This is a genomic window from Pedobacter polysacchareus, from assembly GCF_019802255.1.
Classification (GTDB): domain Bacteria; phylum Bacteroidota; class Bacteroidia; order Sphingobacteriales; family Sphingobacteriaceae; genus Pedobacter; species Pedobacter polysacchareus.
Genome location: NZ_JAHYSS010000001.1, coordinates 807,690 through 865,360 on the forward strand (window position 1 = coordinate 807,690; position 57,671 = coordinate 865,360).

51 protein-coding genes and 2 tRNA genes (2 of these 53 cut by a window edge) are annotated in these 57,671 nt (G+C 40.9%); 23 read left to right on the forward strand and 30 right to left on the reverse strand.

The features are described from left to right. The 3 genes from K7X70_RS03325 to K7X70_RS03335 form a co-directional block, all read right to left on the reverse strand. Nucleotides 1-262, reverse strand: the 5' end (the start) of a protein-coding gene (locus tag K7X70_RS03325) for a head GIN domain-containing protein (protein WP_222535712.1). It extends 479 nt beyond the left edge of the window; 262 of the gene's 741 nt are visible here — the first part of the coding sequence; its start codon is at nucleotides 260-262; the stop codon falls past the left edge of the window. Between the two features lie 62 nt (nucleotides 263-324). Next, nucleotides 325-1,983 carry a M1 family metallopeptidase gene (locus tag K7X70_RS03330; protein WP_222535713.1) on the reverse strand — a complete coding sequence of 553 codons (1,659 nt, stop codon included), beginning with the start codon at nucleotides 1,981-1,983 and terminating at the stop codon, nucleotides 325-327. 7 nt (nucleotides 1,984-1,990) lie between these two features. Next, nucleotides 1,991-3,868, reverse strand: a complete 1,878-nt coding sequence (locus tag K7X70_RS03335) for a CocE/NonD family hydrolase (RefSeq protein ID WP_222535714.1) — start codon at nucleotides 3,866-3,868, stop codon at nucleotides 1,991-1,993. 148 nt (nucleotides 3,869-4,016) lie between these two features. Here K7X70_RS03335 and lpdA point away from each other — a divergent pair, with 148 nt between their 5' ends. Beyond that, complete coding sequence (lpdA, locus tag K7X70_RS03340; RefSeq protein ID WP_222535715.1) at nucleotides 4,017-5,423, forward strand: dihydrolipoyl dehydrogenase; 1,407 nt, start codon at nucleotides 4,017-4,019, stop codon at nucleotides 5,421-5,423. Nucleotides 5,424-5,553: 130 nt separating this feature from the next. On the opposite strand, the gene K7X70_RS03345 is transcribed toward lpdA, so the two are convergent. The 5 genes from K7X70_RS03345 to K7X70_RS03365 form a co-directional block, all read right to left on the reverse strand. Next, nucleotides 5,554-8,745: an efflux RND transporter permease subunit gene (locus tag K7X70_RS03345; RefSeq protein ID WP_222535716.1), complete on the reverse strand. Its 3,192-nt coding sequence runs from the start codon at nucleotides 8,743-8,745 to the stop codon at nucleotides 5,554-5,556. 37 nt (nucleotides 8,746-8,782) lie between these two features. Beyond that, nucleotides 8,783-9,847, reverse strand: coding sequence for an efflux RND transporter periplasmic adaptor subunit (locus tag K7X70_RS03350; protein WP_222535717.1), 1,065 nt, complete (start codon nucleotides 9,845-9,847; stop codon nucleotides 8,783-8,785). Then, entirely contained in the window at nucleotides 9,844-11,193 is a 1,350-nt protein-coding gene (locus K7X70_RS03355) for a TolC family protein (RefSeq protein ID WP_222535718.1), read from the reverse strand. Before K7X70_RS03355 ends, K7X70_RS03350 begins: the two co-directional genes overlap by 4 nt. A gap of 97 nt (nucleotides 11,194-11,290) precedes the next feature. Continuing rightward, on the reverse strand, nucleotides 11,291-11,896 hold the full coding sequence (locus K7X70_RS03360; protein WP_222535719.1) for a TetR/AcrR family transcriptional regulator: 606 nt from the start codon (nucleotides 11,894-11,896) through the stop codon (nucleotides 11,291-11,293). Between the two features lie 112 nt (nucleotides 11,897-12,008). Beyond that, nucleotides 12,009-12,620 carry a TetR/AcrR family transcriptional regulator gene (locus K7X70_RS03365; RefSeq protein ID WP_222535720.1) on the reverse strand — a complete coding sequence of 204 codons (612 nt, stop codon included), beginning with the start codon at nucleotides 12,618-12,620 and terminating at the stop codon, nucleotides 12,009-12,011. Nucleotides 12,621-12,772: 152 nt separating this feature from the next. On the opposite strand from K7X70_RS03365, the gene murB reads away from it, so the two are divergent. The 4 genes from murB (at nucleotide 12,773) to K7X70_RS03385 (ending at nucleotide 15,515) form a co-directional block, all read left to right on the forward strand. Next, nucleotides 12,773-13,789, forward strand: a complete 1,017-nt coding sequence (gene murB / locus K7X70_RS03370) for a UDP-N-acetylmuramate dehydrogenase (RefSeq protein ID WP_222535721.1) — start codon at nucleotides 12,773-12,775, stop codon at nucleotides 13,787-13,789. Nucleotides 13,790-13,958: 169 nt separating this feature from the next. Further along, nucleotides 13,959-14,489 (forward strand): RNA polymerase sigma factor, encoded by a 531-nt coding sequence (locus K7X70_RS03375; RefSeq protein WP_062546813.1) that lies wholly within the window; start codon nucleotides 13,959-13,961, stop codon nucleotides 14,487-14,489. 118 nt (nucleotides 14,490-14,607) lie between these two features. Beyond that, nucleotides 14,608-15,279 carry a lycopene cyclase domain-containing protein gene (locus tag K7X70_RS03380; RefSeq protein WP_222535722.1) on the forward strand — a complete coding sequence of 224 codons (672 nt, stop codon included), beginning with the start codon at nucleotides 14,608-14,610 and terminating at the stop codon, nucleotides 15,277-15,279. Continuing rightward, nucleotides 15,279-15,515 (forward strand): cytochrome b5 domain-containing protein, encoded by a 237-nt coding sequence (locus K7X70_RS03385; protein ID WP_222535723.1) that lies wholly within the window; start codon nucleotides 15,279-15,281, stop codon nucleotides 15,513-15,515. The genes K7X70_RS03380 and K7X70_RS03385 overlap by 1 nt, the downstream gene beginning before the upstream one ends. Nucleotides 15,516-15,606: 91 nt before the next feature. On the opposite strand, the gene K7X70_RS03390 is transcribed toward K7X70_RS03385, so the two are convergent. Then, nucleotides 15,607-16,527: a PfkB family carbohydrate kinase gene (locus K7X70_RS03390; protein ID WP_222535724.1), complete on the reverse strand. Its 921-nt coding sequence runs from the start codon at nucleotides 16,525-16,527 to the stop codon at nucleotides 15,607-15,609. A 144-nt stretch (nucleotides 16,528-16,671) separates the two neighbouring features. On the opposite strand from K7X70_RS03390, the gene K7X70_RS03395 reads away from it, so the two are divergent. The 7 genes from K7X70_RS03395 to K7X70_RS03425 all read left to right on the forward strand — a co-directional run bounded on the left by K7X70_RS03395 (nucleotide 16,672) and on the right by K7X70_RS03425 (nucleotide 22,597). Further along, nucleotides 16,672-16,745: transfer RNA gene (locus tag K7X70_RS03395), tRNA-Asn, on the forward strand. 292 nt (nucleotides 16,746-17,037) lie between these two features. Beyond that, a complete protein-coding gene (locus K7X70_RS03400; protein WP_222535725.1) occupies nucleotides 17,038-17,685 on the forward strand; it encodes a hypothetical protein in 648 nt (215 codons plus the stop codon). Nucleotides 17,686-17,801: 116 nt separating this feature from the next. After that, nucleotides 17,802-18,857: a sensor histidine kinase gene (locus K7X70_RS03405; protein WP_222535726.1), complete on the forward strand. Its 1,056-nt coding sequence runs from the start codon at nucleotides 17,802-17,804 to the stop codon at nucleotides 18,855-18,857. Further along, nucleotides 18,854-19,543: a LytR/AlgR family response regulator transcription factor gene (locus K7X70_RS03410; RefSeq protein WP_222535727.1), complete on the forward strand. Its 690-nt coding sequence runs from the start codon at nucleotides 18,854-18,856 to the stop codon at nucleotides 19,541-19,543. Before K7X70_RS03405 ends, K7X70_RS03410 begins: the two co-directional genes overlap by 4 nt. A 15-nt stretch (nucleotides 19,544-19,558) precedes the next feature. Further along, a complete protein-coding gene (locus K7X70_RS03415; protein ID WP_222535728.1) occupies nucleotides 19,559-21,301 on the forward strand; it encodes a CocE/NonD family hydrolase in 1,743 nt (580 codons plus the stop codon). A gap of 77 nt (nucleotides 21,302-21,378) precedes the next feature. After that, a complete protein-coding gene (locus tag K7X70_RS03420) occupies nucleotides 21,379-22,266 on the forward strand; it encodes a DUF3078 domain-containing protein (RefSeq protein ID WP_255606886.1) in 888 nt (295 codons plus the stop codon). Nucleotide 22,267: 1 nt separating this feature from the next. Next, entirely contained in the window at nucleotides 22,268-22,597 is a 330-nt protein-coding gene (locus tag K7X70_RS03425) for a DMT family transporter (RefSeq protein ID WP_222535729.1), read from the forward strand. A gap of 174 nt (nucleotides 22,598-22,771) precedes the next feature. Here the strand turns inward: K7X70_RS03425 and K7X70_RS03430 are convergent, their stop codons facing one another. Further along, nucleotides 22,772-23,668, reverse strand: coding sequence for a LysR family transcriptional regulator (locus K7X70_RS03430; RefSeq protein ID WP_222535730.1), 897 nt, complete (start codon nucleotides 23,666-23,668; stop codon nucleotides 22,772-22,774). Between the two features lie 223 nt (nucleotides 23,669-23,891). On the opposite strand from K7X70_RS03430, the gene K7X70_RS03435 reads away from it, so the two are divergent. The 3 genes from K7X70_RS03435 to K7X70_RS03445 all read left to right on the forward strand — a co-directional run bounded on the left by K7X70_RS03435 (nucleotide 23,892) and on the right by K7X70_RS03445 (nucleotide 25,927). Further along, on the forward strand, nucleotides 23,892-24,533 hold the full coding sequence (locus K7X70_RS03435) for an NAD(P)H-dependent oxidoreductase (RefSeq protein WP_222535731.1): 642 nt from the start codon (nucleotides 23,892-23,894) through the stop codon (nucleotides 24,531-24,533). 205 nt (nucleotides 24,534-24,738) lie between these two features. Continuing rightward, the gene (locus K7X70_RS03440) at nucleotides 24,739-25,629 is read left to right on the forward strand and encodes a pirin family protein (protein ID WP_222535732.1); all 891 of its coding nucleotides are present in this window, start codon (nucleotides 24,739-24,741) and stop codon (nucleotides 25,627-25,629) included. Between the two features lie 16 nt (nucleotides 25,630-25,645). Beyond that, nucleotides 25,646-25,927, forward strand: coding sequence for a GNAT family N-acetyltransferase (locus tag K7X70_RS03445; RefSeq protein ID WP_222535733.1), 282 nt, complete (start codon nucleotides 25,646-25,648; stop codon nucleotides 25,925-25,927). A 180-nt stretch (nucleotides 25,928-26,107) separates the two neighbouring features. Here the strand turns inward: K7X70_RS03445 and K7X70_RS03450 are convergent, their stop codons facing one another. The 7 genes from K7X70_RS03450 to K7X70_RS03480 form a co-directional block, all read right to left on the reverse strand. Then, complete coding sequence (locus tag K7X70_RS03450; protein WP_222535734.1) at nucleotides 26,108-27,388, reverse strand: acetyl-CoA hydrolase/transferase family protein; 1,281 nt, start codon at nucleotides 27,386-27,388, stop codon at nucleotides 26,108-26,110. Nucleotides 27,389-27,525: 137 nt separating this feature from the next. After that, nucleotides 27,526-28,425 (reverse strand): sterol desaturase family protein, encoded by a 900-nt coding sequence (locus K7X70_RS03455; RefSeq protein ID WP_222535735.1) that lies wholly within the window; start codon nucleotides 28,423-28,425, stop codon nucleotides 27,526-27,528. Between the two features lies 1 nt (nucleotide 28,426). Further along, entirely contained in the window at nucleotides 28,427-29,221 is a 795-nt protein-coding gene (locus tag K7X70_RS03460) for a DUF4249 domain-containing protein (RefSeq protein WP_222535736.1), read from the reverse strand. Nucleotides 29,222-29,242: 21 nt separating this feature from the next. Next, on the reverse strand, nucleotides 29,243-31,888 hold the full coding sequence (locus K7X70_RS03465; RefSeq protein WP_222535737.1) for a TonB-dependent receptor: 2,646 nt from the start codon (nucleotides 31,886-31,888) through the stop codon (nucleotides 29,243-29,245). A gap of 105 nt (nucleotides 31,889-31,993) precedes the next feature. Then, complete coding sequence (locus K7X70_RS03470; RefSeq protein WP_222535738.1) at nucleotides 31,994-32,998, reverse strand: FecR family protein; 1,005 nt, start codon at nucleotides 32,996-32,998, stop codon at nucleotides 31,994-31,996. 35 nt (nucleotides 32,999-33,033) lie between these two features. Continuing rightward, entirely contained in the window at nucleotides 33,034-33,642 is a 609-nt protein-coding gene (locus K7X70_RS03475; RefSeq protein WP_222535739.1) for an RNA polymerase sigma factor, read from the reverse strand. A gap of 65 nt (nucleotides 33,643-33,707) precedes the next feature. Further along, nucleotides 33,708-34,838 carry a metallophosphoesterase family protein gene (locus K7X70_RS03480; RefSeq protein WP_222535740.1) on the reverse strand — a complete coding sequence of 377 codons (1,131 nt, stop codon included), beginning with the start codon at nucleotides 34,836-34,838 and terminating at the stop codon, nucleotides 33,708-33,710. A 162-nt stretch (nucleotides 34,839-35,000) separates the two neighbouring features. Here K7X70_RS03480 and K7X70_RS03485 point away from each other — a divergent pair, with 162 nt between their 5' ends. Both K7X70_RS03485 and K7X70_RS03490 read left to right on the forward strand, forming a co-directional pair. Next, nucleotides 35,001-35,459, forward strand: coding sequence for a GyrI-like domain-containing protein (locus tag K7X70_RS03485; RefSeq protein WP_222535741.1), 459 nt, complete (start codon nucleotides 35,001-35,003; stop codon nucleotides 35,457-35,459). Nucleotides 35,460-35,526: 67 nt separating this feature from the next. After that, nucleotides 35,527-37,569 (forward strand): M13 family metallopeptidase, encoded by a 2,043-nt coding sequence (locus K7X70_RS03490; protein WP_222535742.1) that lies wholly within the window; start codon nucleotides 35,527-35,529, stop codon nucleotides 37,567-37,569. Nucleotides 37,570-37,706: 137 nt separating this feature from the next. Here K7X70_RS03490 and K7X70_RS03495 read toward each other — a convergent pair whose 3' ends face one another. The 4 genes from K7X70_RS03495 to recJ all read right to left on the reverse strand — a co-directional run bounded on the left by K7X70_RS03495 (nucleotide 37,707) and on the right by recJ (nucleotide 42,216). Further along, on the reverse strand, nucleotides 37,707-38,135 hold the full coding sequence (locus K7X70_RS03495) for a CBS domain-containing protein (RefSeq protein WP_222535743.1): 429 nt from the start codon (nucleotides 38,133-38,135) through the stop codon (nucleotides 37,707-37,709). A 71-nt stretch (nucleotides 38,136-38,206) separates the two neighbouring features. Then, on the reverse strand, nucleotides 38,207-39,721 hold the full coding sequence (locus K7X70_RS03500; RefSeq protein ID WP_222535744.1) for a GH3 auxin-responsive promoter family protein: 1,515 nt from the start codon (nucleotides 39,719-39,721) through the stop codon (nucleotides 38,207-38,209). Nucleotides 39,722-39,739: 18 nt separating this feature from the next. Next, entirely contained in the window at nucleotides 39,740-40,474 is a 735-nt protein-coding gene (gene lptB, locus K7X70_RS03505) for an LPS export ABC transporter ATP-binding protein (RefSeq protein WP_222535745.1), read from the reverse strand. A gap of 41 nt (nucleotides 40,475-40,515) precedes the next feature. Then, complete coding sequence (recJ, locus tag K7X70_RS03510) at nucleotides 40,516-42,216, reverse strand: single-stranded-DNA-specific exonuclease RecJ (RefSeq protein ID WP_222535746.1); 1,701 nt, start codon at nucleotides 42,214-42,216, stop codon at nucleotides 40,516-40,518. A gap of 177 nt (nucleotides 42,217-42,393) precedes the next feature. Between recJ and K7X70_RS03515 the strand changes: the two genes are divergently transcribed. Further along, complete coding sequence (locus K7X70_RS03515; RefSeq protein ID WP_222535747.1) at nucleotides 42,394-43,158, forward strand: MBL fold metallo-hydrolase; 765 nt, start codon at nucleotides 42,394-42,396, stop codon at nucleotides 43,156-43,158. Here the strand turns inward: K7X70_RS03515 and K7X70_RS03520 are convergent. From K7X70_RS03520 to K7X70_RS03540, 5 genes are all read right to left on the reverse strand, one after another. Further along, a complete protein-coding gene (locus K7X70_RS03520) occupies nucleotides 43,145-43,561 on the reverse strand; it encodes a response regulator (RefSeq protein WP_222535748.1) in 417 nt (138 codons plus the stop codon). The two genes, K7X70_RS03515 and K7X70_RS03520, sit on opposite strands and share 14 nt — an antisense overlap. A 144-nt stretch (nucleotides 43,562-43,705) precedes the next feature. Then, nucleotides 43,706-44,296, reverse strand: a complete 591-nt coding sequence (locus K7X70_RS03525; protein WP_222535749.1) for a YceI family protein — start codon at nucleotides 44,294-44,296, stop codon at nucleotides 43,706-43,708. Nucleotides 44,297-44,392: 96 nt separating this feature from the next. Continuing rightward, nucleotides 44,393-47,272, reverse strand: a complete 2,880-nt coding sequence (gcvP, locus tag K7X70_RS03530) for an aminomethyl-transferring glycine dehydrogenase (RefSeq protein WP_222535750.1) — start codon at nucleotides 47,270-47,272, stop codon at nucleotides 44,393-44,395. A gap of 75 nt (nucleotides 47,273-47,347) precedes the next feature. Further along, a complete protein-coding gene (locus K7X70_RS03535; RefSeq protein WP_222535751.1) occupies nucleotides 47,348-47,920 on the reverse strand; it encodes a hypothetical protein in 573 nt (190 codons plus the stop codon). Between the two features lie 12 nt (nucleotides 47,921-47,932). After that, nucleotides 47,933-48,652: a pyridoxine 5'-phosphate synthase gene (locus K7X70_RS03540; protein WP_222535752.1), complete on the reverse strand. Its 720-nt coding sequence runs from the start codon at nucleotides 48,650-48,652 to the stop codon at nucleotides 47,933-47,935. A gap of 70 nt (nucleotides 48,653-48,722) precedes the next feature. Here K7X70_RS03540 and K7X70_RS03545 point away from each other — a divergent pair, with 70 nt between their 5' ends. Next, complete coding sequence (locus K7X70_RS03545; protein WP_222535753.1) at nucleotides 48,723-50,324, forward strand: mechanosensitive ion channel family protein; 1,602 nt, start codon at nucleotides 48,723-48,725, stop codon at nucleotides 50,322-50,324. A gap of 118 nt (nucleotides 50,325-50,442) precedes the next feature. On the opposite strand, the gene ahcY is transcribed toward K7X70_RS03545, so the two are convergent. Both ahcY and K7X70_RS03555 read right to left on the reverse strand, forming a co-directional pair. Further along, the gene (gene ahcY, locus K7X70_RS03550) at nucleotides 50,443-51,759 is read right to left on the reverse strand and encodes an adenosylhomocysteinase (RefSeq protein ID WP_222535754.1); all 1,317 of its coding nucleotides are present in this window, start codon (nucleotides 51,757-51,759) and stop codon (nucleotides 50,443-50,445) included. Between the two features lie 631 nt (nucleotides 51,760-52,390). Beyond that, a tRNA-Asn gene (locus K7X70_RS03555) sits at nucleotides 52,391-52,464 on the reverse strand. 327 nt (nucleotides 52,465-52,791) lie between these two features. On the opposite strand from K7X70_RS03555, the gene K7X70_RS03560 reads away from it, so the two are divergent. Then, nucleotides 52,792-53,202, forward strand: a complete 411-nt coding sequence (locus K7X70_RS03560; RefSeq protein ID WP_222535755.1) for a BrxA/BrxB family bacilliredoxin — start codon at nucleotides 52,792-52,794, stop codon at nucleotides 53,200-53,202. A 169-nt stretch (nucleotides 53,203-53,371) separates the two neighbouring features. On the opposite strand, the gene cdaA is transcribed toward K7X70_RS03560, so the two are convergent. Both cdaA and folP read right to left on the reverse strand, forming a co-directional pair. Then, a complete protein-coding gene (gene cdaA / locus K7X70_RS03565) occupies nucleotides 53,372-54,163 on the reverse strand; it encodes a diadenylate cyclase CdaA (RefSeq protein ID WP_222535756.1) in 792 nt (263 codons plus the stop codon). Nucleotides 54,164-54,210: 47 nt separating this feature from the next. Next, nucleotides 54,211-55,068, reverse strand: a complete 858-nt coding sequence (gene folP, locus K7X70_RS03570) for a dihydropteroate synthase (protein WP_222535757.1) — start codon at nucleotides 55,066-55,068, stop codon at nucleotides 54,211-54,213. Nucleotides 55,069-55,124: 56 nt separating this feature from the next. Here folP and K7X70_RS03575 point away from each other — a divergent pair, with 56 nt between their 5' ends. The 3 genes in view from K7X70_RS03575 to K7X70_RS03585 are tightly spaced (at most 3 nt apart) and all read left to right on the forward strand, a layout consistent with a single transcriptional unit that may run on beyond the window. After that, a complete protein-coding gene (locus K7X70_RS03575) occupies nucleotides 55,125-55,667 on the forward strand; it encodes a DUF1599 domain-containing protein (RefSeq protein ID WP_222535758.1) in 543 nt (180 codons plus the stop codon). Next, nucleotides 55,667-56,818: a BT_3928 family protein gene (locus K7X70_RS03580; RefSeq protein ID WP_222535759.1), complete on the forward strand. Its 1,152-nt coding sequence runs from the start codon at nucleotides 55,667-55,669 to the stop codon at nucleotides 56,816-56,818. Before K7X70_RS03575 ends, K7X70_RS03580 begins: the two co-directional genes overlap by 1 nt. A gap of 3 nt (nucleotides 56,819-56,821) precedes the next feature. Next, nucleotides 56,822-57,671: the 5' portion of an ABC transporter permease gene (locus tag K7X70_RS03585; RefSeq protein ID WP_222535760.1), read on the forward strand. Its footprint extends 209 nt past the window's final position; 850 of the gene's 1,059 nt are visible here — the first part of the coding sequence; it begins with the start codon at nucleotides 56,822-56,824; its stop codon lies off the right edge, out of view.

Here is a 57,671-nt window from a genome sequence, read left to right on the forward strand (position 1 = left end):
GTCTGATGGACAGCGTACCATTTTTTACTTCTGTGATCAGCTGGTCTATCACTTCCTGATCACCTTCCAGCCTTAAGCTTTCCGTATTTCCTATTTTTACATAGGTTTTGATGGAACCTCCAATGGCAATGCCTGTGAAATTGCTCACTTTTCTTTCTTCATCCAATAAATGGGAAGCGCTGATCCTTATAGGTGAAGTGGCCTGACTATGTAATCCCAGGCTCAATAATGCAAATGTTAGTATTAAACTTAATCTTTTCATATTGTTTCGGTTTTCTATAAGACGCGAGTCCATTCCCAATTGTTGCAGAGTTTTGTAATTATTTATAATATATTTTTAGTTTTTATATAAAAATTAGGGTCTGCCTGAAAATTATCTTTGTTTATGCCTTCCTTTAGCATGATGGTTTTCCATTTGGTAGTTGGGTAAATGAAAGAAAATTCTCCAGGTTTCAGGCTTACTTTTATCGGCATATCGAAATCTTTAACGGTTTCTGTCCAGCGGTAGGTCAGCTTGTTTCCCTCGATTTTATATTCAAGTATGGGTACCATTGTAGTTCTTAAATACTGGTCGAAGACCTTATTGAGCTTCAATCCGCTTTGTTTGGCGATGTAGTTTTCAATTTCCTGAGTAGTTACCGTTTGATGGTAAAAGGTCTTGTTCATACCCCTCAGGATTCCTCTGAATTTCTCATCATCGTTGATCAGCTGTCGGATGGTATGTACCATATTGGCACCTTTATAATACATATCGCCGGAACCTTCATGATTGACACCGTAGATTCCAATGATTGGAATGTCGTTGGCAATGGCTTTTCTGATGCCAATTACATAGTCGGAACCCGCTTTTTTTCCTTGTGTCGATTCTGTAAACAGCGTCTCAGAATAGTTGGTGAAGCTTTCATGGATCCACATATCGGCAATGTCTTTGGAGGTGATGTTGTTTCCGAACCATTCATGACCGCTTTCATGTATGGTGATAAAATCGAATTTCAATCCCCATCCGCTGCCGGAAAGATCTTTGCCTAAATAACCTTGTTTGAACTGGTTGCCATAGGCAACTGCACTTTGGTGTTCCATCCCAAGGTGTGGTGCTTGAACCAGTTTGTATCCGTCTTCATAAAAAGGATATGGGCCAAACCAGTGTTCAAATGATTTCAGCATCGGTTTCACATCGGCATCCCAATGCGGGCGTGCCTGGGCACTGTCTTCTTTTAAAGCCCAGTAGTCAATGCTGAGTTTTCCCTTTTCACCTGGATATTCATCGCTCCAGTGTGCATATTTACCAATATAAAGGGCAACGTTATAGTTGTTGATTGGATTGCTGACGAACCAATTGTACTGCGTATAGCCATCCGGTTTTTCAACGACACTTTTTAAGCGCCCATTGGAAACATCCTGAAGTCCTTTCGGAACACTGATGCTGATCATCATGCTGTCTACTTCATCGCTTTGATGGTCTTTTGTTGGCCACCAGCTGCTGGCGCCTAATCCCTGACAAGCCATAGACACCCAAGGGTTGCCTGATTTGTCTTTACTGAAAATGAAGCCGCCATCCCAAGGCGGGGTTTTAGCAATGATCGGATTACCCGAGTAAAAAACAGTGAAACTTTCTTTACTGCCTTTTTTGATAATTGCTGGAAAGGTTACAAATACGGCATTGAATTCTCTTGTGAAAGGGAGTTCTTGGTTTTTGTAGACTACCTTCTCTACTTTCAGGTTGGCGAAAAGGTCAAACTGCAGTTTGCTAAAATCCTGAGTAGCGGTAAAGCGGAATTCATTGCTGCCACTGATGAATTTCTGGTCTATGTCGACTTTCACATCCAGGTGATAGTAATTGATATCGTAACAGCTGCGCAATGGACTTAAAGTACCTCTAAGTGTATCCGCCCGACTGAATATATGTTTTTCTTTGAGCAGCTGTGCTTTACCCAGCTGATGGATGCTGAGTAAAGCCAGGAGTGTATATAATAACTTCTTCATTTTTAATTTAAGGCTTTAAAACGGTCACAGATACAGCGGAGGCGTTATTGGCATCATGGTAAATGCGGTGCGTCGCTTTCTGGAAGTCACTGTCGGCAGCATGGTAAATGTCTGTGAATACCTGAGGATTTCTGTCTACCAATGGGAACCAGGAGTTTTGAACCTGAATCATGATGCGGTGGCCTTTTTTGAAAGTATGTGCTACATCAGGAATATTATAGTTCACTTTGGTGATTTGTCCAGGCGAGAACGGTTCTGGTTTTTCGAAGCTATTTCTGAATTTACCGCGCATCACTTCACCACGCACCAGCATTTGATAACCACCCATGATGATATTTTTAGGATTTGGCTCCATTGGAAGCGCATCTTCCGGATATACGTCAATCAGTTTAACTACGTAATCGGCATCTGTTCCAGTAGTAGAAACGACTAGGTTTGCGGCTAATGGGCCTGCAAGGGTAAGGTCTTCTGTCAGGACTGCGGTTTGAAAAACCTGTACATCTGGTCGGCGGGCCGCAAAGCGTTGGTCATCGATCATGTATTCTCTGGTTCTTCGCGCCTGTACACCATCCTGATAAGGAACAGGGGCATTAGGGTCACTTTCATATTGGTTAAAGCTGTTGGTCGCGGTTGGTTTCTCAAAACTCAACAGTCCCTCTGGCTGGAAATAAAGTGTTTTATTTTCCGTGTTTTTCGGTGGCCAGGTTTCAAAAGCTTTCCATTCATTACTGCCGGTAACAAAGATATTGGCTTCTGCGAGTTTTGCATCGGGAGCATCTTTCAGGTATTGCATAAAGAAAGGGAACTCCAGTTTTTTCTGATAGCTGGTACTGGTGGCTTGTCCGAAGTCAATGTCTCCGAAACTTTCACCTGTGCCTCTGGACCATCCGCCATGGAACCATGGGCCCATTACCAGGTTATTTTTGGCACCAGGATTTTGATCTTCAATCGCTTTATAGGTATGTAATGCGCCATAAGCATCTTCTGCATCAAAGAATCCACCGACTACTAATACTGCTGGTTTTACGCCTTTTAAATGCGGTCTGATGTTCATGTTTTTCCAGAATTGATCGTAAGTGCCATGCGCCATCAGGTCATTCCAGAATTTAATGCTGTCGCCGAAGTATTTCTGCTTGGCATTTTTCAAGGCACCAAGGCCAAGGTAAAAGCGGTAATTATCTGCAATTGGATATTTAAAAGGTTTTGGGCCTTTATCTGGGGTAATTGGTTTTGGTCTTGGAACGCCAAAAGACGAGTAGAAGCTGAAAGCATCGGCCAGCATAAATGCGCCATTGTGGTGGAAATCATCTCCCAAAAACCAATCGGTAACCGGGGCTTGCGGAGATACTGCTTTCAGGCCTTTATGGGCGCCTGGCAATGCTGCTGTAGAATAAAAGCCCGGGTAAGAAATCCCGTAAATACCGGCTTTACCATTATTTGAAGGGATGTTTTTGATCAGCCAGTCGATCGTATCATAGGTGTCTGAGCTCTCATCAATGTCTTTTTTACCTTTTTTCTGATCATTATGCGGCCTTACATCTACAAATTCACCCTCGCTCATCCATTTTCCACGTACATCCTGGTACACGAAAATAAAGCCTTCTCTCAGGAACAATGGGGAAGGGCCGAGGGTAGTTTTGTATTTATCTTCTCCGTAAGGGGCAACCGTATAAGGCGTTCGGTTGATCATAAATGGATATTTCTGGTTTTTATCCTTGGGGATATAAATGGCAGTAAATAATTTAATGCCGTCGCGCATTGGAATATTGCGTTCGATTTTGGTGTAATTCTGGCGTACATACGCGGAATCAGATAGCTGTGCGAAGCCTGAGGTTCCTGCAAAAAGCAGCAGGATGGCTAGCCAGGAAAATTTAAAGCGGGTCATGTTGGGTATTGTTTTTATGGAAGCTTAAATATACAGAAATCGGGACTTCATTTTTGAAAATGTAACATTAAAGATGAGGAAAGAATTGCTTTTAGGGGGATTATTAGGATAGGTTTATTAACTTTGTTCCACAAAAAAAATCCTTAATATGCAATACGATGTAGTTGTTATTGGCTCGGGCCCGGGCGGTTATGTTGGCGCAATCAGATGTGCTCAACTTGGCTTAAAAACGGCAGTGATAGAAAAATATAAAACTTTTGGCGGTACCTGCTTAAACGTAGGCTGTATCCCTTCAAAAGCATTGTTAGACTCTTCAGAGCATTTTCACAATGCTGCACATACATTCCAGACTCATGGAATCAACCTGAAAGATTTGAAAGTGGACATGCCACAGATGATCGCTCGTAAGGATGATGTAGTAGCTCAGAATACTGCCGGAATTCAATACCTCTTCAAAAAAAATAAAATTGATTCTTTCCAGGGATTGGGTTCTTTTGTAGACAAAAACACGATTCTTATCACTAAAGAAGACGGAACTACAGAAACCATTACTGCTAAAAATGTGATCATTGCTTCAGGTTCTAAACCAACAGCATTGCCATTTTTGCCGATTGATAAAAAGAGAATCATTACTTCGACAGAAGCTTTGAACATCAAAGAAGTGCCAAAAGAGATGGTAGTCATTGGTGGTGGTGTAATCGGACTGGAATTAGGTTCTGTTTACGCACGTTTAGGTACTAAAGTTTCTGTAGTGGAATTCATGCCTTCGATCATTGGTACAATGGACGCTGGTTTAGGAAAAGAATTGCAGCGTGTATTGAAAAAATCTTTAGGCATGGAGTTCTTTATGGGGCATAAAGTAACTGGTGCAACTGCTAAAGGCAAACGTGTAACGGTAACTGCTGAAAATTCAAAAGGCGCTGCTGTAAGCATCGAAGCGGATTACTGTATCGTTGCAGTAGGTCGTACAGCTTATACTGAAGGATTAGGATTAGAAAATATCGGCATCAAAACTGAAGATCGCGGCAACAAGATCCCGGTGAATGAGCATTTAGAGACTTCGGTTCCTGGTGTTTATGCAATTGGTGACGTAATTAAAGGTGCAATGCTTGCACATAAAGCAGAAGATGAAGGTATTTATGTTGCGGAAACTTTAGCCGGACAAAAACCACACATCAACTATAACCTGATTCCAGGAGTAGTCTATACCTGGCCGGAAGTAGCCTCAGTAGGATTTACTGAAGAGCAGCTGAAAGAAAAAGGTACGGCTTATAAAGCGGGTTCATTCCCTTTCAAAGCGAGTGGACGTGCAAAAGCAAGTATGGATACGGATGGTTTCGTAAAAGTATTGGCTGATGCGGCTACAGATGAAATTTTAGGTGTACACATGATTGGTCCACGTGCAGCAGATATGATCGCTGAGGCTGTGGTAGCTATGGAATTCCGTGCTTCAGCAGAAGACATCGCAAGAATTTGCCATGCACACCCAACTTATACAGAAGCATTAAAAGAAGCGGCAATGGCTGCAACTGAAAACAGAGCGATTCATATTTAATCCTCGTTTTGATATAGCAAAGAAACCTCAAGCAATTGGGGTTTCTTTGTTTATGGGCTATTATTGTAACATAAAAAAAGAGGAATCTGCATTTAGCAGATTCCTCTTTTTATTTGATGATCCGGGCGGTTTAGTGCTTACCGTCCAGGTCGTATTCTTTAACGTCTTTATGATCATAAGGTTCTGCGATCAGTTCTTCCATCGACTGGCCTTTTTCATTAAAGCCAAATCTAGTTAAGATGTTATCAAAGATCTGATACATTACCGGTACTACGATCAGCGTCAGGAATAGGGAACTGGTTAGTCCACCTACGATTACCCATGCCAGACCGTTTTTCCATTCCGCACCGGCACCACTGGCCAATGCAATAGGAAGCATACCGATTACCATCGCAATCGTGGTCATTAGGATCGGACGTAAACGTGCATGGTTGGCCAGAATAAGGGCCTCATGTGTCGATTTACCTTCTGCCTTCATCTGGTTTGTAAAATCGACCAGGATGATCGCATTTTTCGCTACCAGACCGATCAGCATGATCAATCCTAAGATGGTAAAGATACCTAATGAGTTGTTTGTGATCGCCAGGGCAAGTAAGGCACCGATTACCGATAACGGAATCGAGAACATTACCACTAGCGGATAAACGAAACTGTCATATAAGGCGACCATGATCAGGTATACTAAGATCACCGAAGCCATCATCGCGATACCTAAAGTACCGAAACCTTCACTCTGGTTTTCCTGGTCACCACCCCATACATAACTTACGCCAACTGGTTTTTTAAGTTTACCATTGTTTTCCAATTCTATCAGTTTATTCTGTAACTCAGTTACGATTGTACCTGTTGGCCTACCGATAGACTGCGCTTTTACAGAAACAGAAGTACTCTTATCTCTACGTTCCAGCTGACTTGGGCCTGAACCTTCTTTAATATCGGCAAATTGAATCAATTTTACTTTATCGCCTCTGTCGTTTATGAAAGTCAGGTTTCTTACGTCGTCAATGTTACGGCGATTAAAGCTTTGGAACTGAATGTTGATGTCGTATTCGTACTCACCTTTACGGTATTTACCATCTGTGTTTCCACTAAAAGCAGTTTGCATGGTCATACCTACAGTTTGCAGGGTCAATCCTAAAGCAGCCATTTTATCACGGTCTACCTGAACATTGATCTCCGGACTACCTTTTTCTACAGATAATTTCACCTCTGCAGATCCTGGAATTCCTCTTAGCACTTCCATTGCACCTTCTGCGTATTTCATAGCACTATCCAGGTCGGATCCCATTACGATAAGGTCGATAGGGGCGTTTTCTGCGATACCTAAAATACTGATCGGTACTGTTTTTACTTTCGCACCAACTAGTGATTTCGACAATTCACGACTCACTTTCGTGGCATAAATATCTGAAGCATCTGCACGGTCTTTACGTTCTACTAATTTTACGTTGATCTCAGATTTGTAGGCAGTAGCCTGAGAAGCACCCATATCACCACTGGATTGTCCAACGGTAGTAATCATTTGAGTGATCTCTGGTTTTTTCACTAAGAAAGCTTCTGCTCTTTGAGTAAACTGGTTTGTTTTTTCCAGAGAGGCATCTTTTGGAAGCTCAATCTGTACCAGGAACTCACCTTTATCACTCTTAGGGAAAAACTCTGTACCGATGAAACCACCGATTGTTAATCCACATGAGCTCAATAACAGCATAAATACACCAATAATCGTAATGGCTTTATGACGTAAGGTCCATTCTAAAATACCAGTTACCCAAACTGTAAATTTATGTAATTGCTTTTCGAACCATAAGATGAAACGTCCGAAAGCATTTTTACCTTCAATTTTTTCCAGTTTACCGAAACGAGATGATAATAAAGGAACGATAGTAAATGAAGTCACTAATGATAGTAGGGTTGCAATAATTACCACCACACAGAATTGACGCAGGATATTAGAAACTAATCCTGAACTCACTGCGATCGGGAAGAACACCACCACAATTACTAAAGTAATCGATACTACGGTAAAGCCAATCTCTGCGGTTGCATCATAAGCAGCACGAACACGGTTTTTACCCATCTCCATGTGTCTGTAGATGTTTTCCAATACCACAATCGCATCATCCACCAGGATACCTACCACCAGGGAAAGTCCAAGTAAAGACATCAGGTTTAAGGTGTAACCGAATAAGCTCATCCCGATAAACGTAGCAATCAGGGAAGCTGGAATGGATACCATAACAATTGCCGCGTTACGTAAACTGTGCAGGAAGAAAAGCATTACGAAAGCTACCAGGACAATTGCCATGATTAAATCGTGGATTACCGCGTCAGCTGATTCTAAAGTAAAGATCGAACTGTCGTTGGCAATAATGATTTTCAAATCGTTTGCTTTGTAGTCTTTTTCAAGGGTAGCCACAATTTTGTGCATGCCTTTACTTACTTCTACCGCATTCGCATCAGATTGTTTAATGATCTGAATCGCGATCGCACCTTTTCTGTCGATACGTGCAATTTTCTCTACTTCTTTTTGCGAATCCTGTACGTCAGCAACATCGCTTAATCTGATTTGAGCACCAGTTTTGCTGGTGGCTACGATCAGGTTTCTCAATTCATCAACCGATTTGAATTTTCCGGAAAGACGGATCAATACGTCTTGATTTTCGGTTTTCACACTTCCTGTAGGGAAGTCAAGGTTGGAGGTTAAAATCGCTTGTTGAATTTGAGGGATAGAAAGGTTGTAACCTTCAATCTTAGCTGCGTTTAAGCCCACTACGATTTCACGCTCAGAACCACCTACCAGGTTGACCTGCGCCACACCTGAAACCCTGGAAAGGATTGGGGCAATACGCTTATCGATCAAATCATAGAAAGCGGCATCATCCATTTTCGCGGATGCCGACATGGTGATTACCGGTAAATCATCCAGTGAGAATTTATTCAGGGAAGGTTGTTTCACATCCGTTGGTAAATCTGCAAGGATGGAGTTTACTTTACGCTGTGCCTCATTCAAAGATAAATCCACATTGGCTTTATCATTTAAGGTGATGGTCACTACGGATAAACTCTCATAAGATACCGCGTTTAGTTTTTTAATGTTCTCCATGGAGGAGACGGCATCTTCAATCTTCTTAGTTACGGTATTCTCTACCTCATTAGGTGAAGCTCCGGGATATATAGTGGAAATCGAGACTACGTTGTTCGAGAACTTTGGTAATAACTCATAGCTCAGGCTAAAGTAGCTCAATAGCCCCATCAGCGTTAACGCGGTAAAAACCACAATAACGAGTGTTGGGCGCTTTATAGAAATTTCTGTTATTTTCATCAGAATAGTTTTGTTATATATTCATGCTAATTGTTGGTTATTTTACAGGAACAACCGGTGTTCCATCAACTAAGTTGATTTGTCCACTGGTGATCACTGTTTCGCCTTCTTTCAGGCCATCCAACACTTCAACATTTTCTCCAAGGATTCTACCTGCAACTACTTTACGCAATACCGCTTTATTACCTTCACCCAATACAAAGATCTGGTTGCTGCTCACACTACCGAAGAATGCACCACGAGGGATGATAATGGTAGGGGCAAGGTGTGGGAATTTGAATACTGCAGTACCGTACATACCTGCTTTAATGGTGTTTTTCTTGTTGTTTTCTACTAAGATTTCTACTGGGAAGTTTAGAGAAGCATCTGCTTTTGCAGCGATGAAAGTTACTTTTCCCTGGAAGTTATCAGTTGGGAAAACGTTTGCTTTGATGGGTACCTGATCGCCAATGTTGATGTTAGCTACCTGCGACTCATCTACATTTACTTTAAGTTTCAATTTAGACACGTCTACCAATTCAAACAATTGTGTACCCTGTGCATTTGCATAGGCACCAACTTCCACATATTTTTTGTTTACGACACCATTGATCGGAGACCTCATGTTCGCATCACTTACTCTTTTTTGTGAGCTCTGCAGTCTTAATCTAGCGTTTTTAACCGCCAGTTTTGCCTGATCTAATTGTTGCTGCGTTACTCCGCCAGTTTGGAAAGAGCTGGCATATCTTGCTTCATCTCTGATGGCATTTTGTAAGGTTGCTTCTGCAGTTTCTTTATCCGTATTTAAGATTTCTGCATCGATGCGTGCTAAAGGCTGACCTTTAGTTACTCTATCGCCTTCTTTAACATAAATAGCAGTCACACGACCAGCAATTTCCGCCATATAATTCAATTCCTGAATAGGAGCAAATACACCGTTAACGCTAAAATCAAGGTTAATAGGTTCTTTTTTCGCTACTTCAGTACGAACAGAAATTGCACCGCTACCTTCCGCAACAATTGCCGTTTTCTCTGCATTTTTCTTTTTATTGTTTTTCAACACCAGGGCGATCCCGACTATGGCAATTATGATTACTAAGGCAGTAATTATTCCTTTTTTCATTGTAGTAGTGATTTTATATTTCCGTTTGATTTGATTAATTGAATTTCGGCGATCTTATAGTTCAATAAGGCCTGGGTATAGCTGTTCTGTGCTTCTGTAAGTGCATTTTCTGTATCTAACAGGTCAGTTAATGCAGCAAGACCATTGTTGTAATTGTTTTGAGTGCTGTTGTAAATCTCTTGAGCAAGCAATACGTTTGCGCGTTGAGAATTAATGGTATTTACACTGTTTTTCAATTGGATCTTTGCATTCTCGTAAGCAAGATTTAATGCGTTACGTGTCTCTCTTCTGTCTTCGGTTGCTTTTTTCAAGTCAACATCTGCCTGACGGACTCTGGAACGCGTAGCGAAACCATTGAAAATAGGTACTTTTAAGGTTACACCAACTGCTGAGGCGCCATACCAGAAAGCTTCACCGTTTTTCTTGAATAAATCAAACTTATCACTCTGTCCGGTATAAGAATAATTGGCTGCTAAAGCTAAGGTAGGGTAGTATTCTGCCACATAAGCCTTACGCTGTAAAGTCAGCAGGTCTTTTTGAATGTTTAGCAGTTTCATCTCCGTTCTGTTCTCTACGTTTACTGTATCTGCAAAAGTAGGGAGTGTCGGATTGTGGTCTAATTCTGATTTAGGTAATACAATTGCAGTTTCTACCGGCATGCCCATAGAGAACTTCAATTGGTTTTCTAATTGAACGATGGCGTTTAAAGTCTGCTCACGTCTGGTTTCCAGGTTAGTCAGGTTTACTTTAATTCTATCCACATCGATTTTTCTGGCCAAACCGTTTTTGTATTGATTGCCAATGATGTTTTCTACCACTTTCACATTTTTGATATTGGTATCAATCACGTTCAGTTGCTGTCTGTTTACCAATACCTGATAATAGTTGTTGGCTACCTGCTCAATGATCTGCTCATCCGTTAACTCAGCGCTGGCATTGTAATAGCTTTCGCTCGTTCTGGCTGCTTTTAAGCCAGTAAATACCTGCTGATTGAAAAGTTGCTGATTCAGTTGGATTCCGGCATTTGCATTCCATGCTTTACCCATTTTAAAGGCCATAGGAGATCCATCCAGATTTGTTCCAACCACTAATTGCCCAATGATTGGGTTGTACGTTAATCCTCCACTTCCAGTTACGGATGGCAATGCCTGAGCTCTGACCTCCTCTGTTTTATAACGACCACCTTCGATGTCCAATTTCGCTTTGCGCGTATTTGCACTGTTCTGAATGGCGTAGTTTAAGGCGTCTTTGAGAACCAGCGTTTGCTGTGCGCTTGCTACATTAGATAATAATAATCCCAGCAGCAGTAGTGGGATCAGTCTTACCTGTTTAATTATAGTATTCATGTTTATTATAATTTGTGGTCTATTGTTATTTAAATCCGTCTGTTATTTTATTGTTGTTCTTATCGTATTCTTCATGAAGTTTTTAACCATGCTATGGTTACTTTAAGCCTTTGATAAATATCTTCGACAGCTGGTGCTGTTTCTCTAATATGGTTTTCATTTCCTTTTTGCTTGGGAATAACTCTTTATTGCCATGGAGTAAACATAGGGAAGTGATTCCCGCCTGACTGTCCAGATAAAGCTCCGCTATTTTGTAAGGATCAACAGGAGCGATTTCTCCATTGTCGATTGCACGCTGTAAAACCTTGGCATGGAAATCTTCATTTTTGGCCTTCATTTCCAGGAATGACGCTCTCAAACTATCTGAGTTCAGGGAAGCATCCGGACTGCCGCCTGAAAGGTGCAGCATATAGTATTTTTGAAAATAACGATGTCTGATCTCTACAAAAGCCGCTAAACACTCTTCTACTGTAGTTTTTGTGGCCTGATCTTTCTCCAGTGCTTCAAAATAATCACTGAAAATCTTCACAATTACAGCCAGTACCAAGCTGCTTTTATCCGGAAAATAATAATATAAAGAGGGTTTAGAGACGGACAAATCGTCTGCTATTTCGTTCATTGTGGTTTTGTTGATGCCATAATGCATAAACCGCTTGATTGCCCCCTCAATAATCAATTCCCTTTTTTTATCTGTCTCTACCATTCTACTTTTCTACTTTCTGACTTTTTTATTTCAACAGTCAAAAATACTACCATAATTTAGTAAGTAGGATTTTGTCTTGAAAATCCAATGAAAATTACTTTATGGTGACAAATTATTCTGGCTTAGCTTTTAATCCATTTAAAAAGATGTCCGCAAACATTTTTTCTTTTTGAAAGATGAGTTTAAACTGCTCTTTTCCTGGGAACATACTTTTGTCTTTGGAAAGGATGTTGAAATGGATACCAGATAAGGCATCAATGAATATTTCGGTGGCGAGTTTAGTGTCACTGATAAAGAATTCTTTATTGGTGACCCCTCGGCTAAACAAAGAGCCGATAATGATGAATTCGAAAGTTCTGGCTTTATGGAACTTCTCCGCCAGGTTTTCTGGAAGTTCATTTCCAATGATCTGACTGGACTCCAGGATGTTGTAGTATTTTTGAATAAAAGCTTGTCTTTTTTGTAGCAGTTTAAGGACGCCTTCGCTGGCTGTTTTTGTTTTGTCAATAGATTTCACCAGATCTCTGCTGATGATTTGCATGAGGTGCTCTATTGCACTTACATAAAGGCTGAGTTTATCAGGGAAATAATAATAAAGCAATGCTTTAGAGAAGGAAATGTCCTTTGCGATTTCGGTCATGGTAGTTTTCGCTAAACCATAATGGGCAAAACGCTTTAAAGCCGCCTCAATAATTAAAATTCTCTTCTTATCCTGATTTTCCATTTAGATTTTTTGTTCCCGCTGCTATGATAAATACTGTTTTTTAAACAATAGAGACGAAAAATAGGCAATTTTTTTAAATATTTATTTAATCATATTGATTCCCCTCCCGAACAATTACATTTGTAGCCTATAGCAAATCTTTCATTTTAACTATGAGTATCTTCCAACAAAATACTTCCCTTAAACCTTATAATACGTTTGGTATCGCTGTTAACGCCCGTTATTTTGCAGAAGTAAGTACCCCTGCAGATTTGCAGGAACTGCTGAATTCAGCACTGCTCCATACACAGCCCTTATTGATTTTAGGAGGGGGCAGTAATGTCTTGTTTACCAAAGATTTTGAAGGATTGGCGCTAAAAGTGAGTATTCCAGGGATTTCTGCTGTGGCAGATGGGGATGAACTATTGGTTACCGCAGGAGCTGGCGTAGTGTGGAATGATTTTGTGAACTACTGTGTGCAGCATGGTTATGCAGGTGTGGAGAACCTGGCGCTGATTCCGGGTACGGTAGGAGCCTCACCAATACAGAATATTGGTGCTTATGGCGTAGAACTGAAAGATGTATTTGAATCTTGTATCGGACTAGAGCTGGCTACCGGAACATACAGGTCTTTTAGCCACGCAGATTGTCGCTTTGGCTATCGCGATAGCATTTTCAAAAATGAACTTAAGGGGCAATACCTGATTACCGAAGTTTGTTTTCGTTTAAGTCGTATAGCGAAAATTAACACTCAATATGGCGCTATTCAGGAGGAGTTGGCTAAACGTGGCATCAGTACACCAACTATCGCGGATGTATCTGCCGTGGTGGCTCATATCCGGGTGAGTAAATTGCCCGATCCCTCTACTATAGGGAATGCGGGAAGCTTCTTTAAGAACCCGGTAATTGATCAGGTTGATTTTCAAAATATCTATGAAAAATTCCCGGAAGTTGTTCATTATCAAGTCCCTCATGGAAAGGTAAAGCTGGCCGCGGGCTGGCTGATCGAGCAGTGTGGCTTTAAAGGGAAGATCGTCGGAGAAACGGGCACCTGGAAAAATCAGGCGCTGGTACTTGTCAACCATGGACAGGCTACTGGACAGGAAGTGTACAGTTTTTCAGAAAACATTATAAATACGGTGGAGGCCAAGTTTGGTGTAAGATTGGAAAGAGAAGTAAATATTTTGTGACATAGGGCTCTTTCTTATAGTCAACCCCGAAAAACAATTTCTTAATATTGGTGTTGATTTTTTGGTACTAATGTTGTATAGCCTTTGGTGTGTAAGATTAAACAAACTAGCGAGCGCCACTCATAAATCTTTGTTTGTTTGCCTTTTTAACCTTAAAACTTAAAACATTATGACAAAAAATGAATTTAACCTCCAACTAAACGACCATTCGGTTTCTTTGCAGTCATTCGCTTTAAATTTTACCAAAGATATTGAGGATGCAAATGACTTAGTACAGGACACTATGTTGAAAGCTGTAACTTACTACAGCAAATTTAAAGAAGGTACCAATTTAAAAGGATGGTTATTCACCATCATGAAAAACACCTTCATCAATAATTACAGACGACTGGTGAAAACCAACGCTTTAATTACCAAATCTGACGATATTTCTTCTGCTAATCTGCACTATAGTGCTTCTAAAAATACGAGCGACAGCAAGTTCATCATAGGCGACATCAATAAAGCTTTAGCTACGCTTCAGCCAGAATATTATGTTCCATTTATCAAATACTTTGAAGGGTATAAATACCATGAGATTGCGGAGATTTTAGATATTCCAATTGGAACTGTAAAAACCAGAATCCATGTAGCCCGCCAGATCCTTAAAAAATATCTGAAGACTTATTCAAAAGAAATCCTGGGAGCAGAAATCATGTAATCCTGATAGAAAATCATATAAAGTGCCTTAATGTAATGTTGAGGCACTTTTTTTTGCTCAAAAAAGAAAATTGCTAAACGGGGTCAAAATCATATTTTTGGGCTAAACTAAATGATCAATGAACCTTACTTACCTGCTGTTGGCATTGGGTATGCTGCTGATTCCCATCCTGCTGCTCTTCGTTAAAAAAACAAGCCTCAACCAAACCATAAAATTTGCCATTCCTGCGGTGGTGATCACTGGATTGCTTTTTTCCTTTTTCGCTACATTGTTTGTGATTTTCGGTGCATGGGTGTTTAATCCTACGTATTTATCAGGCATTTCTATTTGGTTGATCCCAGTAGAAGAAACGCTCTTTTATATGACGAGCTGCCTGGCAGGAATTGCCATCTATCAGGGATTAAATGTGTTTTTTCCAGAAAATTCCCTGGATAAATTTAGCCTTTCAATGAGTAACCTGATGCTAGGAATTTGTATCGCTATGCTCTTTTTTGCGCACCTGAAATGGTATAGTACAGTGACCTTTGGCTTTCTTTTTATATTGATCCTTTACATAGAATACGTCAATAAATTGCGGTTTAGTTATCGGTTTTACCGGGCCTATCTATTAAGTTTAGTGGTATTTTATATCGCTTATGGCGTAATTTCCCTGCTTCCGCTGATCTCCTATAAGGATACGCTTGATTTACGAATTGGCTATATCCCTTTTGAAAGTCATTTTTACTTTATGGGTATGCTGCTATTGAGTGTTTATTTATTTGAATGGTTTAAAAGCAGGGCTAAAGGCTAATGGAATTACCACTGTACAGTAAACAGCAATTGGCTTTACGCAATGGACAGGATAAACCGGAGATCTGGGTGGCTTATCAAGGAGTCATTTATGAGGTAACGGAGAGTCGGCTATGGCGAAACGGAAAGCACTATGAACATTGGGCAGGGCAGGACCTCACGGCCGAACTCGCCGATGCGCCGCATACCGAAACTGTCTTTGAAAAATTCAAAGCAGTAGGGAAATTGAAAGTATAAAAAAGGAGTGCTGAAAATCAGCACTCCTTTTTATTTTAACCTGCAAGCACTCCATTTAAGGTAATACAGCAGGCTTATTATAGGTTTTCAATTAAGCTTCAATCGTAAATGAACTTAGTCTCACAAATTCCTGAATACGGGCTGCAACTTCTTCATCCGTTAAGTTTAAGATTTTTTCTGTTCCGAATTTCTCTACACAGAAAGAAGCCAAAGCAGAACCATAGATGATGGCATTTTTCATGTTGTTGAAGTTTACCGTTCCTACTTTTGCCAGATAGCCAATAAAACCACCTGCGAAAGTATCACCAGCTCCTGTTGGATCAAATACTTCTGCTAATGGCAATGCCGGTGCAGAGAATATTTTGTCTTCACTGAACAACAATGCACCATGCTCACCCTTTTTGATGATCAGGTACTTTGGACCCATTGCTAAGATTTTCTTAGCCGCTTTCACCAATGAGTATTCTCCTGACAATTGACGGGCTTCTTCATCATTAATGGTCAATACATCTACCAATTTGATGGTTTCTAAAAGATCATCCATCATGATGTCCATCCAGAAGTTCATCGTGTCCAAAACAATCAGCTTCGGTCTGTTTTTTAATCTTTCTATAACCGTACGCTGGATCACTGGTGTTAGGTTACCTAACATCAGGTACTCACAATCCTGGTAATTCTCTGGAATGATCGGATCGAAATCTGCTAAAACATTTAGTTCAGTGACTAAAGTGTCTCTGCTGTTCATGTCATTGTGGTATTTTCCTGACCAGAAGAAAGATTTTTCTCCTTCTTTTATTTGTAGTCCTTCGGTATCAATTCCGTGTGTATTAAATGTATCAATGTCTTCCTTATGGAAGTCATCACCAACAACAGCGACGATTTTCACCTTATCATAAAAGTAAGATGCAGCTAAACTTGCGTAAGTAGCGGCTCCACCGACTATCTTATCTGTTTTTCCGAAGGGAGTTTCAATAGCATCAAATGCCACAGTCCCTATGATTATCAGGCTCATAGATATTTTCTTAAAATTATTTTAAAATATTTCGTTACAAATATTGCATAAATAAATTAAAACCCCTAATATTGCATTCCCAAAACGAACGAAACTTAATGTTGTTTAAGACTTCAAAAAGCCGTTTATCTTGGTAGCCAATACTCCTTCTTAGCTCAGCTGGTTAGAGCATCTGACTGTTAATCAGAGGGTCGCTGGTTCGAGCCCAGCAGAGGGAGCAAAATTTGAAGAGGGTGTCCAAAAAGGCACCCTCTTTTAGTTTTCACATTAATTGATTAAATTAATGGTGCTTATGAAAACCAGATCAGATGTACATTTTAAGACCTTAACCTCCCAGCAGGTTGTGCTTTTCCTTCAAGTATTGGGGATAAAATTCCAGAGAACCATCCTATCCGTATAGTAAATCAGGTTGTTAACTCATTAAACATAGATGTATTCTTTCGGGTTATAAAGGAGGTGGCACCAGCAGTTTTCATCCCAGAATGCTGATTTGCATCTACTTATTAAAATATGAAATACAGACTCCTCCTTTTTATCGCTTTCCTATCCTTCCAGATTTCTGCATTTGGACAAACTAAAAAAGTTCAGCCGCTGCATCAGTTGATGCAGGTAAACGCAGATTCTACTTTGGTGCTAGAGTTTACCAATAGCTGGTTCCATTTTCCGGCCTACTATCTGCTCAGCAAAAAAGACAATATCATCAGCTGTTACACCTATGAATTAACTGAAAAACCCGGTGCTTTCGGGCCTACACCAGCAAAGATTTCTGAGGCGATGTTTAAGCTTCAAATGAAAATACTTTCCGAACCAATGGATATCAATAATTTTTTCAGGAGTTATCTGGGAAAACTTGAAGAACGCAAACAGTTTTGGAATGAGGTTTCTGCGCTTCGTCCATGGCAATTGAAAGATGATGCGATGGAGGGTGATCGTTGTCCGGCGGCCCCTCATACCAGTGCTGAACGGGCTGCACCAGTGGTTTATGATGGAGGCGGGATACAGCTCTATTTGATCACAAAATCGGAAATTAAAATGCTTGACTTTGATGCGCCTCAATTTTATGAGGAAAATTGTCCGGGGAGGCCAGGCAGAATTGCGATCAACAAAATCGCCTCTTTGTTTAAAGGTCATTTCTTACCTGAAAAAACTAAACGCTGATGATTTGAGCTATCCTGAGCAGCTTTCTCTGCGCTCATCCCCAAAATCACGACGGTTCTGTACTTTATCTTTTTTATTGTGATTAATTCCGTTGATTTGTTTTCAAATAGCGGATTTTGAAAACTAAACCTTTATCACTTTATTGGAAATGTCAGCTGATCGGATGGACCATCGCTTCTTTGTATTGGATGCTGCAAGGACTGCTGACCGGTGGTTTTCGTCTGGACCTGGCCTTGCTGCAATTGATTACAGATGTGTTAATCTATGTATTGATCACACATTTGTATCGGAATTTCTCCCGCAACCAGCATTGGCAGGATTTACCCTTACGCAGCTTGTTTAAAAGAATTCTGCCCGGCATAGTGGTGATGGGCATTATTTATACCATCGTTACGGTACTTAAACTCTATGGCATTCGACTACTTTTTTCTTTAAATTTTCCACAGTCTTTAACGGATTTTTTCAAGGAAAATGGGCTAGGGATCTTTATGGCCGGCATCCGTTTAATGGCCATCTGGCTATTGGCGTATCACCTCTATCATTATGCGAAAAGAGAACTTCGTCTGGCAAATCAAAATGCAAAATTGGAATTGAATTTTAAACAGGCGCAGTTAGACAACCTTTACATGCAGCTCAATCCGCATTTCTTATTCAACGCCTTGAATACCATTAAATCGCTTAGCCATAGCAATCCAACAGCCGCAGGGCGAGGGGTGGATTTGCTGAGTGAGCTTTTACGGGCAGGACTTTATCGTGGCAATGCCATGTTAATGCCTTTGGAAGAGGAGCTTGCGTTGGTAAAGGATTATCTGGAGCTGGAAAAAATGCGAATGGGAGAACGATTGACGTTTAAAATAGAAAGTGATGCTTCATTTTCCAGTATTCCAGTACCGAGAATGAGTATTCAAGGACTGGTAGAGAACGCAGTGAAACACGGAATTGCTGTGAAGAAAGAAGGTGGATTTATCCATGTCCTCCTAAGCCGTAAATCTGAGCAGCTCTGTATTGAAGTAACCAGCCCGGGCAAATTGTCCAGGGATCATGATAAAGCTGGAATCGGTCTTACCAATCTGGAAGAAAGGCTCCAGATCATTTATACTGGCAATGCACAGTTCGAAATTTATGAAAATGAAGAGGGCGTATGTGCGGTAATTAAAATTCCTTTGCGATGAAAATTATCAGGACATTAATTATCGATGATGAGCCAGGGGCGAGGATGGAGCTCATAAGGATGCTCAAGGCGTATCCCCAGGTCAGAGTTTTAGCAGAAGCCTCAAATGCAGATGAGGCGCAAGAATTGATTGGACTTTTGAAACCAGACCTGATATTTCTGGACATTCAGATGCCAGGCCGTTCGGGTTTTGAGCTATTGGAAGATCTTGACTGCTTACCGATCGTAATATTCGTTACGGCGTATGATGAGTATGCTTTGAAAGCTTTTGAGGTAGCTGCGCTGGACTATTTGATGAAGCCGGTCAGGGAGGAGCGTTTCGCTAAAGCCATGAATCAGTTACTTGAACGGATTGCAGTTAAGGAGGAAGCTTCGGTTTTTGTGAAAAATAAAGACCGGCATCACCTGATCAAATGGAGTACAGTATACCTGATTGAGTCTTTAGATAACTACGCGAGGCTGTATTTTGGGGAAGAGCAGGTATTGCTGAAAACTTCCCTCAACCAATTGGAGGAAAAACTGGACAAACACACGTTTTTCAGGGCCAATCGTAGTCAGCTGATTAATTTGAATCATATTAAAACCATTATTAGGCAAGCCAATGGGATGTTAGTCACGATGAGCACTGGTGAAGCAGTGCGTATCTCAGAACGGCAGGCCGTTAAATTCAGGAATTTAAATCAATAATAACATCTGATCATCATGAAAAAGAACAGAAAAACATTCGGTATGGCCATGCTATGCCTTTTATTTAGTCATTTAAGCTATGGCCAAGCGCTGACTTTACCCGATGCGTTAAATTATAACATCGCAGATAGTGTGCTGATCAAAGCGCCTAATGGCATTACTTTATCCGCTGTAGTGGTCCGGAAAAAGGGAGCGCCAATGCAGCAGCCAACCGCATTAATGTATTTTATTTATTCAGATACTAAAAGAAGTCTGATGGAGGCTAAATGCGCTGCAGACCATGGTTATGTCGGAATTGTGGCGGATGCGAGGGGCAAGCGGCTCAGTCCGGATGATCCTGTGCCTTATGAACATGAGGCGAAAGATGTGAATTTGGTGATCGATTGGATCGTGCAGCAGCCCTGGAGTGATGGAAGAGTAGCGATGTATGGAGGAAGTTATTCTGGCTTTGCACAATGGGCGGCAGCGAAATACCTGCACCCTGCATTGAAAACTATTGTGCCTTATGTGGCTGCCATTCCTGGATTAGGCCTTCCTATGGAAAACAATATCTTTTTATTGGCCAATTACCAATGGCCGTTTTATGTGACCAATAATAAATATACAGACAATGCCGTCAATAATGATGGGGCGCGCTGGCGAGCTATGCGCATGAAATGGTGGGAAAGTGGTGTGGCCTATAACAAGGTAGACAGTCTGGATGGTCCCCCGAATCCCTGGCTGCAGAAATGGTTGTCACATCCGGATTATGATACTTACTGGCAATCCATGGTTCCTTTTAAACAGGACTATGCGAAAATTAATATCCCTGTTCTGACGATTACCGGCTATTATGATGATGGACAGGTGTCGGCATTGGAATATTTGAGGGAGCATTATAAATACCGTCCCAATGCAGAACATTACCTGATTATTGGCCCTTACGACCATTTTGGGGCGCAAAAAGGAGGTGTTTCAGATTTAAGAGGTTATCAGGTGGATGAGCGCGCATTGATCAATACCCGGGAGATTACTTTTCAATGGATGGACTATATTCTGAAAGGCGGGAAGAAGCCGGAACTGCTCCAGGACAAGATCAACTTTGAAGTGATGGGCGCCAATACCTGGCGTCATGTGCCATCTCTGGATCAAATGGAAGCTTCTAAAATCCGCTTTTATCTGGACAAAACCGGAGAAGAATATCGACTTTCCCCGCTGAAACCTGTTCAAGGCAATTTTACGAATCAAACTGTCGATATGGCGGATAGAACCACCATGAACAACGATTATTACCCCGATCCGATTGTCAAAAATGAAATCGACAGAAGTAACGGTCTGTTCTTTTTGAGCAAGCCATTTGATACTGCTGTTTCTGTAAGTGGTTCATTGGAAGGGGAACTAAAGGCGATCATCAATAAAAAAGACATGGATGTTGGCCTGACTTTATATGAGCTGACACCAGATGGGCAGTATTTTCAGCTTTCCTATTTTTTAGGCAGGGCAAGTTATGCCCATGACAGCAGCAAACGAAAACTATTGCGTCCTGGAAAGGAAGAAACTATTCCTTTTTACCGCTCCAGGGTATTCAGCAGACAGCTTAAAAAGGGAAGCCGTTTGTTATTGATGCTCAATATTGACAAAAATCCTTTTGCAGAGATCAACTATGGAACGGGAAAGCAGGTTAGCAGAGAAACGATGAAAGATGCGGGGGAGCCTTTAAAAATTAAGTGGTCCACACAAAGCTATATAGATCTTGGCCTCTCCAGCGCTGAGCAGTAAGCTTATAGACCTTTCAGGCACATTATTTGTGTTTTTCAGGGTAGTCGTCTAATTTTCAACTCATTAAATGCTTACCTATGAAAAAAATACTACTACTTTTTATGCTTTCTGCTGTCAGTTTATTTGGCTATAGTCAAGAGCCAGCAGGTATAGACACCGCTAAAAGCTGGACTATCCATGGAGAGAATACTTTTTTAATTAACCAGAGTTCCTTTACCAATTGGGCAGGTGGAGGCGTTAATGCCTTTGCTGGAAATTTGTTGTTTAACTACGATTTTAACTATAAAAAGGACAAATTGAGTTGGGATAATAAAGTGATTCTTGGATATGGCCTGAGTAAACAGCAAGATATTGGTGTACGTAAAAACGACGATAAGATCATCCTGAATAGTTTGGTCGGCTATAAAGCGGCTAAATACTGGATGTATACTTTTTACGCCAATTTCCAAACACAGTTTGCCAATGGTTATACGTACCCTGTTTCTGGCAGAACCTTGATTTCTGCGGCTTTTGCCCCAGCTTATTTAACTTTCGGACCTGGTTTTGCCTATAAGCGTTCTGATAATTTCAGGGTGAATATCTCTCCTGCAGCAGCTCGCATTGTAATGGTGACCAATAAAGAATTGTCTGATGCAGGTGCTTATGGCGTAGATCCAGGTAAGAAAAGTGATTTCCAATTCGGCGCTTCACTGGATGCTTATTATAAAATCAACCTGATGGAAAATATTAGTTTTGAGAACATTCTGAAACTATATTCGAATTACCTGGATAAACCGCAGAATGTGTATACGGACTATACTGCCAATCTTTTCCTAAAGGTGAACAAGTTTGTATCTGTAAATGCGGGTGCACAATTTATCTATGATGATAAGACCAAGATCGCTAAAGATGATGGATCTGGAGAATCCCGCTCTGTCTTGCAAATAAAACAGATCTTTGGCGCTGGTTTAACTTACAAATTTTAACATGAAGTTCCTTTATCTGTTTATCGCGATTATCGCCGAAGTATTTGCTACCAGTGCCCTAAAAGCCTCTGAGCAGTTTTCTAAGCCCCTGCCTTCTATTATTGTAGTAATTGGTTATCTGGTGGCTTTTTACTTCCTCAGTTTAACCTTAAAAACTATACCTGTGGGCATTGCTTATGCGCTATGGTCGGGCGTGGGCATTGTATTGGTTTCCGCAGCTGGGTATTTTCTGTATAAACAGACTTTGGATTTACCGGCATTGCTGGGTATTGGATTGATCATTATCGGCGTGATTGTGATCAATGTGTTTTCAAAATCTGCCGCGCATTAGAAAGAACAGTAGCTCCGTTTGATATTTTCATCTGAATCCCAAAAGTTGAAGAAAACTTTTGGGATTCATTTTAGCGCATGATCAGTCTGTTTTAAGTATCAGCGCTTCTGTATTTAGATCAGAATTTTGTTTTCAATCACATTTGCGCTTTCAGAGCACACCTTCTCTTTTAAATCAGACCATTTCTTTTTTAAAGATCTCTTCGATCACTTTGATTTCTTCCGCATAGATGGTCTTCTTTCTGGTCGAGAAATACAGCGTATTTTCAATCACATCATTTCCTTCCCAGATCACTTTCATCTGTCCGCTTTCTATTTCTTTTCGGCATAAAAAGTCTGGGATGATGGCTACACCATTTTGTCCGCTTATACAACGTACAATAGAGCTCAGGTTTGGTACAATGTAATTGGGCTTGAAGTCTGGACGCTTATTAAAATTAAGGTGCCAGAAGCGCCTTAAATGCTCCATATCGGCAGTGGTGCCGTACCAGGTTTGCTGTTTCAGCCAGGTATGTACCTCTTTCATGTCTCCGTTTTGCAGCAATTTTTCAAAACCAGTCGTGTCCGTCTTGCTGCCGGCAACGAGCACAATCTTTTCTTTTGAAAAGGGCAGGTAATTGATGTTGTTGGAATCTCCTTTTTGTGGGGTGATGATCAAGTCAAGGATGCCATTATCGAGGTCGCTGAGCATTTCCGGGTATTCTCCGAATTTAATAATCACATTAAATGGAAGACTGGGCAAATAAGATTCCAGGGTAAATTGAAAAGTTTCAAAACACATTCCGATGCTGATGGTGGGAGTATCCTTTTCTGTACTCTTATGAAAATGATGCTCGGCAGTTTCCAGTTTTGTGATCGCATCCAGGATGTAATTGTACAAGACTTTACCTCTTTCCGTAGACACCATTTTCCTGGAGGTCCGATCGAATAGTTTATATCCTACATAGGCCTCTAAAGAATTGAGGTGTAAACTAACCCCAGGTTGAGAAATGTACAATACCTCTGCTGCGCCGGTTAGCGTTCCCGTTTCATATATCGCTTTAAATGTTCTGAACCATTCTAAATTGACCATTTGCTGTTTTATTATAGTTGTACTGCGTGTTTATTGTTCTATTATAATTATGATACAAAGATATGATTTAAGTTATTTTAATTATACAGTGAGCCTGCTTAATTTTGTATCATCAAAAAGATAATAAGATTTATGATCCAGATCATTAGGTGATTAAGGATCAAAATCGTTTAGAGGTTAAACAAAAATGCTGAGCTTAAAATCAGCGCTAAAAAAGATAAAAATGAAAATATTTGTGATAAATGGTGGACAAGCTTTCGGTCATTCTGGTGGTCGCTTTAATGCAACAGTTGCTGCAGAAACAATTCGCTTTTTCGAGAATCAACCTGGTTTTGAAGTAAAATCAACAAATGTGAATGATGATTATGATCCTTTAGAGGAGGTAGAAAAATACACCTGGGCAGATGTGGTCATTTATCATACTCCCATCTGGTGGTTCCAGGTGCCTCATGGGTTGAAGAAATATATTGATGTGGTTTTTACCGTAGGGCACAATAGAGGAATTTATAAAAGTGACGGCCGTTCTGCAGAAAATCCAGCCATTAACTATGGTACAGGAGGATTGTTAACCGGTAAAAAGTATCTGTTAACGACTTCCTGGAATGCGCCAAAAGAAGCATTTACACTTCCTGGAGAGTTTTTTGACCAGAAAAGTGTGGATGATGGACCATTATTCGGATTCCACCGCATGAATGCTTTTACAGGAATGAAACCATTGCCAAGTCTGCATTTTCATGATGTGGAGAAGAATGCAGATGTGGAAACCGACCTGAAAAGATACCGGGCACATTTAGCTTCGCTTTTTATTCCCGACGCTGCCACAGGGAGCTTGCAGGAATCTGAGCTTGAAGCCTCCGCCTTGTAAGAATTGGAGTCATTGAACGGCTTGTTTTATTCGCCCAATTCTAAATCGGCTGAACCTCAAATTTATTCATTTTAGAACGAAGCATTCGACCTGAAAAGGCCCGTTTTCATAGCGAAAGGGGCCTTTTCCTTTGATAGGTTAAAATTTAATTATTTCTTTATTTGCCACCCTTTTAATGGTAACTTAGAATAATAGATAATTCCTTATGTCAAATATTAAACTGATCATTGAAGAGCGAGCGAGTAATATTGGTAATTTTATGGTGGGCAGACTGCTGCCATTCCGGGAAAAAAGAATGGTAGGTCCATTTGCTTTTATCGACCACATGGGCCCTGTTTGCTTAAATGACCATGAAAATCTTGATGTTCCTCCACACCCACATATCGGTCTTTCTACGCTAACTTATCTTTTTGAAGGCAGTATTATGCACAAAGATAGCCTGGCAAATGAAATAGAAATTAAACCCGGACAAGTCAACTGGATGACCGCTGGAAAGGGAATCGTTCATTCCGAACGTACACCTGCATACTTACGTCATTCTGATAAAATGCTTCATGGTTTACAAATTTGGGTGGCTTTACCCAAAGACCTGGAACACATGGAACCCGAATTTTTTCATGTAGAGGCTGAAGATATTCCAGTCTGGGAACAAGATGGTGTCTCTTTTAAACTGATCGCTGGTACTGCTTTTGGAAAGCAATCCCCGGTTCCCGTTTACAGTCCGCTTTATTTCCTGGAATTGAAAACAAAAACGCGTAAAACCGTTAAAATTGGCGATGATTTATTCGGAGAGAGTGGCTTGTACATCTTAGAGGGGGCGATTGAAAGTGAAGGGTTTACCTACGAACCGAAACAGCTGCTCGTCGCTAACGACACTAAACTTTGTGAATTTGTGATGCAGGAAAATACGACGGTTTACATTTTTGGCGGTACCCCTTTTCCAGAGGAGCGTTTCATCTATTGGAATTTTGTGGCTACTTCTAAAGAAATAATTGAACAAGCTAAAAATAAATGGCTGGAGCAGTCTTTTGAAAGAGTGCCTGGAGAAACTGATTTTGTGCCTTTGCCAGAGCAGGGGAGGAGTATAAAAAGTTAGATTTAAATTTATTCTTATGAAAATTGAACATCTAAATGAAAATAAAGGTGGCTATTTTAAAGCTGTAAATGAAGGTAAGACCGCGGCAATTATGAACTATGCCTGGGCTGGCCCGGGAAAAATCGTAATTGAGCATACAGAGGTCAAGCCCGATTACTCGGGACAAGGTTTAGGAAAGGATTTAGTATTCGCAGCGGTAGATTATGCCAGGCTGCAGAAAGTAAAGATCCTTCCGCTGTGTCCATTTGCTAAAAGCATCTTCAATAAGGATGAATCATTGAATGACGTGCTTTTTTAAAAGTTGAACCGGCTACCCCCCGCAATGGCGCCGGTTCCCCCCATAATAGAAATTCATCAACATCCAGATAATGAACGATTCAAATATACAAGCTCCAATTACCAAATAAAATACCTAACGTTAGGTATTTTATTTGGTAATTCGCTGTGTATTAGTAATTAATGCTATTGAATAGTAGTATTAGTGGTTAAAGCGCTCATAGAAGGCGCGATCCAATTCCTCTCTGTGCATGGGATGGGCAAGGCTGATCAAGGCTTTGGCTCTTTGTTTTAAGCTCATTCCAAACAAGTTAACTTTGCCGTATTCTGTCACAATCCAGTGTACATGGCCCCTGGTGGTCACTACGCCAGCTCCTTGTTTCAGGAAAGGAACAATTCTGGAAATGCCTTTTGAGGTGATGGAAGGGAGGGCAATAATTGGTTTTCCACCTTCAGAAAGGGAGGCACCATGGATGAAATCCATTTGTCCGCCAATCCCGGAGTACTGATAAGTACCCATAGAATCCGCACAGATCTGACCGGTTAAGTCCAGCTCGATCGCAGAATTAATGGCAGTTACTTTAGGGTTTTTTCTAATGATGCTGGTATCATTCGCATAAGAAATATCCATCACGCGAACAATAGGATTGTCATTTACAAAATCGTATAATTTTCGGGTGCCGATCATAAAAGAGGTGATAGACTTGCCGCGGTTTATCTTTTTAAGGCTATTATTGATCACCCCACTTTGAATTAATGGAATCACCCCATCGGAAAGCATCTCTGTATGTAAACCCAGGTTTTTATGCCCGGTTAAGTTTTTCAATACCTGATCAGGAATCCCGCCAATTCCAAGCTGCAGGGTGGCGCCATCTTCTACTAATGAGGCAATATGCGCACCGATGGTAATCGTTGCTTCACTGGTTTTTGCAGAATAATCCACCTCAGGTAATTCCTGTTCAAAATGAACCAGGGAGTTAATGGCAGAAATGTGTACAAAACCATCACCATGTGTTCTTGGCATCTTTGGATTTACCTGGGCGATGATGTGTTTTGCGGTATCTACCGCTGCTCTGGCAATGTCTACAGAAGTTCCCAAGGAGCAATATCCATGGGCATCCGGCTCAGAAACCTGGATCAGGGCCACATCAATCGGTAAAAATCCTTCTTTAAACAGTTTTGGAATCTGACTTAAAAAAACGGGAATGTAATCTCCATTCATGCTATTGGCTACCGCCCTGGTATTTGCTGATACGAATAGGGAATTAAAGAAAAAGCTTTCGCGATAAGGGCTTTGATTGAAATCAACATCTCCAAGTGTAGTGATGCTGGTGATTTCTACATTTTTAAGTTCCTGATGTCTTTTTTGTAATGTTTTAATCAGGTGAACCGGTGTGGCGGCACTGCCATGAATAAATACGCGATCACCTGATTTAATGACTTGCAGGGCTTGTTCTGCGGTAGTATAGTTTGGAACATTCATAGATTTTGATGCTGCTTTAAGGAAATTTGGAGTTTGACTCCTTACCTAACAAAAAGGTAAGGATTTTGTGCTAAATCTCTATACAAATCGCCGTAAAGCAGCTGATCTAAATCATGAAAATAACTGACCTTCGTCAGCTAGGCTCCTGCTTGATCCTGGAGCTCTTTCTGCAGTATCTTTGAGGTTTTACCATTTCCGTCATGACTCCATCCCGGAGGATTAAATAGATATTTCAGTTTATTCTTCCATCCAGGTGCTTTTTTAACATCATCAGAAAGTGCAATCAGCTCATGAAAAATAATGTTTACTGCGCCCTGGCCTTCCGGCTGTGTGGTTAAGCCATAGTGGATTTCCTCTTCCGGAATTTCCTCCTGAAAAGTACCGAACCAACGGTCCCATAAAATCAGGACCATACCCATGTTTTTATCCAGGTATCGTACGTTACTGGCATGGTGAACACGGTGATGTGAAGGTGTCACAAAGATATATTCGATCCATGGATGAAGTTTTCCGATGGCCTGCGTATGCACGAGATTGCCATAAATCTGAGTAATCAGGTAGGCAAAAAGTATGTCAAATGCATTGAAACCCATAAAAGCCAGTGGCAAATAGAAAAATACGCGGTATAAAGGTTCAAATACGGTAGACCGGAAACCGGTGGTCAGATTGAAAAATTCCGAAGAATGGTGGGTCACATGCATCGCCCAAAAAAGGCGTACATAATGACCTGTGGTATGTAGCAGCCAGTAAAGCAGGTCTTGTGCCAGAATCAATACGATCCAATACAGCCATACATTGGAAATTTCAAACAGACGATAATGCTCATAACAATAGTCCAATAGGAAGAAAGTGGCAGTTTTCATGGTCAGGTTAACGATAAACGCCACTGCCATCAGGTATACATTGGTTAAAGTATCACGTCCATGATACACTTTTTTATCATGGACGTAACTAAAGTACATTTCAACTAGAGTAAGGATGACAACAAAGCCAAAGAGGGCAACAATGCTCAGGTTTTTGTCTACTAATTCATTCATCTTATGGAATCACTAACGTTCTTTTTTCTGTGGTATGTGCACTGAAAAAGCCGAGTGCGCCACCTGTTAAATTACTCAGTGGATTGGCAGGGGCAGCTCCATTGTCAGAGCCTTCCGCAGCGGACAGACTGAAAAGGTAAAGGTAAACAGAAGGATCAATACTATGCATTTCAATACCTAATTTGTCTCCTTTTTTAAAGTTCCTTGACAAATCATCGGTTTTGTTTTCAAAAATGATAGACGTGGTTACTTCCTGACCAGGAGTGAATTGGTCGTTCATCATGCTGTAATTCCTTTGTCGCCTGCCATTGTGAAACAGCTCAAACCAGTAAAAGTTGGTTACGTTTGCCGGGTCCTTATATTTCACGTAAGTGGTGACTTTCAGGCTGTCAAAATCTTTGGCTTTCAGGTAAAAATCATCAAAAGGAACTATTAAAGGCATGGTGCTGGAAGCTTTAAAAGTTTCCCCTTCTACAGCAACAGTCAAATGATAAGTTTGACCTGGAATCCCGGTTAAAGTTGATAATTTATATACCCCCGGACTATCTTCCAGCAGGGTATAAGTAGTGCCATTGTTTTCTATCTTCACTACTGCACCACTCAATCCGCTAAAAGGATTGGTATCCTTAAAGTTTCTGGTTTTGCTGAGTAATACAGTACAGGAACCAGGCTCATTGGTAAGCGTACCTTCAATCACGTATTTTACTTCATTATCCTTGTATTTTAAGTCGATCACCTTTTCACAGGAACCTAGTAGTATAGGGAAAAGCAGGAGGATGTAAGCTATATTTTTCATGTGGGTATTTATGTTGGGTCTTTAAAATTTGAAATCGTAAGAGATGGAAGGAACGAATCTAAACAGACTGGTTTTTACCGCTTCTGTTACATTTGGCTGATTTTCATTCTCACGGAAGGCGATTCTGTAAGCATTTGCTCTGCCATAAGCATTATACAAGCTAAAGCTCAACTCAGAAGAGAAGTTTTTTCTCTTTTTCAAGATGTGGGTCGCGCCAACATCCAATCGGTGATAAGCAGGCATACGGTCTGCATTTCTCTCAGAGTAATAAAAATAACTTTCCCCAAGTAAGGTATATTTCGCATTAGGGAAGGTTACGGCATTTCCGGTTGCAAATACCCAGTTGGCAGAGAAGGACCATTTCTTGTTCAGCTCATATAAAGCCACAATGGAAATGTCGTGTGTCCGGTCTTGTCGGGTATTGTACCAGTCATTGTTGTTGATACCATCTACCTGTCTTTCTGATTTAGAAAGGGTATAAGCCAGCCATCCGGTTAGTTTTCCTGTTTTCTTTTTCAACAGCCATTCCACACCATAAGCACGTCCTTTACCAAAAAGCAATTGTGTTTCTATCGGTTTATTGGTATAAATGTCTGCCCCATTTCTGTAGTCGATCTGGTTTTTTAAGTCTTTGTAATAGGTTTCTATGGTCAGCTCATAACGGTCTCCGTTTAGGTTTTTATAATAACCTAAGGATACCTGATCGCTGAGTTCCGGCTTAATGATGTTGGTACTGGCGGTCCATCTGTCTATCGGCGAAGCAGAATTGGAATTAGAAATCAGGTGTAAATTCTGTGCATTACGTACATAAGATGCTTTAATGGCTGCAGATTCAGAAAGCTGGAAGGAGGCTGCAATTCTAGGTTCCAGATTCACATAAGTTTTCACCACTTCTCCTCTTTTATAGGTAGTTTCTGAAGTCACCTGCCCCGCAGGGTTGATGTCATAATAGGTGCCTTTACCCAGGATGCTGAACGCGGATAAACGCAAACCATATGTTAAGCTGAAACCATCAGAAACTTTCCAGGTATTACTTGCATAAATCGCATTCTCTAAAGAGTAGCGGTTTTCCAGATCTTGAGAAACCATGCCTGAATTGCCTTCTGCACGTACTTCACCTGGTTTAATCGTATGGAAAATAGAATTTAAACCAAAACTCAGTGTGTTGTTCCCATTGATATACCATTGCAGGTCTTCTTTGAAGTTCCAGTCTCTGATTTGAGAAAATAGGGATAAAGAACTTTCATCTTCTTCGGCCTTGATCTTATAATTGTAATTACTGAAAATCAGGGAGGTATTGGAGAATAGCTTGCTGTTGAACAAGTGATTCCAGCGGACAGTAGCGGTCGCATTTCCCCAGTTGATTCCGGCTAGCTGATCGGCAGCCAACACATCTCTTCCAAAATATCCGGATACGAAGATTCTGTCTTTCTCGCCCAGAATATAATTCGCCTTCGCATTTACATCATAGAAATAAAGACTGCTGCTATTAATTGTGGAGTCATTAGAAAGTTTCAGGAAAGCATCCAGATAAGTTCTACGGGCAGAAACGAGGAAGGAAGACTTTTCTTTTTGTATCGGTCCTTCTACATTTAAGCGCGCCGCAATCATTCCGACACCACCGCTGACGCCAAATTTCTGAAGATTTCCATCGTTCATTTTCACATCCATCACAGACGATAATCCACCGCCATATTGTGCCGGCATGCCACTTTTATAAAGCGTTACATTTTTAATCGCGTCAGAATTGAAGGTAGAAAAGAAGCCTAAAAGGTGGGAAGCGCCATATACCGGTGCTTCATCCAGCAGGATCATGTTCTGATCTGCACTACCTCCGCGGACAAAAAAGCCTCCAGAGCCTTCTCCTGATGATTTTACACCTGGTAAAAGCTGCAGTGTTTTGATCACATCACGTTCTCCAAGTACCATCGGAATGTTTTTCGTTTCGGTTAGGTTGATGCGTTCCATTCCCATCTGTGGGTTTTCAATATTTCTCCTTGCGCTGGTAGAGGTGATGCTCACTGTTTCCAGTTCATTGGCATCTTCTTCTAAATGAATATTCAAGCGCATAGGTCCATTCAGGTCGACGGTTTTAGTCATACTGCGGAAACCAATGGCCGAAACTTCTATTTGCTGTGTTCCTTTTGGCAAGCTGATCGAGTAAAAACCATATTCATTACTTAAGGTTGCGACTTTAGTTCCAGCCCATCTTATGGTAGCAGCGATCAGCGTTTCTCCGGTTTTAGAAGAAGAGATCGTACCACTTAAACTGTACTTGTCTGCGCTCTTTGCCGGATTTGCCGCCGGGTCGGCCATCAGCTTTTTTGCTTTCGTCGCGTCATATTGCAGGTGAATCTCCTGGTCCAGCGCATTGAATTTAAAAGGCTGACCAGTAAGTGCCATCGTCAGCACCTCATTTAAGGTTTTATTTTTAGCCTCCACAGAAATCTTTACCTTACTATTGGCCACTTGCTCATTGTAGGTAAATTTCACCTGTGTCAGTTTACTGATCTTGTCTAAAGCAGTTTTTAAAGGTTCTTCTTTTAGGCTGATGCTCAATCGCTTTTCTAATGGTGTTTGTGCATGAGCCTGCATTTGTATCAGGAGTAGGAATAGTAACATCAAGGCAACAACTGCCAGGAACCCTTTAGGTCCGTATTTTTTCATAACTTTATATTAAATGTTGATTTTATTTGCCCTTAAGTTCTCAAGGCTCGGGCATTTGAATTGATTGAAGTATTTGTCCGGTCTTCTTTTCTAGAAACCGGACATTTATTTTGTGATTACATATTGCCCTCCGTCTTTTTCCCAATTTGTTTCCATAACCGTACAGAGCTTTTTCAAGGTTTGTACCAGGTCGTTGTTCATATTTAAATGACCATAGAAACGGTGGTTTTGTAATTCTGGAGCAAGGCTGATCTGTACTTGATACTGCATTTCCAGGTCTTCTGCCACTTCCGCAAGCGGCGTTCCTTTATAATCGAAGAGTCCAATCCTTCTGTCCAGAAAATCTTTGGCATCCGGGAAGTTTATGGTACTCATTTTTTCTTCTTTTTTGTTCACAGATACGCGCTGATTAGCAGTAATGATGGCTTCTGTAGTTTTTCCATTTGCATCAAATGATACGGCGACCTTCCCAGTAACCAGCGTAACATTGATGTCTTCCTGATCGGCATAGGCCGATAAGCTGAAACTTGTACCCAGAACACGGGTGCTGACCTGTCCGGATTTGATGATGAAAGGATGCTCAGCGTCATGGGCCACCTCAAAGAAAGCTTCTCCCTCCAGGCTTACCAAACGATGCGCTCCTTCAAAAGCAGTTGGATAGGTTAATTTACTATGTGGACTTAGCCATACTTTTGTGCCGTCCGGAAGCTGTATTTGTCGGCGGCTGCTGGTCACACTGGCAATTTCCATTTTTGCAGCACCTCCAATGCTTTGCTGCAATTCAGCACGGTAAAAGTAAATTCCGCAAAATAAGAGCAGTACTGCCGCAATTGCTGCTGCATACCTGAGCATCGGATATAATTTTCCAGGAGCAGCCGAATGATTCATTGCTGCGGTTTTCGGTTGGTTTGCCTGTGGCAGGAAATGAGGGATTAAGCCGGTTTCCGGTGCCATCGGAGTCTGATCCCAGGTTGTAGACAATAGATTTTGGAGCTGATCGGCTTCTTTCCCTTTTTGGATAAGGCTAAAAAAACGGTTCAGTTCTTCCGCGGTACAGCGGTTGCTTAAATACAGTTGATATAGATGGGCTAATTCTTCTTTTTCTTCCATGACTACTTACTATACAACTGTAAGCGCAGGTAGGACTAGTTGGAATGAAAATAATTTGAAGAAGCAAGAATAAAACAGATGACCCCACCATTTTTGCGGACGTAGTCCCTGACAAATTTGCTGGCTTCCACCATGTGATTTTTTACGGTGTTTTTAGAAATACTCAACTTTATGGCGATTTCCTCATGGCTCAGTTCTTCTGTGCGCACCATCTGATAGATTAGTTTCTTTTGCGCAGGAAGCTGTGCAACGGCCTCTTCATAGATCTTTCTCAGCTCTTTTTCGAGCAATTTGTCTTCCGTTCGATTGCGATTCTCAGCAATGTGCAGGAATACTTCTTCTTGTAAAGCCTTTTCACGGGCAATCTTCTTCAGGTGATTCAGCACATGGTTTAATGTGATTTTCTTGATGTAACCCTGAAAAGAAAAATCGGTATTGATCTGCTCGCGCTTTTGCCAGATCCTGATGAATACTTCTTGCACAATTTCCTCGGCCGTATCAGTTGATTTGCTCAGCTGATAGGCATAGTTATATACCTTATTTCGATACTGATTGTAGATTTTTACAAATGCAAGCTCATCTCCCTCCTTCAATTTAGTGAGTAGTTCCTTGTCTTCCAGTTGCTCCGATCTTTGTATCTCCATGAATATCCGGCTCAATGTTAAAAAAAATAAACAAGAAAACAGAGGGGGAGATCTTTAATCGCTGCTTACCTGCCGGTCAGATCTACCATAAATTCATCGAATAATCTAGCTTCATGGTCGTTATTCTCAGGATTTTTACCAGAAAGCGTATAATATTCGCCCTTAATGGTAAATTTAAAAGGTGTTTTTTCAATGGCAATTCTGAGGAAGCCATGTTTGTTGTCACAATAATTTTCTAAGACCACCTGCTCCAATAACTCGTTGTCCGTTTGGAAATCTGGCTCCTCCGGATCTGCCAAAGCATGAAGTTCGTCGAAACCACCTGCACCTGCAACCACAAAAGGAAGGGTTTTTCCATCCGGATATTGCTTGGTGAAACGCTGGTAATTGTGCACATGGCCACTAAAAATCAGATCTGGTTTTACACCTGCGGCTGCAAAAGAAGCTTCTAAAAATTCTACCATCGGCATGCTGGAGCCATGATTTACATCCGCCGAATAGGGGGCATGGTGCATACATACAATAATTGCCTTTTCAGAACTGTATTTCGCAGCATGTTTCAGCTCTTTTATAAACCAGTCCTGCTGCTCTTTTTTTATGCAGCCAAACTTTGGTACGTTGGTGTGGAGGCCGATAATGGTGGCTAATGGGCCTTCCATTGTCCAGTATACATTGGGCTGTACCTGGCTTTTTCTGCTGATGCCTGATCCGAAATGAAGCGTAGCAGGGCAAGTATTGCAAAATGCGGTGTAGAAAGCTTCAAGAGGTTCGTAATGTTCGCTTGAATTTGGATTCACATCCGTATCATGGTTTCCTGCAATCGCGTAAATAGGGCCAGGATAGCTTTCATAAGGTTTCAAAAACTGGTCTTCATACTGAGCTGCTTCTCCATAATGGTAAACCAGGTCACCCAAATGATATAAAAAAGCAGGGCGCTCTTCCGGGCAGGCCGCTTGTAAGTACTGCTGGGCCATTTGGCTGGCGATCTGTTTTTGCAGATCAGGCTGTTTGAATCCACCGGTATCACCCACCATGTGGAATACCATTGCCTGCGGTCTAGGCTGATCTGATTTTACCTCCAGATTTAAGCGGTAAGGATAGCTTCCTGTTGGTGATGGCAATGGCTGAAAAGTATGACTGTCATCTACCGGATTTTTTTTAAAAACTGCTTTATAAAGAATCTTTGTACTGATCATCGTCCTATGTTTTTGATTTACTATGAAGTTATGTGGCCCATGTTAACTGAGTATTAAGGATTAAATATTTAACGTAAATTTAATCGAGTAGCCCTGACATACAGCTGTCACTAGTCCCTGTAAATTTGCAGCATCAATCATTAAAGTATTAAAAATTAGAGAATGGAAAAAGTAACCTTAACGCCCTTTTTTGTAGTGGGTATTTCAGTGGAGACCAGCAATGACCCAGGTAAAGCAGCTATTGATATTCCTGCGTTGTGGGCCAGGTTTATTGGCGAAAATATTGGGGCAAAAATTGTTAACAAACTTCGTGATGAGGTATATAGTATTTACACTGATTATGAAGGCGATTTTACCCAACCATACACCACTGTAATCGGTTATGCCGTTCCAAATCTGGACGAAATTCCTGAAGGAATGCGGGGAGTAACTATTGCTGGTGGTTCCTATCAAAAATATGCGTTGAAAGGGAATATGCAGGAAGGATTGGTTTTTAATGCCTGGCTAGACATTTGGAAATCAGGAATATCGCGTGCTTATACTACAGACTTCGAAGTCTATGGCGCTAAAGCCCAAAACCCGGAAGCAGCAGAAGTAGATATTTTTATCGCAGTCGGCTAATTTCAGCAGGCTAACCACCGATTCCATATCTTTTGTTAAATTTGATACATACCTATATTATTTTTATATGATAAATATCAAGAAATCGATTGGAATCCAGGTGGTTGCAGGATCTATGCTGCTGCTTTCTGCCTGCAGCAGTTCCGATAAAAACAAGGAATTGCACTCTGGAATTGTCCTTAAAAACATGGACACCACAGTTGCTCCTGGTAACAATTTCATGGAATACGTCAATGGAACCTGGATTAAAAACACCAAGATTCCTGCGGATAAGTCTTCCTATGGCGCTGGTGCTATTGTGAACGATAAAGCACAGGAAGATGTGAAAGCCATCATCGAGAATGCGGCCAAAGACAAAGCTGCAGAGGGATCTGATCAGCAAAAGATCGGTGATTTTTATGATTCTTATATGAACATGAAAGTGCGTGATTCTATCGGATTAGCGCCAATGCAAGCCGAATTTAAAAAGATTGAGGGTATTGCTTCCAATAAAGATCTTGCTGCTTATTTCGCTTATGCGAACAAAATCGGTAATTACATTCCTTTTAGTGTAGGGATCATCGAAGATTTTAAAGATCCTAAAAAATATATGCTGTACACCTGGCAAGGTGGTTTAGGTTTACCAGAAAGAGAGTATTATTTGCTTCAGGATGCTAAATCAAAAGAAACACGTGCTAAATATGTACTGCACATCGAAAAGATGTTAGGACTTGCAGGTATTCCTGATGGGAAAGCAAAAGCCGCTCAAATCATGGCATTAGAGACTTTATTGGCTTCTAAACACATGAAAAAAGAAGAAACCAGAAATATGGCTGGCCTTTATAATAAATATGCCATCAAAGATCTGGGTAAACTGACTCCTGATTTTGACTGGAGTACTTTATTGACGGAAGCTGGTGTTAAAGGGCAGGACAGTTTGGTGATCACGCAGGTAGCTTATACAAAAGACCTGAATGCGATCTTCAAAAATACACCATTGGATACCTGGAAAACGTATTTGAAATGGAGTGCATTGACAGGAGCAGGCTCGGCACTGACGACTGCAATTGACGAAGAGAACTTCGATTTCTATGCAAAAACACTTTATGGTGTAAAAGAACAAAAACCAAGATGGCGTAGAGCAGTAGATGTGGTGAATGGCAGCCTTGGTGAAATGGTGGGTAAATTATATGTAGAAAAACATTTCCCGCCTGCCGCAAAAGAACGCATGCTGAAACTAGTGGACAACTTGTTGAAATCTTATGAAACCAGCATCAAAGAATTAGACTGGATGAGTCCGGAGACTAAAAAGCAAGCTTTAGTGAAAATCAGTAAATTCACTCCGAAAATCGGATATCCTGATAAATGGAGAGATTATTCTTCTTTAAAAGTAGTGAAACACGACCTTTATGGAAATGAGAAACGTGCTGCTGAGTTTGAATACAAGCGCAACCTGAACAAATTAGGTAAACCGGTAGATCGTTCAGAGTGGGGCATGACACCACAAACGGTGAACGCTTATTACAACCCGACATTGAACGAAATCGTGTTCCCTGCGGCGATCTTACAACCTCCTTTCTTTGATATGGATGCTGAAGACGCGGTAAATTATGGGGGTATTGGTGCGGTAATCGGTCATGAAGTAGGACATGGTTTTGACGATCAAGGCAGTACTTTCGACGGTGATGGTGTGATGCGCAACTGGTGGACTCCAAAAGACAACGAAGAATTTAAAAAGAGAACTCAGGCGCTGATTGCACAGTACAGTGCATTCCAGGTATTCCCGGATCTGAAAGTAAATGGTGCATTTACTTTAGGAGAGAACATCGGTGACCTTGGTGGTTTAAGCATCGCTTTAAAAGCGTATAAAACCAGTTTAAATGGTAAGCCAGCACCAGTAATGGATGGTTTCACAGGTGAGCAAAGGGTATTTATCGGTTGGGGGCAGGTTTGGCTGAACAAATCAAATAATGAATCCTTGAGAAATCAGGTAGGTACAGACCCACATTCTCCAGCTAAATTCAGAGTTAACGGTGTGGTTAGAAATATCCCTGACTGGTATACTGCATTTAAAGTAACTCCTAAAGATTCTTTATATCTGGCACCAGAAAAACGTGTTAAAATCTGGTAAGGAAAGTTGAAGAATTTCGTCTGAATAAGAGCTTCCAGAAAGAAAGCTTCGGCCAGGAAAATACCAACAAAGAAGCCGGTTCTGTACAGAACCGGCTTCTTTGTTTAAAATATAATTTGTTTAACGCTTGCTAAGACCTAGCTGCTGATATAGCTTTCCAGTTGAGAAATCGTCTGTTTTTGATCTTCGATGATAAATTTCACGACGTCACCAATAGAGACCATGCCAATTAATTCCCCGTCCTGAATCACGGGTAAATGGCGGATGTGCCTATTCGTCATGGTCTGCATGCAATGGTCCAGGCTATCTGCTGGGGACACTGTAATTGGCAAAGCCGTCATGACTTCATGGATTGGTGTATCTACAGAGGCTTTTCCCTGAAGAATGATCTTTCGGGCATAATCCCTTTCCGTAAAAATTCCTAATAATTTATGCTCCTCCATTATGAGCAGCGCACTGATATTTTTTTCCATCATTACCTGGAGTCCATCTAGCACCGATACATCGGCGGAAACGGAAAAAATTTCAGCTGATTTAGTGCTGAGTAATTGTTTTACGGTTTTCATAACACATTAATAATTAGCTAATTAAATTTAACGAAATAAAAGCTAATTTCCAATATGTACAGCCGAAATATTTATTTAGCCATCATTGGCAAAATTTCTTCTACGTAGGTACGCTCATTTGCCAATCGGGGAACTTTATGCTGTCCACCTAATTTGCCTTTAGATTTTAACCAGTTGTAAAAGGTGTTATAGGGTGCATTGTGCACTTTGGGTCTGCGGAGTGCCATGTCTTTAAAACGCTTGGCGTCGTAGTCTGAATTCACTTCTCTGAGTGTGGCATCCAAAATGTCGACAAACTTTTCAAAATCATTGGGCTGCTGATCAAATTCTATGATCCATTCATGGCCTCCAACTTCTTCTCCTTTAAAATAAATAGGGCAGGCGGTATAATCCTTAAACACGGCACCGGTTTCTGTACAAGCCTTGCAAATGGCCTGTTCTGCATTGTCGATGATGACCTCTTCGCCAAAAGCATTGATGAAATGTTTAGTGCGGCCGGTAATTTTTATGCGGTAAGGGGATAGACTGGTAAATTGTACAGTATCACCAATCATATAGCGCCAAAGACCGCCATTGGTAGAAATGATGATGGCGTAATTTTTATTGAGCTGCACCTGGTCTAAAGACAAGGTATCTGGATTTTCGCTATCCAGCAGTTCAATAGGTAAGAATTCATAGTAAATGCCGTAATCCAGCATCAATAAGAGTTCATCAGAATTGACTTCATCCTGAATCCCGAAAAATCCTTCCGAAGCATTATAAGTTTCCAGATAATACATCTGGTTACAAGGGATCAATTCTTTGAACTGTTCTCTATAAGGCTTAAAATTTACTGCACCATGGATGTAAAGTTCCAGGTTTGGCCATACTTCCAGCAGGTTTTTCTTACCCGTAATTTCCAGTACCTTTTTTGCTAAAACCAGCGTCCATGTAGGTACACCAGCGATATTCGTGACGTTTTCTTTGATGGTTGCCTCTGCCATCTTTTCCATTTTCTCCTCATAATTGTCCATCAGGGCAATGGAAATGTTTGGCGTCCGGTAATATTCGGCCCACATTGGCAGATTTTTGATCAATACGGCTGATAAATCACCATAAAAGGAATCTTCGTTGAGCTGATTGATCTGGTGGCTGCCTCCCAATACCAGTCCTTTTCCAGTTAAGATCTGGTTGTCCGGACGGTTGTTGCAAAAGATCGATAACAAATCTTTTCCACCTTTGAAATGACATTCCTGTAATGATTCTTCGGATACTGGAATGAATTTACTCCGGTCGCTGGTGGTGCCAGAGGACTTCGCAAACCACTTAATTTCTGTAGGCCAAAGGATGTTTTGCTCACCTTTGAGCATCCTTTCTATATAGGGTTTTAAGGTATCGTAATTTTGTATGGGTACCCTTTGTTTAAATTGTCTGGGGGATAGAATAGAACGGTAGTCATATTTAGTTCCCCATTCTGTATCAGCAGCACTGGAAATCAGTCTCTGAAACCATTCCTCCTGTACATCATGTGGATATTTCATGAAAAGCTCGATCTGATGGACGCGCTTTTTCATATACCAGGTAAAAATCGAATTTACTATAGCCATGTGTCGGGTAATAAAGGGTTATAATTTTTTAGTACGGAGCACGAAGTTTGAACCTAGATATACACGTCTAACCATTTCATTGGCAGCGAGTACTTCTGGTGTTCCGGATTCTAATATTTTACCTTCAAATAGTAAATAGGCCCTATCGGTGATGGAAAGTGTTTCCTGCACGTTATGGTCGGTAATTAAGATACCTATATTTTTTTGTTTTAATTTATGAACGATGCCTTGAATTTCTTCTACGGCAATAGGATCGACCCCTGCAAATGGCTCATCGAGTAAGATAAAGTTCGGACTGGCGGCCAGTGCTCTTGCGATTTCCGTTCTGCGGCGTTCTCCACCGGAAAGTAAATCACCACGGTTTTTACGCACCTTATGCAAGCTGAATTCATTGATGAGTTCGTCTAGTTTTTCATGACGTTCTTCTTTTCCCATTTTGGTCATCTCCAGGATGGCCATAATGTTATCTTCAACAGATAATTTTCGGAATACAGAAGCTTCCTGAGCCAGATAACCAATCCCTTTCTGTGCCCTTTTATACATGGCATTAGAAGTGATGTCTTCGTCATCTAAAAAAATAGTACCTTCATTAGGTTTGATCAAGCCCACAATCATGTAGAATGAGGTCGTTTTTCCCGCTCCATTAGGCCCAAGTAAACCCACAATTTCTCCCTGGCTCACAGAAAATGAAACGTCATTTACAACGGTTCTCTGTTTGTACTTTTTGATTAGATTCTCAGCTCTTAATATCATTTATATCTTAATCTCAAATGTTTATATGGTACGAATGATCGCTAATTAATTTTTATTCCTTTGATGTTTAACTGCAAACGTCGCTGGTCTCTCCAAATGTTTTCTTCAATAGTATAACAAATAGAAAAGGGTTTGTTTGATTGCAGAGGACCTTCATATTCTGCAAGGCCAAATCCAATGCTTTCAAAAATAACTGAATTTTGTTGTTTTATACTCAATTTTAAATGTTTTGTAGCAACAACATGTGGCTTTGCCGCTAAACTCAGTCCATGGCTCACAAAAACAGGCGCCGGATTATGTGGTCCGAAGGGTGCCATCTGTGAAATGATGCGTTGAAACTTGCCATCAATCTGTGAAAACTGAAGCTCGGTATCAATCTTGATTTTCGGCGAAAGCATATCTTCAGTAATGCTGGAAGACACAATTTCTTCAAATCTATCGGTAAAAGCATCAATATTTTCTGGTTTCATCGTGAGGCCTGCCGCAAACTTATGTCCACCAAATTGAATCAGTAAATCCTGACATCCCAATAAGGCTTCATATAAGTCGAAACCCGGTACTGACCTTGCTGATCCTGTCAATAAGCCATTCGACAACGTAAGAACGATGGTTGGGCGGAAATATTTCTCCGTCAAGCGGGAGGCCACAATTCCAATCACTCCTTTATTCCAGCTTTCATGGTAAATTACCGTGGTCTTTTTATGAATTAAAATGTCACAGTCGGCAATTCTTGCCAGTGCCTCAGCGGTAATCGTATGATCTGTTGTTTTTCGATCCGTATTTTGCAGGTTGATGAATTCACTTTGTTCCAATGCCAGGTCGTCTTCTGTACAAAGCAGCATTTTTACGGCCTGATTGGCATGGTCCATTCTGCCGGCAGCATTGATTCTTGGTGCCAGAGAGAAGATCACATCAGTTAAGGTATAATCTTTGTTTTTTCCGGAGATTTTCATCAATGCCCGTAATCCCATGGAAGGGTTGGTGTTTAGTTTAACGAGCCCATGGTAGGCCAATATCCGGTTTTCATCTTCAATAGGCACAATGTCTGCACCGATACTCACCATCACCAGATCCAGGTATTGTTCATATCCTGCTTTTGGCAATTGGTGCTGGATACTATAAGCCTGCGCCAGTTTAAAGCCAATACCACAACCGGCAAGTTCTTTAAAAGGGTAGGGGCAATCCAGACGTTTAGGATCTAGAACAGCGATTGCTGCGGGTAATTCATCGCCTGGTAAATGGTGGTCGCAAATGATAAAATCTACGGATAAGCTATTGGCGTAAGCGATTTTGTCTACGGATTTAATCCCGCAGTCCAGGGCAATAATCAGGGTAATCCCTTGCTGTTTCGCGTAATCAATACCCTGCGTGGAGATCCCATAACCTTCCTTATGGCGGTCGGGGATGTAATACTCAATAGTGTCGGTAAACTGGCTGAAGAAACTGTAGGTCAGCGCTACAGAAGTAGTGCCATCCACATCATAATCACCATAAACCATGATTTTCTCTTGATTTCTAAGGGCAAGGTCGATCCTGGCGATGGCCTTTTCCATGTCTTTCATCAGGAAAGGATCATGTAATTTGGCCATATCCGGCCTGAAATAATCTTTTGCGGCATCAAAAGAAGCGATGCCTCTTTGTACTAAAACTTCGGCTAAACTCTGATCTATATTTAATTGCTGTGCAAGTGTGTCTATGGTTTCAAAATCATCATTTACTGCCTGCACCCATATTTTTTCCATTACTGTCTTTCGTGTTTTTTTTCGAATTATCGATTCTTGCAAGGAAGATTTAGGAATTGCGCTATGACCGCTGTTGGTTTTGACGCTGGTATGAACCGGATTTCAGCCAGGTTCCCTATCTTTGCAATGAATCGTAAATATATCATTTAATTATTTCTTCTTAAAATAACTACGCCATTGCAAGTATTCACTTTGTTCGAAGGCACCTATTCTGTAGATGCCACCAAAAAATTTCTACCATTTAACCCTGCTGTAGATCAGCCAAAAGACCGTCCGGCTTCTCTGTTTATCAATGTACAGCCATTTTTAGTAAAAATGGAAGATCAGTTGATTTTGCTGGACACTGGATTGGGCTATAGCAATGAAGATGGGCAATTGATCTTGCATGAAAACATAAAAAAAGCGGGTTTTGATCCGGAAGATGTGACCCTGGTATTGATGTCTCATTTACATTTTGACCATTCGGGCGGGATGATTCATCATGTTGGCGACAAGATGGAGCTGAGTTTTCCGAATGCTGTCTATGTGATTCAGCGCGGAGAATGGGAGGGTGCTTTTACGAATACTTCCTCTTCTTATCATACCGAAATTTTTGAATTCCTGCAGCGCAATGCGCAATTGGTATTTATAGAGGGTTCCGGACAATTTACGGCAGAGATCAGTTATGAATTAACCGGGGCACATACACCTTTTCATCAGACCTTTTTATTGGATGATGGGACCGATAAAGTGTTTTTTGGAGGTGATGTTTTGCCTGAGCCGGAAGAATTACTCAGGAAATTTATTGCCAAATATGATTTTGATGGCAGAAAAGCAATGGAACTTCGGGAAGTTTTCGGGGAGAAAGCAGCTGCAGAAAACTGGAACTGCTTATTTTACCATGGCAAATCCAGGGCTACAGGTTTCGTTACTTTAACCGATGGGCAGTTTAAGATTCAATAGCATCCTGCTCAATTATTTTAAATAGCTCGGTCAGGCGTTCAATAGAAAGGGGTTTAGAGATAAACCCTTTCACACTTTGATAAGTCTTCGCTTTTTCAATATCATTCTCATATACCGAAGAAGACAGCATATACATGTCTATTTTCTGGTCGAGATTTAGCTGTCCATAAGCATCCAGGAATTCCCATCCATTCAATACCGGCATATTAATGTCGATCAGCACCAGATGTGGCAATGGTTCCTGTAACGAAAGCGTCATGGTGATATAATCAATCGCCATTTGTCCATTAGTCTTGGCGACCATTTCTACGTTAAACCCCGTTTTTTCTACTATTTTTTTTATAATGAAGATGTTAATATCGTCATCATCAATAACAAGTAGCTTAATTTTTGAGATCATCATAAATTTCAAAGGGTAACTGTAAAATTGTTGTGTGTAATATATAAAGTTATGAAATATGTAGCTATGGTAAAAGCGGTATCTGTTATGTTACAAAAAAAAAGGCCACTATACAATAATGGCCTTTTTTTTATGAAATAAAAAGAATTATTTTTTTGCTACCAGTTTAACCGAGAGCTCAAATTCGTCATTGATCATTTTATTTCCGATTTCTGGGAAAATGGTTTTTGACCTGAATTTGATGTCATATTTAGTTCTGTCAACAATAATTTTGTCGGCAGTTGCAGTTACTGAACCATCAGCATTCCAAGCTAAAGTAGCAGGGAAACTAATTGGTTTTGTAATCCCTTTGATGGTTAAATCTCCATTTACAGTTACAGCAGCACCATTTCCGGTTACATTTTTAATCACAAATGTAGAGGTAGGAAATTTGTCGGCACCAAAGAAATCCGCATCCTTCAAATGTTTTTCTAAATTGGCACTATTGTCGGCATCTTTAATGCTGTTCATGTCCAATACAAAATTACCAGCAGTTAACTTTTTTCCATTGAAGGATAAAGCACCTGATTGTAAGTTGATCGTGCCATTGTGACCGCCTGTCAGTTTTTTTCCAATCCAGGTGATCGAGGATTTCGAAGCGTCTACTTTATAGGTATCCGCTTTAAACACCGGAGCAATAAATGCAGAGGTAGTCATCACTACTAATAGCAGTGCTAATGAGGTTAATTTTAGTTTCATATCCTTGTTTAATGGTTGAGTTACAGGCCCGTTTAGACCTTTTAATACATTTAAGACCTAAATATATTAAAAGGTTTAACGAGGCAAGTAAATTTTTTAAACAGATTGCTCTTCCATGTAACTTTCAATCGGTGGGCAAGCACAAACCAATGACCTGTCGCCAAAGGAATCATTCACTCTACCTACTGAAGGCCAGAATTTGAAAGCTGCAACATAAGGAAGTGGGAAAGCAGCTGTTTGTCTGCTATAACCATGATTCCATTCATCAGCTGTTACAATATTAGCGGTATGAGGTGCATTTTTCAATGGGTTATCAGTTTTGTCCAATTCACCATTTTCTACTGCAGTTACTTCTTTTCTGATCGCAATTAAAGCATCGCAGAATCTGTCTAACTCATGTTTCGGCTCACTTTCAGTAGGCTCTACCATTAGCGTTCCTGCTACTGGGAAAGATACTGTTGGGGCATGGAAACCATAATCCATTAAACGTTTTGCAATGTCAACTACTTCAATGCCGTAGTTTTTGAAGCCTCTGCAATCCAGGATCATTTCGTGTGCACAACGACCATTTGCACCAGAGTACAATACTGGGTAATGCTGCTCTAAACGCGCTTTCATGTAGTTTGCGTTAAGAATGGCATTTTTCGTTGCATTCATTAATCCTTCTCCGCCCATCATTGCGATGTAGGCATGAGAGATCACTAAGATCGAAGCTGAGCCCCAAGGTGCAGAAGATACTGCAGGAATAGATTTTTCTTTATTGATATCCACCACTGCATGAGCTGGAAGGTAGGGAACCAGGTGTTTAGCTACACCGATTGGGCCCATGCCAGGACCACCACCACCGTGAGGGATACAGAAAGTTTTATGTAAGTTAAGGTGACAAACGTCAGCACCAATGTTACCTGGGCTGGTTAATCCTACCTGAGCATTCATGTTTGCGCCATCCATGTAAACTTGTCCGCCATTTTCATGGATGATGTTACAGATGTCGATGATGCTTTCCTCAAATACACCATGTGTAGATGGGTAAGTCACCATTAAGCAAGAAAGGTTTTCTTTGTGCTCTTCTGCTTTGATTTTTAAATCGGCAACGTCAATATTACCGTTCTCCAAAGATTTAACGATGATGATTTTCATTCCAGCCATTGCTGCAGAAGCTGGATTGGTTCCATGCGCAGAAGAAGGAATTAAAGCCACATTACGGTGATGGTCACCGCGATCCTGGTGGTAAGCTCTGATCACCATTAGACCTGCATATTCGCCCTGAGCACCAGAGTTTGGCTGTAAGCTCATGGCTGCAAATCCAGTGATTTCACTCAACCATTTGTCTAGCTCATTGAAAACAGTATAGTAACCCGCAACCTGATCTGCCGGAGCAAATGGGTGGATTCTACCGAATTCTGGCCAGGTTACCGGAATCATTTCAGTAGTTGCATTTAGTTTCATCGTACATGAACCTAAAGCGATCATCGAGTGACAAAGAGAAAGGTCTTTTGCTTCTAATGATTTAATATAACGCAGCATTTCATGCTCTGAATGGTGCGAGTTGAATAGTGGGTGTGTTAAGTAAGCAGAAGTACGTTGCAAAGCAGCTGGAATCACTGTTGCAGGATTTTCTTCAGACATTTCAAAGCTATCCGCAGCGATACCTTTTACTTTCGCAAAGATTTTCACCAATAACTTCACATCTTCCAGGTCTGTAGTCTCATCTAAAGAGATGGTCACTACGCTGCCATTGTAGTTTAAGTTGATCTCATTGTCTACACATTCTCTATGGATAGAATCAACAAGGTTGCCTAAGTCTAACTGAATGGTGTCAAAGTAAGATTTATTCAATTGTGTATAACCTGCTTTCTCTAATGATTCAGCTAAAGTTACCGTCAATCCATGCGTACGTTCTGCGATCAGTTTCAATCCTTTCGGACCGTGATAAACTGCGTAGAAACTAGCCATAATCGCTAATAACGCTTGTGCAGTACAGATGTTGGAAGTCGCTTTATCTCTACGGATGTGCTGTTCCCTGGTTTGCAAAGCCATACGTAAGGCGTAGTTATTATTGCTGTCGATCGTTACCCCGATGATACGACCTGGAATAGAGCGTTTGTATTCATCTTTAGTAGCGAAATAAGCAGCATGAGGACCACCGAAGCCCATTGGCACACCAAAGCGCTGTGTAGTACCTACCACTACATCAGCACCCCATTCACCTGGAGGCGTCAATAAGGTTAAGCTTAAAAGATCTGCAATTACGGTCACTTTTACATTTACACCATGAGCAGTATTCGCGAAACCGGTATAGTCGAAAACCTCACCATTACCAGCTGGGTATTGAATGATTGCACCGAAGAATTCTTCATTCAGTTCAACCGTTTGGTGATCACCGATCACTAATTCAATTCCAAAAGGATTGGCACGGGTTTTTAAAATGTCAATTGTTTGTGGGAAGATCAATTCTGAAACGAAGAATTTCTTCGCATTTGAGTTTTTGCGCAAGCTGAATTGCATGAACATCGCTTCAGCAGCAGCAGTACCTTCATCCAATAGAGAAGCATTTGCGATTTCCATACCTGTAAGGTCGATTACTAAAGTCTGGAAATTTAACAGGGCCTGTAAGCGACCTTGTGCGATCTCTGCCTGGTAAGGCGTATATTGAGTATACCATCCTGGATTTTCCATCACGTTACGCAAGATTACTCCTGGGGTAGTGGTGTCATAATATCCCTGACCGATATAAGATTTAAATACTTTGTTTAAGGAAGCAGTTTTCTTTAAGCTGCTTAGGTAATCCTTTTCAGATTTCGCCTTTGGCAGGTTTAATGGCTGTTTTAACCGGATCGATTGAGGAACCGTTTGTTCTATTAATTCGTCAACAGAACCCAAACCAAGGGTGTCTAACATGGCATTGGTATCCTCTGTGTTAGGAGCAATGTGACGATCTTTAAAGTCTTCTTTGTAATGAATATTTAAGCTCATGAAATCTATATATAAAAAGTTCCGCAAAGGTAATAAAAAATACACTTAGCTCTAAGCGGAATTGATCATATATCGCTATTCTCCAACGAGTATCCAACCGCTATCTTTTTTATACTTTAATTTATAAGATTTAGTGATATAGTTACTGGCTGTCCCCTTGTTTTTCAGCCAGATAGCAAAATCATTAGGCTCTTTTTTTAAGGATACCGTCACACGTGCAACTTTCGAATCTCCTTTGATCATGGTAATTGGTTTCTCTGCATCCATCACATAGTCTAATGCACGAAGCGTAGCCTGAGAAACATTCTGTTTTAAAATGTAAGGTTTACTCTTGTCTGTTAAGACAATTTTATAAGTAAACACGCTGTCTTTCGACAAGAATTTCTTTTTCTGATCCTGCAGGTCAAGGCTTACCCAGCCTTTTTCCTGCAGGGTCTTATATTTTTCTAATGCTAACTTATCATTTTTACTCTTAAACCTGATTTCACCCAGCTCCATTTTTACCTCTTCATAAACCGGGTTGGCTTTAAGATAGTTTTCAATGACATCTGTTGCGGTGCTTTCGTCTAAATTCTCAGCAGCACCTTTACAGCCTGCGATAAACAAAATAAACAATGCGGAAAGGGTCAGTAAATTCAGGTTTTTCATAAGAGGGATAGGTTAATTTTGTAGTTGACGGAGGTACATTTGAATGGTATTTTCCAGGCCAAGGTAAAGGGCGTCGCTGATTAAGGCATGGCCGATGCTGACTTCCAGTAACCCCGGGATATTTGCTGCGAAATATTTCAGGTTTTGTAAGTCGAGGTCGTGACCAGCATTGATGCCTAAGCCCAATTCATTGGCAGTTTTCGCAGCGGCGATATAAGGTTTAATGGCTTGTTCGCGGTTTTGATGGTAATGACGAGCATAGTCTTCAGTATACAATTCAATGCGATCTGTACCACTTGCTGCGGCTGCTTTCACCATTTCTTCTACCGGATCTACGAAAATAGAAACGCGGATGCCAGCGGTTTGAAATAGCTGCACCATTTCTTTCAGGTAATCCTGGTGTTTGATGGTATCCCATCCATGGTTTGAAGTGATTTGCCCTTCTGTATCGGGTACCAGTGTAACCTGAGCAGGTTTATTGGCCAGGACCAGGTCTACAAATTTCTGCTCTTTACAATTTCCTTCAATGTTAAATTCTGTAGCAATGACTGCTTTTAAGTCGAACACATCCTGGTAACGGATATGTCTTTCGTCCGGACGCGGGTGAACCGTAATGCCCTCTGCTCCAAAGCGCTCACAATCCAGCGCTACCTTTACTAAATCCGGATTATTTCCCCCGCGACTATTTCTTAAAGTCGCAATCTTATTGATGTTAACAGATAAATTTGCCATGAGGTAAAAATAGCAGATTATTTCCTTATTTTGTTCTAAGCAATGCTCCTAATTTATTAAGCCATTCTTCATGAAGTTTCTTTTTACATTTCTATGCCTGTTGAGTTTACAAAGCCTGGTGCATGGCCAGGATGCAAAGGCAGACCCGAAAGGTTTTCCCGTGATTGCACATCAGGATACGCTGTTTTACATCCAGAATAGGTTAGGCTCCTTATCGGCAAAGGAGCGTGCGGAAAGAACTTCTGAGAAAGTCGAAAAATTGGCAGACGACCTGCTTTTTGTACCTGATTCTGTGAAGGTGGTTAAGGATTCCCTGGTGATGGATATTGCCTATAAAGGCGATATTCTGATGAGTTTATCTAAGCTGGATGCTGATTCCGTTCGGATGGGTGTAGAGGTGCTGGCGAAAACTTATCAGCAGATTATCGTGGATAATGTGATGGAGTATAAGAAAGAAACCGATGTGGTAGAGCTGTTAAAGCGTGCTGGATTGGGGATACTGATCCTATCTGTACTTGGTGCCTGTCTGTTTTACCTGAACAAGTATTTCAATCGTTTCCGCGGTTGGATCAGCAAAAGACTCCACCAAAAACTGAGCAAGCTTAAAATCAAAGACTATGAGCTGATCAATCGGAAAAGTGAACTGTTATTGATCAATAAAATCCTGCATCTGGTCAAATTTATACTGATGTTTTTGTTGGTATACCTGACCTTGCCGCTGGTGTTCCGTCTTTTTCCATGGACCAAGCCTTTGGGTGATCATTTGATGAATTTTGTACTCAATCCGCTGAAAAATATCTTTTCAGCATTGATCAATTTCATTCCTAACCTGATCACGATCCTGGTAATTTTCTTCGTTTTTCATTATGTGAAAAAGCTGATCAGATTTTTAGCAGGGGAGATTGAATCGGAAAAGTTAAAGATCAATGGTTTTTATCCGGACTGGGCAAAACCAACTTATAATATCATCAAACTGGTGTTAAACGCCTTTATGCTGGTGGTGATCTGGCCATTTATCCCTGGGTCCAATTCGGAGATTTTTAAAGGAGTATCGGTGTTTTTAGGACTGTTGATTTCTTTTGGATCTTCTTCTGCGATCAGTAATGGCGTAGCGGGGATGGTGATTACTTATATGCGTCCTTTCAAAGTAGGGGATGTGGTAAAGATAGGAGACATTACGGGTGCTGTATTGGAAAAATCCTTATTGGTCACCCGTTTGAAAACTATAAAAAATGAAATCATTACGATCCCGAATAGTGCCATTCTGAATGGAAATACGGTCAACTATACGAGTTTATGCGTAGGTGAAGGTTTGATTATACATACGACACTCACCTTAGGTTATGATATTCCATGGGCTAAAATCCATGAATTGCTGATTGGTGCTGCATTGGCTACCGAAGGAGTGATCAAAGAAAAACAGCCGTTTGTACTACAAACCAGTCTGGACGATTGGTATGTTTCTTATCAGCTGAATGCGTATGTATCCAGGCCGGATATCATGGCGGTGATTTATTCGGAGCTCCATAAAAACATCCATGAGGCTTTTGATGCAGCGGGAGTAGAGATCATGTCGCCGCATTACCAGGCAATGAGGGATGGAAATGCAAGTACGCTGCCTAATAAAGCAGTAGCGGATACAGGTGGTTTATTGCCAGATTCAAAAATTTAATCCTTAGCGCTTGCTATAAAAAAAGGATGTTGTTTCACACAACATCCCTTTTACTTTTTAAGCCTAGGCTTATATTTTCAGTTTTAGCGGATTTACATCCGCTAAAAACTTAATTTGCTTAGTATCTATAAGCCTCAGGTTTGAATGGACCTTCTACAGGAACACCAATATAATCTGCCTGGTGCTGATCTAGAACGTCTAATTCTACACCGATTTTAGCTAAGTGTAAACGTGCTACTTTCTCATCTAAGTATTTAGGAAGCACATAAACTTTATTCTCATAATTAGCGGTGTTTGTCCATAATTCTAATTGCGCTAAAGTCTGGTTAGTGAAAGAGTTAGACATAACGAAACTTGGGTGACCAGTAGCACAGCCTAAGTTTACCAAACGTCCTTCAGCCAATAGGATGATATCTTTACCGTCGATGGTATATTTATCAACCTGTGGTTTGATTTCCACTTTAGTATCACCATAGTTGGAATTTAACCAAGCTACGTCAATCTCATTGTCAAAGTGACCAATGTTACAAACGATTGCTTTGTCTTTCATTAATTTGAAATGTTCTGCACGAACGATATCACAGTTACCAGTTGTAGTTACGATAATATCAGCTTCTTTAACAGCAGTAGCGAATTTCTTCACTTCATAACCTTCCATTGCCGCTTGTAACGCACAGATCGGATCAATTTCAGAAACGATTACACGTACACCTTGTGAGCTTAATGATTCTGCAGAACCTTTACCCACATCACCATAACCAGCAACAACAGCCACTTTACCAGCCATCATTACATCAGTTGCACGACGAATCGCATCAACCAATGACTCACGACATCCGTATTTATTGTCGAATTTAGATTTAGTTACTGAATCGTTTACATTGATCGCAGGTAAATGTAAAGTGCCATTTTTCATGCGCTCATATAAACGGTGAACACCAGTAGTCGTTTCTTCAGAAAGACCTTTGATGTTTGCAATCAGCTCAGGGAACCTATCAAAAACCATGTTGGTTAAATCACCACCATCATCTAAGATCATGTTTAATGGCTGACGCTCCGGGCCGAAGTGTAAAGTTTGCTCAATACACCAATCGAAATCTGGTTCGTTAAGACCTTTCCATGCATACACCTGAATTCCTGCAGCAGCAATCGCAGCAGCAGCGTGATCTTGCGTAGAAAAGATATTACATGATGACCAGGTTACTTCTGCACCAAGTTCTACCAATGTTTCGATCAAAACAGCAGTTTGAATCGTCATGTGTAAACATCCTGCGATGCGTGCACCTTTTAATGGTTTCGAAGGACCGAATTCTTCGCGTAATGACATTAGTCCTGGCATTTCTGCTTCGGCTAATCCAATTTCTTTACGACCCCATTCCGCCAGTGAAATGTCCTTAACTTTATAAGGGACATAAGTTGTCTCTACTGATGACATATTTCTATATTTAAATGATTAAATGCGAACTATTACCTCGTTTTTAATAGGCTCAGCATAGTTTTACTGGAACCTTTTTGAAAACAGGTTAATTATGCGACAAAATTACACAATAGTTTGGCCAATTTCAAAACCGTTTCATTAGCTGTCAGATAGGAGAGCTGGTTATGACATAAGAAGGATAAAAGATTTATATTAGGATGAGAAAATATAAGGCATGGATACTGGTCGGGAAGAGACCTGTGTTTTTATAGGCTCTGGAAGGGGTTGCTATAGGGTTTGGATAGCAGAGACTATAGCAACCCTATCGGAACCCCTTCCGAACCCTATGGTAATGCCCTTCTCTTCCCGAACACTACCCGACCACTTTCTCGTCTTTTTTTTATACTTTTTATTTAAATAAGGTTCAACATGTATGAGGGTGTCTTTGATATGAAGATTTGAGGCTCGCAATTTGTTTGTCACCTGATGGGCGATTTCAGGTGCATCAAATACAATGGATGATTTTGAAATGATCTAGCCTTCCGCAAGATTATGCGGTTATGCATTTGAAAAAGAAGAAATGAAAAATATTGTTTTTTGAAAAACAAAAAAGCCTTTCAGTTTCACTGAAAGGCTTTTTGCTATTTTGCTCCCTCTGCTGGGCTCGAACCAGCGACCCTCTGATTAACAGTCAGATGCTCTAACCAGCTGAGCTAAGAAGGAGTACTGGTTGCCAAAATAAACGGCTTTTTGGTGCTTAAAACAACATTAAGCTTCGTTCGTTTTGGGAATGCAATATTAGGAGTTTTTCGCCGATTATAAAAGTACTATCACAAGTTTTTTTTAGATTTTAAATTAAGCCCTTAGTTTAGTGGGAATTAAAATTCATTTTTTATTTCCTGAAAAGCCTTCAAACGGGGTTATGCAGCATTAAATGGATAAAATCAAAGTAATTTGAAGGTAAAATCAAGGGCTAAACCGATGTATTTCTTTGATAGTAATGCATGTTGCTGTACATTTGTATGGATTAACGAATTAAAGAAAGAAAATATGTATCCTGAATATTTAGTAGAACCAATGCGTGCAGAACTTACTAAAGTAGGTTTCGAAGAGATGAAAACTGCAGCAGATGTAGATAATGCAATCGGCACTGAGGGTACCGTATTTGTAGTGGTAAACTCTGTTTGTGGTTGTGCAGCAGCAAATGCCCGTCCTGCAGCAAGATTGGCAGCAGCAAATGAAAAACATCCTGATAAATTGATTACTGTATTTGCAGGTATGGAAAAAGAAGCAGTGGATAGAGCTAGAGGTTATATGATGCCTTTCCCTCCATCTTCTCCATCAATGGCTTTATTCAAAGATGGTAAATTGGTTCACATGATCGAACGTCACCAGATTGAAGGCAGACCAGCGCAAATGATCGCTGATAGCTTGATTGGTGCTTTTGAGGAACACTGCTAATCATTGCCAAATATTAGGCATAAAATATATTAAAACAGGGCTTGGTTTTTATAAAACCAAGCCCTGTTTTGTTTAGGGTGTATTAATACCCTATGTTTTTTTCGGGGAGTATCTCCAAATCTTTATGCCGTCTTCCCGACAGAGATCATGTTTGCTCGACAGGAATGCTTTAGAAATCTTTATTCAATAGTTTTTCCAGTTCTCCAAAAGAAACATTCATCCGTACTCTTCCTTGTTTTGCATAAGCGATTTCTCCGGTCTCCTCAGAAATGATTACTGCAACAGCATCCGTGGTTTCGGAAACACCGATCCCAGCTCTGTGGCGTAAACCAAATTGTGGAGGGAGCTTGTCGTTATCTGTTAAAGGTAAAATACAACTGGCACTTTTGATTTTGTTTTCTGCAATGACTACCGCACCATCGTGCAGCGGACTGTATTTTTGAAAAATACTTTCCAGCAATCTTTTCGATATTCTGGAATCAATCACCTCACAGCTATTGGCGAAAAGTTGATCGTCATAAAATTTGACAAACACAATTAAAGCCCCTGTACGCGATTTTTTCATGCTTTTGCAAGCATCAATGATCGGTTTAATACGCACCAGATTGTCCCTTTCAATATTTTTACTGCCGAAAATATAACCCCACCAGGCTTTATTCTGCTGGAGGAAGGTGTTTTTTCCAATCAATAGCAGGAAACGCCGGATCTCCGGCTGAAAGATCACAATCAAGGCGATGATCCCCACGCTCATGAACTTGTTGATAATGGTAGAAAGTAACCTCATGTTGAGCTGATCTACCGCAAACCAGATGATCAGAATGATCAGCATGCCTAGCAGCAAGTTTACCGCCAGTGTGTTTTTTATCAGGTTGTAGATATAGTAAATAAGGAGCGCGACAAATATAATGTCTACCACATCCGTTAATGATACTCTTAGAAAATCGAAATCAAATCCTTTCATTATGCCCAAGTTAGGTATTTTTTGATATTAATCGCGAGCGTGCTTTTTTAATGCGATCTGGTTTTCTCTACCAAAGCAATACATTCTGCCGCTGCTTTCACATCGTGTACCCTCAGTATGCCCGCGCCTTTCATCAAGGCGATGGTATTTAGAATAGTGGTTCCGTTTAAAGCCTCCTGCGGATCATTTCCAAGAAAATTATAAATCATCGATTTCCTGGAAAAACCAACCAGTAATGGCAATTCAAAAATATCCAGTTCTTCCAGTTGGTTCAGCAATTGATAATTTTCATCGGTAGTTTTCGCAAAACCAAAACCAGGATCAAGGATGATGTCTTTTACACCTAACTTTCTTAAGGCCGCAATCTTCTGAGAAAAATAATCTACCAGATCCAGACCGATATTCGAATAACCGGTTTGCTGCTGCATATTTTGCGGGGTACCACGCATGTGCATCAGGATATAAGGAACCTGTAAATCAGCTGCGGTTTGGAACATGGCCTCATCCAGTTCTCCTCCGGAAATGTCATTGATCAGGTGTGCTCCAGCCTCTACACTTTCCTTCGCTACTTTCGCGCGGAACGTGTCAATAGAAAGCCAGGCTTCAGGGAATTTTTTATTGATGATTTCTACAATAGGCACCATTCGGCTTAATTCCTCTGCTTCACTAACTTCTGCAGCACCGGGACGGGAAGAATAAGCGCCAATGTCGATGAACTTAGCGCCCTCATTCAGAAAAGTTTCCGTTCGTCTTAAAGCGTCATCGGCATTGTCAATTCTACTGTTATTGTAAAATGAATCCGGGGTCAAGTTGAGGATTCCCATCACTGTTGGCTTGCTGATATCTACAAGCCTGCCTTGCAGGTTTAGTGTGGTCTTTCGGTTTAAAAATGTATCTTTAGCCATCGTATAAAACAAAAATACGGTATTTAAATAGCTTTAAACTAAATATTTTAATTGTTTTGGCAACAAACACCTCAGAAGAATTCGATTCAGTAATTGCGGTTTGTAAATCGCTTTTTATAAAGAAAACAAAGGACTATGGAACGGCATGGCGCATACTTAGGCCATCCTCTATTACCGATCAGATTTTCATCAAGGCACAGCGCATCCGTACCCTGGAAGATAAAAAAGTTTCCATGGTAGATGAAGGCGTTATTCCCGAATATATCGGCATCATCAATTACTGCTTGATGGGAATGCTGCAGCTGGAATTGACCGAAAGTGATCCTTATGAGTTGGATCCTGCTTATGTAGAACAGCTTTATGACGGGAAAGTAACCCTCACCAAAGACCTGATGTTCGCTAAGAACCATGATTACGGGGAAGCCTGGAGGGATATGCGCGTGAGTTCTTTAACAGACCTCATCCTAATGAAAATTTTAAGAGTAAAACAAATAGAAGACAATGCCGGTAAAACATTAGCCTCAGAAGGGATCGATGCCAATTACCAGGATATGCTCAACTATTCGGTTTTTGCATTAATTAAACTTGGCCTGAAATAATGAAGAAAATCGCCCTAAATTTTGCCAGAATATTTGTTGGTGTCCTGTTTATATTTTCCGGACTGATCAAAGCGAATGACCCACTGGGCTTCGGTTATAAATTACAGGAATATTTTGAGGTCTTTCACCTGCCTTTTTTAAGTGGGATTGCTACCGGAATTGCCATCTTACTTTGTGTGATGGAAATCGTGCTGGGGGCATTACTGCTTTTTGGCTTTTGGGCTAAAAAGGTGACGGCTGGCTTATTGGCGGTGATTATCTTCTTTACCTTCCTGACTTTCGTTTCTGCATTTTTTAAAGTAGTGACCTCTTGCGGTTGTTTTGGAGACGCGATTCCTTTAACGCCATGGCAGTCTTTCTCTAAAGATTTGGTCCTGCTGGTGTTGATCATTTACCTTTTCCTTCATAAGGATTTAATCCGTCCAATTACGACCAACCGCAGCTGGCAAAGTGCCTCTTTGGCCATCGTATTGTGTGCTTCGCTGTTGTTTAGCCAGTATACTTACAGCAGGTTGCCGATTTTGGACTTCCTGCCTTATAAAGTAGGGGCCAGTATTCCGGAGCTGATGGCTATCCCTCCAGGAGCTCAGCCCGATGAGTTTCTGATCATGTATAACCTGAGCAATAAGAAAACAAAAGAGAAGAAGGTGATGAGCGACAAAGATTACCTGAAAACGGAAATCTGGAAAGACGAAAACTGGGAAATTGTAGGTACACCTGAAAAGAAACTGCTCAAAAAAGGATATGAACCGAAAATTAAAGATTTGCTGATCAGCGATGCCTCTGGTACAGATTACACGAAAGAATTGATTGAAAATCCTTATTATAATCTGATATATGTGGCCTATAATCTGAATGATACAGATGGAGAAGCAATGGCAAAATTAAACGCGTTGGCATTGAATGCTGCGGAACAATTTAACATCAGAACGGTATTGCTGACTTCCAATTCTGCACAGGATGCACTTGCTTTCAGTAAGAAAATGAAACTGTTTACAGAAGTTTTTTATGCGGACGCTGTTCCTTTGAAAAGTATGGTAAGGGCGAATCCAGGGGTGTTGCTGCTTAAAAACGGCGTCATTATCGATAAATGGCATTACAATGCAGTACCTTCCTTTGAGGTGCTTTCTGAAAAATATTTTAGTAAATAGCCGATGTTTGCTTATGCCCTCAAGAAGTCTTTCTATGGACTGGCGGTGATGCTGGGGGTGTTGACTGTGGTCTTTTTACTGTTTAATGTGTTGCCGGCCGACCCAGCGAGAATGACGATGGGGCAACGCTCCGATGTACAGTCGCTGGAGGCTGTCCGAAAAGAATTTGGCCTGGATAAATCCAGGCCAGTTCAGTTTTTTCTATACCTCAACGATCTTTCACCTATCAGTCTTCATGAAGATAATACCGAAAACCATAGCAAATATCACGATGTGAAATTGCTGGACATGGGGAATGAAGTACTGGTTTTAAAGTGGCCTTATCTCCGCAGGTCTTACCAGACCAAACGTGAGGTGACGATGATCTTAAAAGAAACAGTTCCAAATACTTTTGTGCTGGCTTTATCGGCGATGATTTTTGCCACTGTAATTGGGGTACTTCTAGGCGTCATTTCTGCCGTGCATAAGGATACCTGGATTGATAAAGCGGCAAATTCATTTGCCATTTTGGGGATTTCTGCTCCTTCTTTTTTTGCAGGAATTATCATTGCCTGGCTGTTTGGCTTTGTCTGGAGCGATTACACGGGCTTAAATATGTCGGGCAGTCTTTACAGCTATGATCCTTTTAAGGGTGAAATCATGACCTGGAAAAATCTTTTGCTGCCCATGCTGACACTCGGCTTGAGGCCACTGGCCATTATCGTGCAGCTCACCAGAAGCGCGATGCTTGATGTACTGGCTCAGGACTACATCAGAACTGCCAGGGCTAAGGGTTTGAGCAGACATGTCATCATTTACAAACACGCATTAAAAAATGCTTTAAACCCTGTCATCACCGCAATTTCCGGTTGGT

Excerpts from the sequence above, each read along its gene's own strand:
- K7X70_RS03330 (WP_222535713.1), bottom strand. The coding sequence starts at position 1,983 with ATGAAGAAGTTATTATATACACTCCTGGCTTTACTCAGCATCCATCAG.
- K7X70_RS03335 (WP_222535714.1), bottom strand. The coding sequence starts at position 3,868 with ATGACCCGCTTTAAATTTTCCTGGCTAGCCATCCTGCTGCTTTTTGCA.
- lpdA (WP_222535715.1), top strand. The coding sequence starts at position 4,017 with ATGCAATACGATGTAGTTGTTATTGGCTCGGGCCCGGGCGGTTATGTT.
- K7X70_RS03345 (WP_222535716.1), bottom strand. The coding sequence starts at position 8,745 with ATGAAAATAACAGAAATTTCTATAAAGCGCCCAACACTCGTTATTGTG.
- K7X70_RS03350 (WP_222535717.1), bottom strand. The coding sequence starts at position 9,847 with ATGAAAAAAGGAATAATTACTGCCTTAGTAATCATAATTGCCATAGTC.
- K7X70_RS03355 (WP_222535718.1), bottom strand. The coding sequence starts at position 11,193 with ATGAATACTATAATTAAACAGGTAAGACTGATCCCACTACTGCTGCTG.
- K7X70_RS03360 (WP_222535719.1), bottom strand. The coding sequence starts at position 11,896 with ATGGTAGAGACAGATAAAAAAAGGGAATTGATTATTGAGGGGGCAATC.
- K7X70_RS03365 (WP_222535720.1), bottom strand. The coding sequence starts at position 12,620 with ATGGAAAATCAGGATAAGAAGAGAATTTTAATTATTGAGGCGGCTTTA.
- murB (WP_222535721.1), top strand. The coding sequence starts at position 12,773 with ATGAGTATCTTCCAACAAAATACTTCCCTTAAACCTTATAATACGTTT.
- K7X70_RS03375 (WP_062546813.1), top strand. The coding sequence starts at position 13,959 with ATGACAAAAAATGAATTTAACCTCCAACTAAACGACCATTCGGTTTCT.
- K7X70_RS03380 (WP_222535722.1), top strand. The coding sequence starts at position 14,608 with ATGAACCTTACTTACCTGCTGTTGGCATTGGGTATGCTGCTGATTCCC.
- K7X70_RS03385 (WP_222535723.1), top strand. The coding sequence starts at position 15,279 with ATGGAATTACCACTGTACAGTAAACAGCAATTGGCTTTACGCAATGGA.
- K7X70_RS03390 (WP_222535724.1), bottom strand. The coding sequence starts at position 16,527 with ATGAGCCTGATAATCATAGGGACTGTGGCATTTGATGCTATTGAAACT.
- K7X70_RS03400 (WP_222535725.1), top strand. The coding sequence starts at position 17,038 with ATGAAATACAGACTCCTCCTTTTTATCGCTTTCCTATCCTTCCAGATT.
- K7X70_RS03410 (WP_222535727.1), top strand. The coding sequence starts at position 18,854 with ATGAAAATTATCAGGACATTAATTATCGATGATGAGCCAGGGGCGAGG.
- K7X70_RS03415 (WP_222535728.1), top strand. The coding sequence starts at position 19,559 with ATGAAAAAGAACAGAAAAACATTCGGTATGGCCATGCTATGCCTTTTA.
- K7X70_RS03420 (WP_255606886.1), top strand. The coding sequence starts at position 21,379 with ATGAAAAAAATACTACTACTTTTTATGCTTTCTGCTGTCAGTTTATTT.
- K7X70_RS03425 (WP_222535729.1), top strand. The coding sequence starts at position 22,268 with ATGAAGTTCCTTTATCTGTTTATCGCGATTATCGCCGAAGTATTTGCT.
- K7X70_RS03430 (WP_222535730.1), bottom strand. The coding sequence starts at position 23,668 with ATGGTCAATTTAGAATGGTTCAGAACATTTAAAGCGATATATGAAACG.
- K7X70_RS03435 (WP_222535731.1), top strand. The coding sequence starts at position 23,892 with ATGAAAATATTTGTGATAAATGGTGGACAAGCTTTCGGTCATTCTGGT.
- K7X70_RS03440 (WP_222535732.1), top strand. The coding sequence starts at position 24,739 with ATGTCAAATATTAAACTGATCATTGAAGAGCGAGCGAGTAATATTGGT.
- K7X70_RS03445 (WP_222535733.1), top strand. The coding sequence starts at position 25,646 with ATGAAAATTGAACATCTAAATGAAAATAAAGGTGGCTATTTTAAAGCT.
- K7X70_RS03450 (WP_222535734.1), bottom strand. The coding sequence starts at position 27,388 with ATGAATGTTCCAAACTATACTACCGCAGAACAAGCCCTGCAAGTCATT.
- K7X70_RS03455 (WP_222535735.1), bottom strand. The coding sequence starts at position 28,425 with ATGAATGAATTAGTAGACAAAAACCTGAGCATTGTTGCCCTCTTTGGC.
- K7X70_RS03460 (WP_222535736.1), bottom strand. The coding sequence starts at position 29,221 with ATGAAAAATATAGCTTACATCCTCCTGCTTTTCCCTATACTACTAGGT.
- K7X70_RS03465 (WP_222535737.1), bottom strand. The coding sequence starts at position 31,888 with ATGAAAAAATACGGACCTAAAGGGTTCCTGGCAGTTGTTGCCTTGATG.
- K7X70_RS03470 (WP_222535738.1), bottom strand. The coding sequence starts at position 32,998 with ATGGAAGAAAAAGAAGAATTAGCCCATCTATATCAACTGTATTTAAGC.
- K7X70_RS03475 (WP_222535739.1), bottom strand. The coding sequence starts at position 33,642 with ATGGAGATACAAAGATCGGAGCAACTGGAAGACAAGGAACTACTCACT.
- K7X70_RS03480 (WP_222535740.1), bottom strand. The coding sequence starts at position 34,838 with ATGATCAGTACAAAGATTCTTTATAAAGCAGTTTTTAAAAAAAATCCG.
- K7X70_RS03485 (WP_222535741.1), top strand. The coding sequence starts at position 35,001 with ATGGAAAAAGTAACCTTAACGCCCTTTTTTGTAGTGGGTATTTCAGTG.
- K7X70_RS03490 (WP_222535742.1), top strand. The coding sequence starts at position 35,527 with ATGATAAATATCAAGAAATCGATTGGAATCCAGGTGGTTGCAGGATCT.
- K7X70_RS03495 (WP_222535743.1), bottom strand. The coding sequence starts at position 38,135 with ATGAAAACCGTAAAACAATTACTCAGCACTAAATCAGCTGAAATTTTT.
- K7X70_RS03500 (WP_222535744.1), bottom strand. The coding sequence starts at position 39,721 with ATGGCTATAGTAAATTCGATTTTTACCTGGTATATGAAAAAGCGCGTC.
- lptB (WP_222535745.1), bottom strand. The coding sequence starts at position 40,474 with ATGATATTAAGAGCTGAGAATCTAATCAAAAAGTACAAACAGAGAACC.
- recJ (WP_222535746.1), bottom strand. The coding sequence starts at position 42,216 with ATGGAAAAAATATGGGTGCAGGCAGTAAATGATGATTTTGAAACCATA.
- K7X70_RS03520 (WP_222535748.1), bottom strand. The coding sequence starts at position 43,561 with ATGATGATCTCAAAAATTAAGCTACTTGTTATTGATGATGACGATATT.
- K7X70_RS03525 (WP_222535749.1), bottom strand. The coding sequence starts at position 44,296 with ATGAAACTAAAATTAACCTCATTAGCACTGCTATTAGTAGTGATGACT.
- gcvP (WP_222535750.1), bottom strand. The coding sequence starts at position 47,272 with ATGAGCTTAAATATTCATTACAAAGAAGACTTTAAAGATCGTCACATT.
- K7X70_RS03535 (WP_222535751.1), bottom strand. The coding sequence starts at position 47,920 with ATGAAAAACCTGAATTTACTGACCCTTTCCGCATTGTTTATTTTGTTT.
- K7X70_RS03540 (WP_222535752.1), bottom strand. The coding sequence starts at position 48,652 with ATGGCAAATTTATCTGTTAACATCAATAAGATTGCGACTTTAAGAAAT.
- K7X70_RS03545 (WP_222535753.1), top strand. The coding sequence starts at position 48,723 with ATGAAGTTTCTTTTTACATTTCTATGCCTGTTGAGTTTACAAAGCCTG.
- ahcY (WP_222535754.1), bottom strand. The coding sequence starts at position 51,759 with ATGTCATCAGTAGAGACAACTTATGTCCCTTATAAAGTTAAGGACATT.
- K7X70_RS03560 (WP_222535755.1), top strand. The coding sequence starts at position 52,792 with ATGTATCCTGAATATTTAGTAGAACCAATGCGTGCAGAACTTACTAAA.
- cdaA (WP_222535756.1), bottom strand. The coding sequence starts at position 54,163 with ATGAAAGGATTTGATTTCGATTTTCTAAGAGTATCATTAACGGATGTG.
- folP (WP_222535757.1), bottom strand. The coding sequence starts at position 55,068 with ATGGCTAAAGATACATTTTTAAACCGAAAGACCACACTAAACCTGCAA.
- K7X70_RS03580 (WP_222535759.1), top strand. The coding sequence starts at position 55,667 with ATGAAGAAAATCGCCCTAAATTTTGCCAGAATATTTGTTGGTGTCCTG.